The 57,671-nt window shown below is 41.7% G+C and carries 53 protein-coding genes (2 of these 53 running past the window's edge); 25 read left to right on the forward strand and 28 right to left on the reverse strand.

What is annotated here, in order from left to right:
- The 3 genes from glmU to F944_RS02045 form a co-directional block, all read left to right on the forward strand.
- Window positions 1–865, forward strand: the 3' portion of a protein-coding gene (gene glmU / locus F944_RS02035; RefSeq protein WP_004986049.1) for a bifunctional UDP-N-acetylglucosamine diphosphorylase/glucosamine-1-phosphate N-acetyltransferase GlmU. 500 nt of this gene lie to the left of the window's left edge; only the last 865 of its 1,365 coding nucleotides appear in the window; the start codon falls outside the window, past its left edge; its stop codon occupies window positions 863–865.
- 12 nt (window positions 866–877) lie between these two features.
- Window positions 878–2,716, forward strand: a complete 1,839-nt coding sequence (glmS, locus tag F944_RS02040; RefSeq protein ID WP_004986052.1) for a glutamine--fructose-6-phosphate transaminase (isomerizing) — start codon at window positions 878–880, stop codon at window positions 2,714–2,716.
- A 301-nt stretch (window positions 2,717–3,017) separates the two neighbouring features.
- Window positions 3,018–4,064, forward strand: coding sequence for an AraC family transcriptional regulator (locus tag F944_RS02045; RefSeq protein ID WP_004986055.1), 1,047 nt, complete (start codon window positions 3,018–3,020; stop codon window positions 4,062–4,064).
- Here F944_RS02045 and F944_RS02050 read toward each other — a convergent pair whose 3' ends face one another.
- The 7 genes from F944_RS02050 to F944_RS02080 form a co-directional block, all read right to left on the reverse strand.
- Window positions 4,065–5,108, reverse strand: coding sequence for an AraC family transcriptional regulator (locus F944_RS02050; protein ID WP_004986056.1), 1,044 nt, complete (start codon window positions 5,106–5,108; stop codon window positions 4,065–4,067).
- Window positions 5,109–5,182: 74 nt separating this feature from the next.
- Complete coding sequence (locus F944_RS02055) at window positions 5,183–5,926, reverse strand: fimbrial biogenesis chaperone (RefSeq protein WP_004986058.1); 744 nt, start codon at window positions 5,924–5,926, stop codon at window positions 5,183–5,185.
- On the reverse strand, window positions 5,926–7,206 hold the full coding sequence (locus tag F944_RS02060; protein WP_004986060.1) for a fimbrial protein: 1,281 nt from the start codon (window positions 7,204–7,206) through the stop codon (window positions 5,926–5,928). Before F944_RS02060 ends, F944_RS02055 begins: the two co-directional genes overlap by 1 nt.
- The gene (locus tag F944_RS02065) at window positions 7,203–9,818 is read right to left on the reverse strand and encodes a fimbria/pilus outer membrane usher protein (protein ID WP_004986067.1); all 2,616 of its coding nucleotides are present in this window, start codon (window positions 9,816–9,818) and stop codon (window positions 7,203–7,205) included. The genes F944_RS02060 and F944_RS02065 overlap by 4 nt, the downstream gene beginning before the upstream one ends.
- A gap of 13 nt (window positions 9,819–9,831) precedes the next feature.
- A complete protein-coding gene (locus tag F944_RS02070) occupies window positions 9,832–10,572 on the reverse strand; it encodes a fimbrial biogenesis chaperone (RefSeq protein ID WP_004986069.1) in 741 nt (246 codons plus the stop codon).
- Window positions 10,573–10,656: 84 nt separating this feature from the next.
- Window positions 10,657–11,199, reverse strand: coding sequence for a fimbrial protein (locus tag F944_RS02075; RefSeq protein ID WP_004986070.1), 543 nt, complete (start codon window positions 11,197–11,199; stop codon window positions 10,657–10,659).
- Window positions 11,200–11,688: 489 nt separating this feature from the next.
- Entirely contained in the window at window positions 11,689–12,231 is a 543-nt protein-coding gene (locus tag F944_RS02080) for a fimbrial protein (protein WP_004986071.1), read from the reverse strand.
- Between the two features lie 772 nt (window positions 12,232–13,003).
- On the opposite strand from F944_RS02080, the gene F944_RS02085 reads away from it, so the two are divergent.
- Window positions 13,004–13,291, forward strand: coding sequence for a GNAT family N-acetyltransferase (locus tag F944_RS02085; protein WP_004986072.1), 288 nt, complete (start codon window positions 13,004–13,006; stop codon window positions 13,289–13,291).
- Between the two features lie 128 nt (window positions 13,292–13,419).
- Here F944_RS02085 and F944_RS02090 read toward each other — a convergent pair whose 3' ends face one another.
- Both F944_RS02090 and pncA read right to left on the reverse strand, forming a co-directional pair.
- The gene (locus tag F944_RS02090) at window positions 13,420–14,364 is read right to left on the reverse strand and encodes a bile acid:sodium symporter family protein (RefSeq protein WP_004986073.1); all 945 of its coding nucleotides are present in this window, start codon (window positions 14,362–14,364) and stop codon (window positions 13,420–13,422) included.
- A gap of 40 nt (window positions 14,365–14,404) precedes the next feature.
- Window positions 14,405–15,037, reverse strand: coding sequence for a bifunctional nicotinamidase/pyrazinamidase (pncA, locus tag F944_RS02095; RefSeq protein ID WP_004986074.1), 633 nt, complete (start codon window positions 15,035–15,037; stop codon window positions 14,405–14,407).
- A gap of 347 nt (window positions 15,038–15,384) precedes the next feature.
- On the opposite strand from pncA, the gene dapA reads away from it, so the two are divergent.
- The 3 genes from dapA to purC are packed head-to-tail and all read left to right on the forward strand — an operon-like array spanning window position 15,385 to window position 17,659.
- Window positions 15,385–16,284 carry a 4-hydroxy-tetrahydrodipicolinate synthase gene (gene dapA, locus F944_RS02100; RefSeq protein WP_004986075.1) on the forward strand — a complete coding sequence of 300 codons (900 nt, stop codon included), beginning with the start codon at window positions 15,385–15,387 and terminating at the stop codon, window positions 16,282–16,284.
- Between the two features lie 9 nt (window positions 16,285–16,293).
- Window positions 16,294–16,899, forward strand: a complete 606-nt coding sequence (locus tag F944_RS02105; protein WP_004986078.1) for a hypothetical protein — start codon at window positions 16,294–16,296, stop codon at window positions 16,897–16,899.
- Between the two features lie 40 nt (window positions 16,900–16,939).
- Entirely contained in the window at window positions 16,940–17,659 is a 720-nt protein-coding gene (gene purC, locus F944_RS02110) for a phosphoribosylaminoimidazolesuccinocarboxamide synthase (protein WP_004986080.1), read from the forward strand.
- Between the two features lie 45 nt (window positions 17,660–17,704).
- Here the strand turns inward: purC and F944_RS17360 are convergent, their stop codons facing one another.
- Window positions 17,705–17,833: a hypothetical protein gene (locus tag F944_RS17360; RefSeq protein ID WP_262442667.1), complete on the reverse strand. Its 129-nt coding sequence runs from the start codon at window positions 17,831–17,833 to the stop codon at window positions 17,705–17,707.
- Between the two features lie 262 nt (window positions 17,834–18,095).
- Between F944_RS17360 and F944_RS02115 the strand changes: the two genes are divergently transcribed.
- Window positions 18,096–18,935, forward strand: a complete 840-nt coding sequence (locus tag F944_RS02115) for a formate/nitrite transporter family protein (protein ID WP_004986081.1) — start codon at window positions 18,096–18,098, stop codon at window positions 18,933–18,935.
- Between the two features lie 8 nt (window positions 18,936–18,943).
- Here the strand turns inward: F944_RS02115 and F944_RS02120 are convergent, their stop codons facing one another.
- The 4 genes from F944_RS02120 to F944_RS02135 all read right to left on the reverse strand — a co-directional run bounded on the left by F944_RS02120 (window position 18,944) and on the right by F944_RS02135 (window position 23,264).
- The gene (locus F944_RS02120) at window positions 18,944–20,218 is read right to left on the reverse strand and encodes a replication-associated recombination protein A (protein ID WP_010589014.1); all 1,275 of its coding nucleotides are present in this window, start codon (window positions 20,216–20,218) and stop codon (window positions 18,944–18,946) included.
- An 83-nt stretch (window positions 20,219–20,301) separates the two neighbouring features.
- Window positions 20,302–21,438, reverse strand: a complete 1,137-nt coding sequence (gene ampC, locus F944_RS02125) for a class C beta-lactamase (RefSeq protein WP_372464143.1) — start codon at window positions 21,436–21,438, stop codon at window positions 20,302–20,304.
- 116 nt (window positions 21,439–21,554) lie between these two features.
- Entirely contained in the window at window positions 21,555–22,727 is a 1,173-nt protein-coding gene (locus F944_RS02130) for a PQQ-dependent sugar dehydrogenase (RefSeq protein ID WP_004986094.1), read from the reverse strand.
- A 123-nt stretch (window positions 22,728–22,850) separates the two neighbouring features.
- Window positions 22,851–23,264 (reverse strand): Cd(II)/Pb(II)-responsive transcriptional regulator, encoded by a 414-nt coding sequence (locus F944_RS02135; RefSeq protein ID WP_004986095.1) that lies wholly within the window; start codon window positions 23,262–23,264, stop codon window positions 22,851–22,853.
- A 65-nt stretch (window positions 23,265–23,329) separates the two neighbouring features.
- Between F944_RS02135 and F944_RS02140 the strand changes: the two genes are divergently transcribed.
- The gene (locus tag F944_RS02140) at window positions 23,330–23,971 is read left to right on the forward strand and encodes a cation efflux transmembrane domain-containing protein (protein ID WP_004986097.1); all 642 of its coding nucleotides are present in this window, start codon (window positions 23,330–23,332) and stop codon (window positions 23,969–23,971) included.
- A 26-nt stretch (window positions 23,972–23,997) separates the two neighbouring features.
- On the opposite strand, the gene F944_RS02145 is transcribed toward F944_RS02140, so the two are convergent.
- The gene (locus F944_RS02145) at window positions 23,998–24,450 is read right to left on the reverse strand and encodes a YcgN family cysteine cluster protein (RefSeq protein ID WP_004986099.1); all 453 of its coding nucleotides are present in this window, start codon (window positions 24,448–24,450) and stop codon (window positions 23,998–24,000) included.
- A 187-nt stretch (window positions 24,451–24,637) separates the two neighbouring features.
- On the opposite strand from F944_RS02145, the gene F944_RS16565 reads away from it, so the two are divergent.
- The 8 genes from F944_RS16565 to ahr all read left to right on the forward strand — a co-directional run bounded on the left by F944_RS16565 (window position 24,638) and on the right by ahr (window position 29,842).
- A complete protein-coding gene (locus tag F944_RS16565; RefSeq protein WP_004986102.1) occupies window positions 24,638–24,796 on the forward strand; it encodes a DUF1328 domain-containing protein in 159 nt (52 codons plus the stop codon).
- 273 nt (window positions 24,797–25,069) lie between these two features.
- Window positions 25,070–25,804 carry a dienelactone hydrolase family protein gene (locus tag F944_RS02155; RefSeq protein WP_004986105.1) on the forward strand — a complete coding sequence of 245 codons (735 nt, stop codon included), beginning with the start codon at window positions 25,070–25,072 and terminating at the stop codon, window positions 25,802–25,804.
- A 46-nt stretch (window positions 25,805–25,850) separates the two neighbouring features.
- On the forward strand, window positions 25,851–26,213 hold the full coding sequence (locus F944_RS02160) for an HIT family protein (protein WP_004986107.1): 363 nt from the start codon (window positions 25,851–25,853) through the stop codon (window positions 26,211–26,213).
- 119 nt (window positions 26,214–26,332) lie between these two features.
- Window positions 26,333–27,367 (forward strand): A/G-specific adenine glycosylase, encoded by a 1,035-nt coding sequence (mutY, locus tag F944_RS02165; RefSeq protein ID WP_004986108.1) that lies wholly within the window; start codon window positions 26,333–26,335, stop codon window positions 27,365–27,367.
- Between the two features lie 39 nt (window positions 27,368–27,406).
- On the forward strand, window positions 27,407–27,943 hold the full coding sequence (locus F944_RS02170) for a M23 family metallopeptidase (RefSeq protein WP_004986111.1): 537 nt from the start codon (window positions 27,407–27,409) through the stop codon (window positions 27,941–27,943).
- A gap of 11 nt (window positions 27,944–27,954) precedes the next feature.
- Window positions 27,955–28,200, forward strand: coding sequence for a hypothetical protein (locus F944_RS02175; RefSeq protein WP_010589012.1), 246 nt, complete (start codon window positions 27,955–27,957; stop codon window positions 28,198–28,200).
- Between the two features lie 38 nt (window positions 28,201–28,238).
- On the forward strand, window positions 28,239–28,796 hold the full coding sequence (locus F944_RS02180) for a DNA-3-methyladenine glycosylase I (protein WP_004986114.1): 558 nt from the start codon (window positions 28,239–28,241) through the stop codon (window positions 28,794–28,796).
- 23 nt (window positions 28,797–28,819) lie between these two features.
- Window positions 28,820–29,842 carry an NADPH-dependent aldehyde reductase Ahr gene (gene ahr, locus F944_RS02185; RefSeq protein ID WP_004986117.1) on the forward strand — a complete coding sequence of 341 codons (1,023 nt, stop codon included), beginning with the start codon at window positions 28,820–28,822 and terminating at the stop codon, window positions 29,840–29,842.
- 55 nt (window positions 29,843–29,897) lie between these two features.
- Here ahr and F944_RS02190 read toward each other — a convergent pair whose 3' ends face one another.
- Complete coding sequence (locus F944_RS02190) at window positions 29,898–31,313, reverse strand: aminotransferase-like domain-containing protein (RefSeq protein ID WP_004986119.1); 1,416 nt, start codon at window positions 31,311–31,313, stop codon at window positions 29,898–29,900.
- A gap of 90 nt (window positions 31,314–31,403) precedes the next feature.
- Between F944_RS02190 and F944_RS02195 the strand changes: the two genes are divergently transcribed.
- On the forward strand, window positions 31,404–31,745 hold the full coding sequence (locus F944_RS02195; protein ID WP_004986121.1) for a hypothetical protein: 342 nt from the start codon (window positions 31,404–31,406) through the stop codon (window positions 31,743–31,745).
- Here F944_RS02195 and F944_RS02200 read toward each other — a convergent pair.
- Entirely contained in the window at window positions 31,740–32,648 is a 909-nt protein-coding gene (locus F944_RS02200; RefSeq protein ID WP_004986124.1) for a LysR family transcriptional regulator, read from the reverse strand. The genes F944_RS02195 and F944_RS02200 overlap by 6 nt on opposite strands.
- Before the next feature lie 192 nt (window positions 32,649–32,840).
- Here F944_RS02200 and F944_RS02205 point away from each other — a divergent pair, with 192 nt between their 5' ends.
- The gene (locus tag F944_RS02205) at window positions 32,841–34,019 is read left to right on the forward strand and encodes an MFS transporter (RefSeq protein WP_004986126.1); all 1,179 of its coding nucleotides are present in this window, start codon (window positions 32,841–32,843) and stop codon (window positions 34,017–34,019) included.
- Window positions 34,020–34,049: 30 nt separating this feature from the next.
- Here F944_RS02205 and F944_RS02210 read toward each other — a convergent pair whose 3' ends face one another.
- The 6 genes from F944_RS02210 to F944_RS02235 form a co-directional block, all read right to left on the reverse strand.
- Complete coding sequence (locus tag F944_RS02210) at window positions 34,050–34,703, reverse strand: START domain-containing protein (protein WP_004986129.1); 654 nt, start codon at window positions 34,701–34,703, stop codon at window positions 34,050–34,052.
- Window positions 34,704–34,750: 47 nt separating this feature from the next.
- Window positions 34,751–35,572, reverse strand: coding sequence for a 4-hydroxy-tetrahydrodipicolinate reductase (gene dapB / locus F944_RS02215; protein ID WP_004986131.1), 822 nt, complete (start codon window positions 35,570–35,572; stop codon window positions 34,751–34,753).
- Between the two features lie 125 nt (window positions 35,573–35,697).
- Entirely contained in the window at window positions 35,698–36,813 is a 1,116-nt protein-coding gene (gene dnaJ, locus F944_RS02220; protein ID WP_004986133.1) for a molecular chaperone DnaJ, read from the reverse strand.
- A 105-nt stretch (window positions 36,814–36,918) separates the two neighbouring features.
- Complete coding sequence (locus tag F944_RS02225; protein WP_004986136.1) at window positions 36,919–37,296, reverse strand: hypothetical protein; 378 nt, start codon at window positions 37,294–37,296, stop codon at window positions 36,919–36,921.
- A gap of 134 nt (window positions 37,297–37,430) precedes the next feature.
- Window positions 37,431–40,565 (reverse strand): efflux RND transporter permease subunit, encoded by a 3,135-nt coding sequence (locus F944_RS02230; protein WP_004986137.1) that lies wholly within the window; start codon window positions 40,563–40,565, stop codon window positions 37,431–37,433.
- Complete coding sequence (locus tag F944_RS02235) at window positions 40,562–41,668, reverse strand: efflux RND transporter periplasmic adaptor subunit (RefSeq protein WP_004986138.1); 1,107 nt, start codon at window positions 41,666–41,668, stop codon at window positions 40,562–40,564. The genes F944_RS02230 and F944_RS02235 overlap by 4 nt, the downstream gene beginning before the upstream one ends.
- A gap of 150 nt (window positions 41,669–41,818) precedes the next feature.
- Here F944_RS02235 and F944_RS02240 point away from each other — a divergent pair, with 150 nt between their 5' ends.
- The 4 genes from F944_RS02240 to F944_RS02255 all read left to right on the forward strand — a co-directional run bounded on the left by F944_RS02240 (window position 41,819) and on the right by F944_RS02255 (window position 47,919).
- Window positions 41,819–42,436: a TetR/AcrR family transcriptional regulator gene (locus F944_RS02240; RefSeq protein WP_004986140.1), complete on the forward strand. Its 618-nt coding sequence runs from the start codon at window positions 41,819–41,821 to the stop codon at window positions 42,434–42,436.
- Window positions 42,437–42,597: 161 nt separating this feature from the next.
- The gene (gene ppc / locus F944_RS02245; RefSeq protein WP_004986142.1) at window positions 42,598–45,282 is read left to right on the forward strand and encodes a phosphoenolpyruvate carboxylase; all 2,685 of its coding nucleotides are present in this window, start codon (window positions 42,598–42,600) and stop codon (window positions 45,280–45,282) included.
- Between the two features lie 313 nt (window positions 45,283–45,595).
- Window positions 45,596–46,891: a solute carrier family 23 protein gene (locus F944_RS02250; protein WP_004986144.1), complete on the forward strand. Its 1,296-nt coding sequence runs from the start codon at window positions 45,596–45,598 to the stop codon at window positions 46,889–46,891.
- Window positions 46,892–47,010: 119 nt separating this feature from the next.
- Window positions 47,011–47,919, forward strand: a complete 909-nt coding sequence (locus tag F944_RS02255; RefSeq protein ID WP_010588978.1) for a LysR family transcriptional regulator — start codon at window positions 47,011–47,013, stop codon at window positions 47,917–47,919.
- On the opposite strand, the gene F944_RS02260 is transcribed toward F944_RS02255, so the two are convergent.
- From F944_RS02260 to ilvD, 5 genes are all read right to left on the reverse strand, one after another.
- Window positions 47,916–48,647, reverse strand: coding sequence for a sulfite exporter TauE/SafE family protein (locus F944_RS02260; protein WP_004986152.1), 732 nt, complete (start codon window positions 48,645–48,647; stop codon window positions 47,916–47,918). The two genes, F944_RS02255 and F944_RS02260, sit on opposite strands and share 4 nt — an antisense overlap.
- Window positions 48,648–48,888: 241 nt before the next feature.
- A complete protein-coding gene (locus F944_RS02265; protein ID WP_004986155.1) occupies window positions 48,889–49,773 on the reverse strand; it encodes an amino acid ABC transporter substrate-binding protein in 885 nt (294 codons plus the stop codon).
- Window positions 49,774–50,651: 878 nt separating this feature from the next.
- Entirely contained in the window at window positions 50,652–51,971 is a 1,320-nt protein-coding gene (locus F944_RS02270) for an NAD(P)/FAD-dependent oxidoreductase (RefSeq protein WP_004986156.1), read from the reverse strand.
- Between the two features lie 248 nt (window positions 51,972–52,219).
- Window positions 52,220–53,509 (reverse strand): hypothetical protein, encoded by a 1,290-nt coding sequence (locus tag F944_RS02275; protein WP_004986159.1) that lies wholly within the window; start codon window positions 53,507–53,509, stop codon window positions 52,220–52,222.
- A 145-nt stretch (window positions 53,510–53,654) separates the two neighbouring features.
- Window positions 53,655–55,484, reverse strand: a complete 1,830-nt coding sequence (gene ilvD / locus F944_RS02280) for a dihydroxy-acid dehydratase (RefSeq protein WP_010588979.1) — start codon at window positions 55,482–55,484, stop codon at window positions 53,655–53,657.
- Between the two features lie 402 nt (window positions 55,485–55,886).
- Here ilvD and fmt point away from each other — a divergent pair, with 402 nt between their 5' ends.
- Both fmt and rsmB read left to right on the forward strand, forming a co-directional pair.
- Window positions 55,887–56,846: a methionyl-tRNA formyltransferase gene (gene fmt / locus F944_RS02285; RefSeq protein WP_004986162.1), complete on the forward strand. Its 960-nt coding sequence runs from the start codon at window positions 55,887–55,889 to the stop codon at window positions 56,844–56,846.
- Window positions 56,843–57,671, forward strand: partial view of a 16S rRNA (cytosine(967)-C(5))-methyltransferase RsmB gene (gene rsmB / locus F944_RS02290; protein ID WP_004986164.1) — the 5' portion only. The gene runs 476 nt beyond the window's last position; 829 of the gene's 1,305 nt are visible here — the first part of the coding sequence; its start codon is at window positions 56,843–56,845; the stop codon falls past the right edge of the window. Before fmt ends, rsmB begins: the two co-directional genes overlap by 4 nt.

Below are 57,671 nucleotides of genomic sequence, written 5' to 3' on the forward strand. Positions count from 1 at the left end.
AGGCATTTACTGTGTCAGCAATCAAAAACTACATGACTGGTTACCAAAGCTATCCAATCAGAATGCGCAAGGCGAATATTATCTAACCGATATTGTGGCAATGGCGGTGGCAGATGGTCTTGAAATTGCATCCATTCAACCCCAATTTGCCTATGAAGTTGAGGGCGTAAACGATCGCCTGCAACTCGCAGCACTGGAACGTGAGTTTCAACAGCAACAAGCGACTGAGCTGATGCAACAGGGAGTCACTTTTGCTGACCCTGCGCGCTTTGATTTACGTGGCTCAGTCAAAGTCGGTCAAGATGTTCGTATTGATATCAATGTGATCATCGAAGGTCAATGTGAACTCGGTAACGGTGTTGAAATTGGTGCAGGATGTATTCTCAAAAACACCACAATCGCCGCAGGTACCAAAGTTCAGCCGTATAGTGTCTTTGAAAATGCGATTGTGGGTGAAAATACCCAAATTGGTCCTTTCGCGCGTTTACGTCCGGGTGCAGTGTTGGCCAACGAAGTGCATATTGGTAACTTCGTGGAAGTCAAAAATACCCGTATTGGGCTAGGTTCCAAAGCCAATCACTTTACTTATCTGGGTGACGCCGAAGTAGGTGAAGGTTCCAATATTGGTGCAGGCACTATTACCTGTAATTATGATGGCGTGTATAAACATAAAACCGTGATCGGTGATGCTGCCTTTATTGGCTCAAATAGCTCACTGGTCGCCCCTGTGAAAATTGGCAACGGTGCTACGATTGGTGCAGGCTCTGTGATTACCCGTAATGTCGCAGACAATACATTGGCTTTTGAACGTGCCGAACAAATTGAAAAATCAAACTATCAACGTCCCCAAAAGTTGAAGAAATAAGAGGATTAACCTATGTGTGGTATTGTCGGCGGCGTTGCTGAACGTAGTATTACCGATATTTTAATTGAAGGTCTAAAACGCCTTGAATACCGTGGTTATGACTCTGCGGGCGTTGCCTTGGTGAATAACCAGCAGATTTTACGCGAGCGTCGGGTGGGTAAAGTTGCCAATCTCGCTGAAGCGGTGAATGAACATCATTTGACGGGTTCTTTGGGGATTGCCCATACCCGTTGGGCCACACATGGCAAACCGACTGAAAACAATGCTCATCCCCACGTATCGGGTGAGGTTGCTGTCGTTCATAATGGCATTATTGAAAATTATCAGGAATTGAAAGATCAGCTTCAGGCAGAAGGCTATATCTTTAGTTCACAAACTGATACTGAAGTGGTTGCCCATCTAGTTAATGATGCGCTAAAACATAGTGACAGCCTGCTCGATGCAGTACGTCAAGTGGTGCCAAAACTTAAAGGCGCCTATGCGCTTGGAATTGTACATACCCAACATCCTGATGAACTGATTACTGTACGTGAAGGTTCTCCACTGGTGATTGGTGTCGGGATTGGTGAAAATTTTATCAGCTCAGACCAATTGGCACTTTTGCCAGTCACCAATCGTTTTGTCTATCTGGAAGAAGGTGATATTGCTCGTCTGACCCGTGACAGCATTGATATTTATGCACAGGGTGAACGTATTGAGCGTCCGATTAAAGAATTGGATGCCGCGGTGAGTAATGCGTCTAAAGGTGAATATAAACACTATATGCTCAAAGAAATCTATGAGCAGCCAGATGCGATTCAGCAAACCATTTCTCAGGCATTAAATAGTAATGCACTGCGTGAAGACTTCCTGAAAAATGCAGAGCTGGATTTTTCTAAAATCCAAAGTGTGCAGATTATTGCCTGTGGAACCAGTTATCACTCAGGCATGATTGCCAAATACTGGTTTGAACAGTTGATTGGCGTTCCTTGTCAAATCGAGATTGCCAGTGAATTCCGTTATCGCTCGCCTGTGATTGTCGCCAATACTTTATATGTATGTATTTCTCAGTCAGGAGAAACCGCGGATACCTTGGCAGCCCTGCGTGAAACCCAGAAACGTGCCAAAGCCAATGCCTTAGATATTGTGACTTTAAGTATTTGTAATGTTGCAACATCGTCAATGGTACGTGAAACAGATCATCACTTATTGACATTGGCTGGCCCTGAAATTGGTGTGGCTTCAACCAAAGCATTTACCACCCAACTTGCCGCTTTAATGCTCTTGATCTTAAAAGTAGGTCAAGTCAAACAACAAATTTCTAGTGAACAGATTGCTGAAATTGCTGCTCAACTTTGGCATTGTCCAAAGGTCATGCTGAATACCTTGCAACAAGATGCTCAGATTTTACGTCTTTCAGAACTTTTTGTTGAAAAACAGCATTGTTTGTTCTTGGGTCGCGGGACACATTATCCGATTGCACTGGAAGGGGCACTAAAGCTCAAGGAAATTTCTTATATCCATGCCGAAGGTTATGCTGCGGGTGAACTGAAACATGGTCCACTGGCTTTGGTTGATAATGAAATGCCTGTGGTAATTTTAGCGCCAAACGATGACATGCTGGATAAACTCAAATCCAATATGGAAGAAGTTCAAGCTCGTGGCGGTGAACTGTTTGTCTTTGCAGATGAAAACAGTGGCATTGTGGAAAAAGATCGTCAGCACGTGGTCTATGTTCCAAAGGTTAATGCTTGGCTCGCCCCGATCATTTACAGTATTCCGGTGCAGTTGCTTTCTTATCATGTCGCAGTTCTAAGGGGTACGGATGTTGATCAACCTCGAAATTTAGCAAAATCAGTCACTGTTGAATAATATACATAAAAATCAAATATTTATATTTATTGGAATATTTTATAAGTATTGAGTAATAAAGTGTAATACTGCATTGCTCAAAAAATCCACACCAACTATGCTTTAAGGAGCATGAGGTGTGGATTTTTTTATAAAATTATCTAAAAATCAAATGATTTAGTGGATAAACAATTTTTTAATACAAATAAAAAAATCCGATCTAATCACATTGCTGGTACTTTAAAATTAAGGATAGAATCAATAAATAAAACGGTAAAACTGATTATAAGATTAAAACAATAATTTCATTACAGAGGATCATGTGCATACTTTACTAAATACCAGAGGAGTCAGCAGTGGTCTGACAAATTTAGTGCAGAAATTCTGTGACTTACACTCCATACCGTCCCCGATTACTCGTTTATATGACGTGGATGAGCGATTGCCACTGGTAGAGTGGTATCGAATTCTGAATTATTTAAGTCAATATTATAAAAAAGATGATTTGGGGATAGAGCTTGGAAAGTTATGTGAGCCTGCCGATATCGGTATTGTGGCTTATCTTGCCATGAATTGTGAAACCTCTGGGCAAATTATTCATTTATTTCAACGCTATCAGCGAATTTGGTATCATATTTCTTTAGTTTGCATTGAAAATACGGATGATGCATTTTCATTTATTTGGAAAAGCCCTACCTTTGTACAAGCAGGTCAATTTGTTAAAGAAGCACGTTTAGCAAACGATGTTGCTTTTGCCATGATGATGACTTTTATCAATAACCTAGTCTATCCTCAGATGTTCCATGCCAAACGAATGGAGTTTAGTGCACCTGCTCCTACGGTAATTTCTGCGCATGAACGTTTTTTTGCTTGTCCTGTCATCTTCGATTGTTCCCTCAACACTGTCTCTTATACACACCAGATGCTCGACTTAACGGTCAATGCGGGCTATTCAGACCATATGCTGAAACGCATATTGGAAAAAAATGCCAATTATCTACTCACCAAATACCCTGAAAATATTTCATTTAATGAATTGGTCTATCGGAATATTGTAGCCGCCATTCAAAAAAATAGAGTTGATATTCAATATGTTGCTAATCAAATGGGGATTTCTCCTCGTTTATTACAGTACCGACTTAAACTTCATGGCACGACCTTCTCGGATAAACTTAATAAGATCAGAAAAACACTTGCATTACAGTATCTTGAGGATGACTCATTAAGTATTAATGAAATTTCTGCGCTTCTGGCTTATCGAGAACAGACCTCATTTAATCGTGCCTTTAAGTCTTGGACAGGTATGAGTCCTTTGCAATGGCGCGCAGAACATCAAATACAAGAGAGCAAATTTGCTTTTCATGTGTAACTAAACCATGAGATTCCACGGATTATCCTGTTCTTCAAAAAACTCATCCAAAATTACCCGTCGATATTGTAGTGGACTCATGCCCGTCCAGTTTTTGAATGAACGATTAAACGAGGTTTGTTCCTGATAGGAAAGCAAAAGTGAAATATCCAGGATACTTAGACTCGGATCTGCAAGATATCCAATTGCCAGCTCTTTACGCACCTGATTCAACCGTTGCTTAAAAGTATAACCCTGTTGTTTAAGCTTATATTGGAACATACGAGAGGTATAACCCAATTGTTGTGCCACATATTCGATAGAAATTTTGCCTTGGTGCACTGCATAGATAATGGCACGTTGTACCACTTCATCAAAAGAATTACATTCTGGTAACTCTTGTAATAATATGTCTGCCTGCTGGATCAAGATCTGATTTAACACAGGATCTGCACTGGGTACCGTCAGATTTAAATTACTCAACGGAAAATACATATTGGTCTTGTTGTGACTAAACTCGACAGGACAATTAAAATAGCTTTCATAGAGCTGTGGATTTTTTGGGCTAGCCGAAACAAACTCGATACGATTTATTGCAATCCTGTTTGGATAAATCAATTGATTAACCAAATTAAAAAATATGGCAATCATGGTTTCATCGGCCACTGCTCCCGCCTTGAAGTATGGATCAAATTCCCAACTAATGATCAGCTCATTATCATGGCATTTGACCGAAACATCCATAAAATCATAGCTTAAGCGCTGAAACTGTAAAAATGAGGATAAGGCTTGCGTCAGATTGTCACTGCTAAGCCCAATATAAGCCATAATCCCCAAATGTTCAGGTTTGACCAGTTCTGCGATTTTCAATCCCAAAGCAGGAACGGGATATTGTTGTTCAATATAATTTAACAAAAATAGCCACTCAGAAAAAGGAACTCGCTCGTTAAGCGCGTAATCCTTAACACGATCAGGGAGGGTCAAATCGTGTTGATCACAAAACAGTTCCAGTAAACGCATTAAGTTACTGCTAACCGATTTAATATGATAGAAAGTTCGTTGCATGGATGGATTCAACCATATCTATAAATATAATTAGGGAGACTCCTGTCAAAAACAGGAGCTGATTCACTCAACAATTAAGGTTGAATAAAAGAAATATTTTTTTCAAAATCGTGTTGGTTACCAAAATCATCAATCAGACTAAAATTGAGCTGATACTGATCAGCCTTAGGCAGAGTCCCATTGAACTGATACTGTCGTTGTGATTTGGGATAGCTCATCATGTCTGTTTCCGCATTTGTCTCAATCATTTGTTTTTGATAGCTCAATTGAATATTGACCATCGAAGCATGATAAGCAGTTGGGTTATCACATATTAATTTCCAATGATCTTGCTCGACTTGCACGGAGAAATTGAGCTGTTTGGCAATGTCAGATAGTTCAAATTTTTTCAGGCTTTTCGGGCGATAAAAAATCTTGAGCTGAGTATTCATCGCCAGACTAATATAAGCATCTTGCTGATCAGGTTGTGGAATCGCTGGAATTTCATATAGATTGAGCCAATAGACTGATTCACGATCTTTAGGAAGTATTTGTCCGTTATAGACCACTCTTAAACTTTGCAGACCACGTGCAGCCATTTTAGAAACAGGCGGCAAAGTGATAAATGGAATTTCAGCGTGATCTGGACTCCCCTGTCCTTGATCAACCCATGTTTGCAAAATCACAGGATAATCATTGACATTGGCAAGCATTAAGCTTCTTTCACGCTGACCTTCTTCAAACAGTAGTCGTGTTTTTGCCGCAAGAATACCTGCACTGACTGAATTAGCCGTAAGCAGACCTGTTAGGCTGAGGAGAAATATTGCTTTTAACTTCATTATTGCACCTTCACCAACACATAGGCCGTGGCATGGACTTTTCCAGCCTCGACAGTTTGACCATCGAGTTTCTTTAAGATCGCAGTGTAATTTTGCAAATAATGGGTATAGCCTGCTTCGGTAGAGCCTTTTGCCGTTGCACCGTCTTTAAATGGATACCAACCTGCATTGGCACCATTGCCTGATATACCGGGTTGCCCAACAAAATTCATATCAGTGCCAGTACTGCTATTGCGTAGAAAAATACCAACACCTTTGGCAATGCCATTGGTGCCATATTGATCAGAGAGCAGTGCTTTCACACCATTTTGCGCATTCACCAAACCTAGTTTCTGGGCGGCGGTATAAGCCCCTTCAGATGCTTGTATACCCATTGCTGTTTGCTTACTTGCTACACCAGACACAGCCTGATTCGAACATTCAATCGAGACATTAAACTGAGCTTGCGTAGATTTCCCCTGATTTAAAGTTTCAACAGTCATCGTATCAAACAGCACTAACGGCGTTGCATTTCGTGCTACGCAAGTGGGTTCATTGTAGAGAGTTGCTGTGCGCATACCATAACCGATTCCATTTGCGGGCCAAAAATCGAATTTGGTTTCAGAGTTTTCTCCTATTTCATCACTATTTAAATTTGGACCTTTGAGCTGGATATAAGCATTTGGTTGCAGACAAGTATAGGTACCCGAGGCAATCGTTCCACTGGTTCCCGCACCACAATAGTTATTTAATCCTGCACTAGGGATCTGGCTAATTCGATATAGCTCAGCGGATAGAATTGGAATATCCTGCAAACGAATCTGGATTTTATTACCGACAGTGACATAGTTTCGAACAGGAAGCGGTTGCCAAAATTTAGTGAGTACAACCCCATCCATCGTCTGTTTAATCCCGACATAACGAAAAAAAGTTGCATAGACATTTGGCATTCCATCTTGGGCGCCCAAATCCCAATATCCCCCCACACGATCATCACCATTGGTCGCAACCAAAAATTGAATATTCGGCAAATCTGCAACATCACACTCCCATACCACTGAGGATGGAGAAGTGCCCCCTTTGTAATTAGAAGCAGGAACGGTTGTGCGAGCTAAGAGAGTTCCAACGGGCTGTAAATAGGTGCTGGTTAGATTTATCACACCAAATTGTATAAGGGCACTATTACCATCGTAAGCCGCTGTTCCTGATAACTCATTCGTACATCTCGCATAAGCAGATACCGTATAGCATCCCATCATGAATATTAGGATTTGAAGTAACCAAAACTTTAATGTTTTCATTTTGCTTGCTCCATTTGACAAGTTTGCTCAAAACGAATCAAAGGTTGCTTGATGGCTTCATCATCAATATGATAAGCAACATGACATTGTTGATCATTTTGCTCTCCCCATTGCACTTTCAAGCGTCCCTGACGATTTTCAGCACGGACATAAAGCTGCCCACTTTGACCCACCATTCCAATGATATTGCCTTGCTCATCCACCACTTCTGCACCTAAAGGCACATATTCTTTTTGATCATTGTCCAGTCTTGCCTGTATCAATAACGGATAACCTGAACGGGTTTTAAATTTGATTTTAATCGCAGCTCCCGCATAAGGTGCGACTTGCTGTTCACTACTTTCTATTTCTACTTGCTCAGAAATCCCTTGCGGATCTAATGCAATTGTATTGTATTGATACGCAGTGATGGCTGGCACCAATGCATAGCCTGACTTATTAATGGTTGCCCCTTGTCCATTATAGACACGCGCCCCTTCAGCACCTTTAGCTTCAACCAAAGCAAAAGTCTCACCCAAATATGGACCTAGAGTCATGCCGCCACTATGAATTGCCACAGCTCCCTGCGCATTGGCTGATGCTTGCCAAAAATTCTCTCCTGTCGATGCACTCATGCCCGCAGTCAAATTAGAGAAGCGTTTATTTAAATTAGCATTCCATGTGGTAGCATTCATCTCTTCATCACGACTCACGCCTAAGGCATAATTAATCGACTGATCCTGAGTCAAAGTACCTGAAAGCATGGCCTGATAATTATCAGACTGCTGTGAACCATGTGAATAAGAAAGATCCAGATAAGGGGAACGACTTTTATTTTTTCCACTCAATGGTAGACTCACAGAGAGGCTGAGTGTGGTGTCCGCTTTATTATTCTGATTAGAGTCTGATGAGATGATTTGCTGACCTGATTGATCTACAAATTGATAATATGCATTTTCCTGACGAATAAGAGACACGTTCATAGAAATGCCATTTTTAAAGGATTTGTTATAGCCAATCTGAGTCTGAACATCTCGATCACGCCCATCACGATAATCCTGCATAGAGCCTGATACGAACACAATGCCATAATCCCCCAGACTTTGGTTCAGGGTCAGTTCGACTCTTGATCGTTGTAAATAACTGGAGGATTGCCATGTGCCACCATTTTTCAAGGCATCACGCACCCCAATCACATCGCCTAAATCACGATAACCTTCGGTAGAATAACGATAACCTGCTAATGAAATATTGGTATTGGTTGGCTGAATCGTCTTACTGTACGTTAGGCTTGCAAGCCAGCCATCGGTACTGCCCAAAGTATCCAAATCAGCATGTGAATAGGTCAAGTTGGAACCAAAAGCCCCCAAGAAAGAAGCATAAGTTCCACCCAATAGGATCGCTTGATAACCATCTGCAACCCTTAAACCGGTATTCAGGGTAATCGCATTACTCAGGCCTCGTTGGTAGGTTACATTGGAAAAGTAAGTGTCTTCTCCAATGTCGCGCGTACGACCCAAATCAAAATTATAACGATAAGAACCTGCACGTAATGACTCAGGAACGGCTGAAAATGGCACTCTAAATTGACTAATCGTTCCATCTGCCTCATAGACCAAAACGGTCAAGTCGCCATTGTAATTGGTCGGATATAAATCTGTAATTTTAAACGCGCCGGGTGCCACAGAAGTTTGATAAATTTCTCGACCATTTTGCTGTACAGAAACTTTCGCGTTGGTTCTGGCAACGCCTTGAATCATCGGAGCATAACCACGTATGGATTCGGGTAACATACGATCATCTGAGGCAATATTGATCCCATTAAAACTTAAACCTGAGAAAAATTGACCTGATGTATAAACTTGACCAATAGTGGCTTGACCACGAATTGCGGGTAATGCCCGCATCACATAGCTACGAATGTTATTCCAGTCTGTTCCCTGTCCTTTGTTATAGCTCAGACTAGATTGTTGTCGATATTGCCACTTACCAAAATTGATTCCACCCGTCACTGACAAATAGGCTGCATCCTGATTTAGACGTCCCACATCAGTTTCATAGGAGTTATAGTAATAATTGGCAATATAATTTATAAAGCCAATGCTGCTGCCCGCATTCCATTCTTTCGGATTTACATAGCCTCTTGGCACATAACGTAATTCACTTTGTGGAATGGTCAGATTAAGACGCAAATTGCTAAAGTCCAGATAAAGCTGACTACCTTTGACCTGTTGCGATAAAAAAAAGCATTGTTGTTGAGCACTCAGTTGGCTAGCGGTCTGAACATATGAATCCAGTAACCCAATACTTTTGAGCATTTCAGGCTGAAAACAAGGCTGTACATCGCTGGAATCATCTTTAAACTCAAGCTGCATACGTTCAACAAAATGGCCATTCACATATACATCGACTTTATACTGCCCAGCCAAAACACTTTGCTTTTGACTCAAACGTTGCATCAAACCTGACTGATTAACGGATTGACCACGAAATAACGCACTATCAAAGACATAATCATCACTCGATGAAACCTCATCGGTTTCAGCTTCAGCAGCATAGAGCTGTGCCATGACCGCACTTCCGACCACACACATAGACAAAATTAAGCAAGGTTTAAAATAGTCAGCGTACATCAGTCTCCCCTCTTTAGGGACTTAGAGATGCTTCATGAATGACGGTTGCACCATAATCATTAACCAGAGTGACTTTAACTTTGGCTGCTTTTGCGGCTGCTTCAGAAATATTGGCTGCCCAATTTACTGTGCTATTGGGGGCAATAATCTGATTACGATTTACCACGAGCTGATTTTGAGAAGTCAGTAAACGGACTTCTTGTATATTGGCAAAATATGCAGTCGGGTTAGTAACACTCAACTGTTTACTTTGCGAATTAAATTTAAATCTAAGTTTTTCAATGGTCTGTGCTGAATTTCCTACTAAATTTTTAGGCCGATAAAACACTTTAATCCGATTTTTGAAGACTACCATCAAACGGTTATTGTCCATTTCCTGTTTTTTTGAAGCAGGATATTGCACAAAATTTAGGTAATACAAAGACTCTTTATCTTGAGCAACCTGATCCGCACCAGTAAAACGTACACGAACTGTTTGACCCACATTGGGTTCCATACGGAAAATTTGTGGGCTAACGACAAACGGGGCTTTACTTGTTTCAAGTGTTGAATTTTCGTCACCATCATCAAGCCAGATCTGTACCAAAGCAGGTACACTATCGACATTTTGTAAATGAATAGTTTTTTCATTTTGACCATCGGCCAAAATCACACGAGTTCCTGTTAAGACCACACCAGCAAATGACGTGTTCAACATCAATGAACTCATGACGATCAAACCGATTTTCGACATGTGACCAGATATATTGACCATACGACCCTCCACCACCTATTCTGATATTATTGTTATTGCCCGATCTGCCATTTGCATGGCAAATCAGGACTTATGATTATTCTATTATTGGTAGCTTAGCGTATATTCAACAACCGCTGTTACTGCTCCAGCTGTTGCAGCTCCGCCTTCAGCAATATATTGCGCACCAAACTGATGATTCGCTGTGGTCTCACTCGCCTTAAGCTCTAAACCCGCCACTGTGGTTACACCATTTAAAATCACTGGAGTTGTACCCGCAGCATCAGACGTCAACTGAATAGCAACGTTACCCGCTGGACTAGTCACAGCAACATTGCCTAGGTTACCACCAGCTGTGACTGAATGACCTAAAAATTTAGTGCCAATTTGAGTATCTACACCAGCTGTTGCACAACCTTTAACAGCTATCGTAAATGGAGTCAAGCCTGCTTTTGCACCAGCAGATGCCAAACTAGACTCTGGAACAGTTGGCAATAATACGGTGGCATTTTCTTGACCATTCACTTCCGCTTCACAAGTTTGAGCAGATACTTCACCTTCAAAGGTGATGGTTGGAGCAGCATTTGCCAACGCTGGAAGCATGAGTCCAGCCGCTAACATCAGCATAATACTTTTAGTCAATTTCATCATCATCTCCTCAATATCAAAATCACCTGACTTGGATAAACATGTTGGAAATGTGAGATAAATCACCTTTTTTCCAACTATTCTATTGTTAATTATTTTATGTAGCTTTTCTTAGCAATTTCTGCATAAAAAGTTTTCATTACATGCAAAAGTCTTATAAAAATATGGCTTTAATTTTAAAAATAAATTTTAATAAGTCCTTTTAAATCATACATATTTATATTTATCGTTTTTTCTCTATATTTTATAATGTGTTATAAAGATTTGAATTGTATATTTCAGTTTGATGAGTAAGATCAAATAAAAATGAAAGATTTAATTATTTTTTCTAACAAGTAAATGAGTAAAAACTGATTTTAATTTTTATAAAATAAATGAAACTTCAAATTTTTTATACTGTGTTTTGAGAGATCCTGTTGAACTTTGCATCTTTTCAAATTTTAAAAACATCTACTACCAAAATGGTAGTAGATGCCACAGATCACTTGATTATTGATAGCTAAGGGTATATTCAACAACCGCTGTTACTGCACCAGCCGAAGCCGCACCACCTTCAGCAATATATTGCGCACCGAATTGATGGCTTGCAGAAGTTTGCCCTGTTTTAAGCTCTAAACCTGCCACTGTGGTTACACCATTTAAAGTCACTGGTGTCGTACCCGCAGCATCAGTAGTCAATTGAATCGCAACATTACCCGCTGGATTAGCCGCAGCCACATTACCTAGGTTACCAGCAGCCGTCACGGACTGACCCAAGAATTTAGTTCCAATTTGCGTATCTGCACCTGCTGTTGCACAGTCTTTAATCGCGATGGTAAATGGAGTTAAACCTGCTGTTGTTCCAGCAGAAGCCAAGCTAGATTCTGGAACAGTTGGTAATAATACGGTCGCATTTTCCTGACCATTCACCTCAGTTTTACAGGTTTGGGTTGAAACTTCACCCTGAAAAGTCACAGTTGGAGCAGCATTAGCTAAAACTGGAAGCATGCATCCGACTGCCATTATTGCCACTAGGTTGGTTTTAAATTTCATGATTTTCACCTCAATCTCAAAATTACCCGACTTAGACAAAAATGCTAGAAATGTGAGTCGGATCACCTTTTCTTTCAAATGTATTGTCATTTATTTTGTTTAGTATTTCTTAGCAATTCCTGCATAAAAATTTTTCATTACACACAGAAGTTCTAACTGATTTATGATTTTTTTCTTTAAAAATAGAATATTTAAAATTTTATAAATCTTCTTTCTATCTATTATCGAGTCATACTTGTACTTATGCTAATTGATTTAAAGGCGATAAAATACCGACTGTTTTAGTGTGGCTTTATTTAGCTCATCTAAACAAAAAAATCTAAGCACGATATTTATTTTAAATTTTTTAAAAACCAATAAATTTATCTATTTCCTTGTTTTATATACCTAAATTTTTTTGTTTATTATTCCCCAAACCCTGTGCTGTTTAAAATGGTAAAAATCACTGTTTTTTTTGGCAAGAAACACTTGGTTATTCTTCTTAAAATGATCCTGAAACCTAAAGACCTCCATCTTTGTGTTTCGTAACCGCCAGTAGCATTTGTCCTAAACCCTTAATCAAATGCTACTTTTTAAGCCTATATACCGATAATTGGTATATAGGTCTTTTTTTTGCCTTTTAAAAAGAATTTCTGCATAAAAAATCAGTGGATTTGTGTTAATAAAGATGCTGACTATAACAAAATCCAACTCACTTTTAGTTGAAATGCTGACACAATCAAAGTGTGGGTTTAATTCCTTTTTATATTTCTATGATCTCAGGAGCCTTACTTTGAATATTCAACAAAAAGATGATGGTAAGCATGGTGCATTTGAAATGTATGATCATGACGCGCTTGCAGGCGAAATGGTCTATACATGGGCAGGTGAAAAACTATTTATTATTGATCATACCGATGTCGCAGATGACTATCGTGGACAAGGTGTAGGCCGTAAGCTTTTAGATGCTGTGGTCGATTTTGCCCGAAACAATCAGATTAAAATTATTCCTTTATGTCCGTATGCAAAATCAGTCTTTGATAAAGATCCATCGATTCGCGATGTACTCAGAGACGCTTAACTTTTTTATAGGGAAGGCATCCTTTGCTTGATGCCTTCAACTGACCTGTTCATGAATTCAGCTTCAATCAATAGTTCAATGCAGCGAGATAGACGCACTACTTCAGAGCTTCAATCTAAGTGCTTAAATTATTTGAGTTTTTGATCTTCTTGTCGCGCCCAATAAGTCGCTAGCGCAGCACCAGAAATATTATGCCATAAGCTAAAAATAGCACTCGGTACAGCGGTAATTGGAGAAGCTGCAAAATGTACAGCAGCCAAAGCCACGCCTAAACCCGAATTTTGCATACCGACCTCGATGGAAATGGCTTTACTGTCATAATGTGAAAGTTTTAGCCAGCGACTTGCCCAATAACCGATCAAGAAACCCAAGCCGTTATGGAGCATTACGACAGCGAGTATTAATAGTCCAGATTGTAAGATTGAGGCCTTACTCGCACCAATAATCGCCGCCACAATCAGTACAATCGCAACGACTGAAACCAAAGGCATGACTCGAATATAAGCATCCACTTGTCGAGCAAAATAATGACGGATGATAATGCCTAAAATAATCGGCACAATCACCACCTGTAAGATCGAAATAAACATCGAACTGACATTGATATGAATCCATTGACTGGCTAACAGATAAAAGATCGACGGCGTTAAAATCGGTGCCAATAAAGTCGATACTGACGTACAAGCCACCGAAAGCGCAGTATTGCCTTTGGCCATATAAGTAATGACATTGGAAGCGGTTCCACCCGGACAACAACCGACTAAAATTACACCAATGGCAATTTCTGGCGGAAGTTGAAAGAGCTGACATAAGATAAAGGCAAGACTTGGCATCACCACAAAATGAGCCACCACACCAATTAATACGGCTCTTGGATATTGAAGTACAGCGCGAAAATCAGCGATGCTAATCGTCATGCCCATACCCAGCATAATAATGCCAAGTATCCACGGAATATAAGCCGTGAGCCAGACAAAATAGCCAGGTTGCCACAACGAGATCGCTGAAAATACAATGACCCAAAGTGCAAAAGTCTTTTGCATCAACTGTGTCAGTCGCAATAATAATGGCATAGCAATATCCTGATTTTTTATCGAATATACGTCGAAATGATTAATTGCCCAATAACTGCGATGAGGTCATTCGTTTAACGCCGCAACTTAACATCTGCTGCCACGCCTGCTGCAATGAACCATTTAAATCAATGGCTTTACAGGCATCGACCACCACATAACTTTCAAATCCTGCTTGTTTAGCATCCATAGCTGTCCATGCCACACAAAAATCGGTTGCAATACCTGTGATATAAACCGTATCAATGCCACGCTCTTTTAAATATCCAGCAAGTCCTGTAGAAGTCACTCGATCTGCTTCCATAAATGCCGAATAACTATCAATATCTGCATGAAATCCTTTACGGATAATCAACTGTGCCGACGGAATATCCAGATCAGGATGTAATTCGGCATCATGTGTTCCTTGTACACAATGCGATGGCCAAAGTACCTGCGTTCCATAAGGCAATTCAATATGATCAAACGGCTGTTTACCTGTATGGTTCTCAGCAAAAGAAATATGATCAGCAGGATGCCAGTCCTGAGTCAAAATGACATTGTCAAAAACTTGAGCCAAACGATTAATACAAGGAATAATCTGATCGGCATGTGCCACTGCCAAATGTCCACCGGGGGTAAAACCATTTTGAACATCAACCACAATCAAAGCACTATTTTTTCCCTGTTTCATTGCTTTACTCCTTCTATCAAACAGCATCATGAATGCTGGGGTTGTCAGCATCTTATAAGAACTCTGTGACTAAAATAAAGCGTTCATTGCATCACGTATTCGACTTTTATGATTGGCAAAACCGCATAATGATCTCGCATATATGGCTTAAATGTGTGTCTAGTAGATAAAGTTTTGACTGCTTTGACTAAAGCATATTGTTCTTATGCGTCTGATCAGTCATAATTTGCATAATAGTCATTCAACAGAAATCACTTTTTTGTTGAGACGCTAAATCAAAAGACTGCAAAACCATCCATCTTTCGTTCTTTATCTCAATGGATGGCACAATAGGATATTTTTTTAAAATGACTCAGCAAGCACAGACCATTCAAGGCTCAATTGTCGCACTCGTCACCCCAATGTTTGAAGATGGTAGCGTAGATTGGAAGAGCCTCGAAAAGCTGGTTGAGTGGCATATTCATCAGGGAACCAATGGTATTGTTGCTGTAGGTACTACGGGCGAACCATCGACATTAAGCATGGAAGAACACACGCAAGTGATCAAAGAAATCATTCGTGTGGCCAATAAACGCATTCCCATTATTGCGGGAACAGGTGCAAACTCAACCCGTGAAGCGATTGAACTGACTCAAGCAGCCAAAGAGCTTGGGGCTGATGCCGCTTTACTTGTCACTCCATATTATAACAAACCGACTCAGGAAGGTTTATTCCAGCATTTTAAAGCAATTGCTGAAGCCGTTGAGCTACCACAGATTCTTTACAATGTCCCAGGTCGTACAGGCGTCGACATGCTCAACGAAACTGTGGTGCGTCTTGCTGATATTGCCAATATCGTGGGTGTCAAAGATGCGACAGGTGATATTGCGCGTGGAAGCGAATTAATCAAAGCCTTAGACGGTAAAATTGCAGTCTATTCAGGCGACGACGAAACGGCATGGCAACTCATGTTGGCTGGTGCAAAAGGCAATATTTCTGTGACTGCCAATGTTGCGCCAAAAATTATGAGCGAACTCTGTGCCTCCGCAGTCAATCATGGCGACGCAGCAGAAGCTGAAGCGATTAACAATAAAGTTGCAAATGTACACAATAATCTATTTTGTGAATCGAACCCAATTCCTGTGAAATGGGCGGTACATGAAATGGGGCTCATTGGTACAGGTATTCGTCTGCCTTTGACTCCTCTTGCACAGCAATATCGCGAACCACTCCGTAATGCCCTGAAAGCAGCGGGAATTATTCAATAAGAGCAGATTATGATGCAGTTACGACTTGGACTAACTTTTGCTATTGCCGCTATGGGTTTAGTAGGCTGTAGTAGTTTTAATAATCATTCTTTAGATTATAAGAATACCACTACACTCGCTCCACTCCAGTTCCCGACAGATGCAACTGTGCGCCCATTTACGCCACTGTATCCTGCCCCGACTGTGGATCAGCTTGCAATTGAAAATGCCCCTAAGCTTGAAAATAAGCAGGGAACACGATTTGCACTACCTCGTCCAGAATCCCTTCAAGCAAATACTGCCGCTGAAAGCAGTGCAGAAGGTACTACGGCAATGGGACGTCCACAGCTTGTTGTCGATGGCAATAAAAACCCACTATTACAAATTAGTGGGCCAACCGCAGACATCTGGCAATATACCGTAGCGACACTCAGTAGCCTGAACTACAAAGTTTTGGGTGAAAATAAAGCAGGTTATGAAGCAACGATCAAAGTTGGCGAACAAAGTTATGTGTTGAAATTGACAGGCGTGGGCAATACTCACAATCTGGCATTATTTAATCCAGACAATAGCTTTGCCGATCCTGCTAAAGCCACTGAAGTGCTCAATCAGATTTATCAAAATTGGCCAGCCTAGGCATTCTCTAGGCAATTTTTTCTTGAAAAAGGTTCCCCCAATGTTAAAACAAACCTTGCTCTATACTGGTAAAGCCAAATCTGTTTATGAAACAGATGATGCAGACCATTTGATTTTAGTCTTTCGTGATGATGCTTCAGCATTTAATGGCGAAAAAATCGAACAACTGGATCGTAAAGGCAAGGTCAACAACCGTTTTAACGCCTTTATCATGGAAAAACTGGCTGAAGCTGGCATCGAAACACATTTTGAGAAATTGCTGACACCAAACGAAGTGTTAGTGAAAAAACTCAATATGATTCCTGTGGAATGTGTGATCCGTAACTTTGCTGCTGGTTCACTTTGCCGTCGTCTCGGTGTTGAAGAAGGCAAGCAATTGACTCCGCCGACCTTTGAGTTGTTTTATAAAGATGATGGTCTAGGCGACCCAATGGTGAATGAATCTCAGGCAATTGCACTGGGCTGGGCGACCGCTGAACAACTTGAAAAAATGAAAGAATTGACCTACAAAGTCAATGATGTATTAAAAGCATTATTTGATGCAGGCGATATGATTCTGGTCGATTTCAAACTTGAATTCGGCGTGTTCCATGACCGTATTGTGCTTGGTGATGAGTTCTCTCCAGATGGTTGCCGTTTGTGGGATAAAGATACCAAGAAAAAACTGGATAAAGACCGCTTCCGTCAAGGTTTGGGCGGTGTGGTTGAAGCGTATGAAGAAGTTGCTGCGCGTTTAGGTATCGATTTAGACAATATCTAAATCCGCTTGTTTGATCAAAAACGAGTCCGTCATCTGGCTCGTTTTTTATTTTGTCAAATTAATATCTTGAGCCATACCTTCGATCACATCTGGTCTGGATGGGCGAAGTTCATACTGTTCCAAATCCGACCCGCCTTCTGCATGACTGATACTACAGAGAATTTTATTGCTCATCGGTTTTAACTATTTGGTTGTATCTGTCTGTATTGTATTCAAAATATGGTCTAGCTCAAAATATGCGCCAATTTACTGACAAAAAATCAAGAGCGGATAGCAAATCATTAAGCATCACATATTTAGGCTGATTATAAAAAAATACATAAAAGCTGAATGAATGCTCTGGATTCACATCCATTTATTTTTTAAAAAAGAAATATATAGCCTGATGATAACCACAAAAGCCATCATTACCGCATTGAATTGTGAGGAGAATAAAATGAGTGCAGAAGAAAAAGAACAGGAAAAAGAGACTGACAATACCCTCACTTGGCGTGAAAAAATGGCGATTGAGGAGCATGAAAAACTTTCGCCTCGACTGGTTTATGAAATTATTCGTAAAAATGGAGTAGAAGAGCTTGAACGCCCGACCAAAGCCCTGATTTTCTCAGGTATCACAGCAGGCATCGTCATCAGTTTTTCATTTGTTTTTAAATCTCTTCTCAATGCCTATTTGCCCGATGCCAAGTGGGCTTTTTTGATTGAAAATATGGGCTATACCGTGGGTTTTGTTCTGGTGATTTTAGGACATATGCAACTTTTTACCGAAAATACCATTGCAACAGTCGTTCCTTTATTTAAAAACTTTAGTCTTAAAAAATTAAAAGCTGTATTTCGTCTATGGGGAATCGTGTTTATTTCTAATCTCATCGGCACTGCACTGGCGGCATTTTTTTTACTTAATCCACATCTGTTTGATGCAGATTTAATGCAATCCTTTGATCAATTGGCCCACCATGTCGCCAGTTTTACTATCTCTGAAAATATTATTAAGGGAATTCCCGCAGGTATTTTGATCGCGTCACTGGTCTGGATTTTACCTTCAGCCAATAATAAATTTCTGCTGATTTTCTTTATTACCTATCTTATGGCATTAGGCGGTTTTACGCATGTGATTGTGGGTTCAGCAGAAATGGCCTATTGGGTATTTAAAGGACATGCAACGTTTTCAGAGTATATTTTTCAATTTTTATTACCAACCACACTGGGCAATATTATTGGCGGTACTGGGGTATTTACTCTATTAATTTATGGACAGGTCAATGAAGAACTAGAATAAACAGCAGCTTATTGCTGCTGTTGTTCCTGCTGCCAGCGACGCTGTTGCAAGCGTTCGCCCTCAACTTCACGCTTGTTCCGTGCCGATTCATAGAGTTTGACCCCTTTTAATTCGGGCGGCAAATATTCCTGCAAGACAAAATGCTCAGGGTAATTATGCGGATAAAGATAATCTACGCCATAGCCCTGCTGTTTCATCAGTTTAGTTGGCGCATTTCTTAGGTGTAAGGGCACAGGTAAGTTCGCAGTTTTTTCTGCAAGTTCTAAAGCACGATTAATGGCTAAATAGGTGCTGTTACTTTTCGGACTGGTCGCCAAATACACCGCACATTGACCCAATATAATACGTGCTTCTGGCATTCCTACCGCCTGCACTGAACGGAAGCATTCACCTGCCAACAGCAAGGCATTTGGGTTCGAATTACCAATATCTTCTGAGGCTGCAATCAGCATACGTCGTGCAATAAACACGGGATCTTCACCGCCTTTTAACATTCGAGCCATCCAATACAACGTCGCATCAGGATCACTACCACGAATGGATTTAATAAATGCCGAGATGATATCGTAATGTTGCTCGCCCGATTTGTCATAGCGCGCGATATTTTGCTGTGCAACTTTAACCGTCACCGCATTGGTCACAATATTTTCAACATCTGCTTCAAAGGTACTGGCAATCAGGTCAATTAAGTTGAGTGCTTTACGTGCATCTCCCGCAGCAAATTGAAACAATGCATCGTATTCTTCAATCTGGATATGCCGTTCTTTTAAAAAAGAATCAGTTTGAATGGCTTTATTCAGCAAAGTTTGAATCGCATCTTGATCCAATGAATTCAGCGTATACACCTGACAACGCGACAGTAAGGCACTATTTACTTCAAACGATGGGTTTTCTGTGGTTGCCCCGATGAGCGTAATTTTGCCCTTTTCAACAGCATTCAGTAAGGCATCCTGCTGCGATTTATTGAAACGGTGAATTTCATCGATAAATACCACTGGCGTAAGTAAATCACCACTTTCCGCGATGATCTCACGTAGCTCTTTCACCCCCGTATTCAGTGCAGATAAACTCACAAAAGGACGATCCACCGCTTGCGCCAGTAACAGTGCAATCGTGGTTTTACCCACGCCTGGCGGCCCCCAAAAGATAATCGAAGGCAAATGTCCCTGATCGATCATTTGACGCAAAGGCGCATGTTGGCCTAGCAAATGATTCTGTCCAATAATTTCGGATAAATCACGTGGACGTAAACGTTCAGGAAGTGGAATATGCGTATCTGACATCATCAATAGCTGTGTAATCTTTTACTGTAGTCTATTGTGTCTGGATCAAATCTACAATTTGATTCTGCAATCAAAGCGACATTCTATTGCGCACTATTGCTCTGAAGCAATTGTTGCATCACACGATAGCTGACCTTAATCCGTTCTTCATTGGGAAAGTTGGTATTGGCCAACATCACCATGCCAATTTTCTGCTGGGGAATAAACGCAACATAAGCGCCAAAACCATTGGTTGCACCCGTTTTATTAAAAAAAGTCGCAGGATCAGCAAGCTTCGGCTGTTTGATCGGGATCACTGCATGACTTTCAAATGCCATTTGCTTGGAATTTCCCTCTAGCAAAGTATCTAGCTTTATTGGATAAGAATATTGCTCCCAACCTAAGCCTTGCGTCATTGCCCCTACTTTAAAATAACCCACATGGGTATTTTCAATCGCTTTACGTAATGGTTGTTTGAGTTGTTGTGGGTTGATTTGTGCATCCAGAAATTTCAACAGATCTGCACTACTACTTTTTACGCCATACGCTTCTGCATCGAACATCCCCGCAGACACCCGCATGGCTTGCTGTCCTTTATATCCCCAAGCATATTGAGTCATCTGCTGTTCAGGGACATCAATAAAACTCTCGTTGAGACCCAATGCAGGAAATAGCATTTTCTCCAACAGTTCAGTATAGGGTTTTTCCATCGCCAAAGCAGTCACATACCCCATTAGCCCAATACTCGGGTTGGAATACTGCCGTTGTGTGCCGATCGTGTTTTTCGGTTGCCATGTCTGGAAATATTTTAACATGTCCTGTTGCTCGGTCACTTGATCTGGAAACTGAAGCGGAAAACCGCCTGCGGTATAAGTTCCCAGATTGAGTAAAGTCGCGTTATTGACTGCTGTATTTTTTAACGCTGGAAAATATTGGGCAGGATGATCGTCAAGAGAAAGTTTGCCTGTTGCCTGAGCATAGCCGGCTAAAGTGGCATTAAAGATCTTACTGACCGAGCCCAATTCAAATAAAGTATGGGAACTGACCGCTTGCTGTGTTTGTTTGGATGCCACACCATAATTGACAAAATAATGTTGTCCATTCAGGCTCACGCCAACTGCAAGTCCAGGAATATTGTACTGCGCTAACAATGGCTTAAACTGTTGATCAATCACTGCTTTCACTTGCTGCTCAGACAAGTCTTTGGCATCTAGCGGTGCACTACAGGCCAAAAGACCCATCAGACATAATGATTTTTTAGACCATAATGGCTTATGGCTATAGCGGGATCGCTGTAGTAACGACAACATGGTTCTTTCTCTATTCACTTTAAAAACTTCAATGATTACTCAAAAATCTAATGAGCTTTGAGTTTCAATAGTCTGGCATTTGCACCATCTTCAATTACCCAGATTGAACCATCTTGCGCCTGTAAAAGTCCACGAATTCGTTGCTTCATGTCTAAACGTTGAACTTCCTGTATAGGTTGCGATTTCAAATCCACCACCGTAATGGATTCTGAAGATAATCCTCCGATCAAGGCTTTACCTTTCCATGCAGGAAATTGATCATCCTGATAGATAATCATACTTGATGGAGAAATCACAGGCGTCCAACTGATCTCTGGTGCCTTAAATTCAGGTCGGGTGGCATGGTCAGGTATTGGCAAACCTGAATAATGATCGCCATTGGAAACCACGGGATATCCATAATTCGCACCTTTGACAATCCGATTGAGTTCATCGCCCCCTTTTGGCCCCATTTCCACCACCCAGAGCTGACCATGTTCATCAAATGCCATCCCCAAAGGATTACGATGACCTAATGACCAGATTTGTGCTGCGACACCACCCTGAGCTGCAAATGGATTTCCCGCCGCAGGACGTCCATCGTCATTTAAACGCACGATTTTACCCAAATTGGACTGCATGTCTTGTGCAGGATCAAATTTTTGGCGTTCACCAGAACTAATCCAGAGTTTACCCTCTCGATCGAAAGCCAAACGATGCGCATAATGTCCCTGACCAGAGACTTTGGGGACTTGCTGCCAAATTTTTTCTATCTCCATCAACTTTGGCTGATTCGGACTGTTTAAATCCAGTTTGGCACGAATAACCACAGCGCCTTGCCCACCTTGACCTGCTTCGGCATAACTCAGATAAATCCAGTGATTTTGGCTAAATTGAGTATGCAAAATCACATCCCCCAAACCACCCTGACCGCCATAACGGACTTTGGGAACCCCTGAAACTTGCAGCATTTGTTTGGAGGTCGGATCAAAAATTTTCAGTACCCCCTGACGTTCAGTGACCAAGAGCCGTCCATCAGGAAGCTGAGCCAATGCCCACGGCTCATCAAAGTTAGCAATCTGTTGCGTTTTAAAACTCTGCTGAATCGCTATCGGCTGATTTGCTGTTTGCGTCTGCTTTGAGCTTGATTGTTGTTCCTGTGAATGAGTATTGTTGGAGTTACAAGCGGTTAATAAAATGAAACTACTACAAACGAGCGACGTGGCAAATGGCATCGTCATCTTGGCAATCCTCGGTTTATTCTCTGTTCTATTGCTATGTTAAAGAGCAGATCAGAAATATATATTTGAAAAATGTATTTTTGTTTTAGTATATATTTCAAATAATTACATGATGTTTCAAAGTCAGCCTAAGTGATCATGCTGTTTCAGCGTTTCAATAATTTTACAATCATCAATATTGCTATTCGACTGGCAACGTGCACGTAACTGTTCAAGCTGTATTTTGAATTTTTCAAATTGTTGAATTTTATGGTTAATATGCCCAAGATGTTGTTCAATGGCTTGATCCACGACTTTACATTGCTGCTGAGGATCTTTGCGTAATTCATTAAGGTCTTCAATCTCATGTAAAGACATGCCCAATTCACGACAATGCCGAATAAAAATCAGTTGATCCAATGCCTCGTCATCATAATAACGATAATTGTTTTCTGCTCGTTTTGCGGGCTGAAGTAAACCGCGTTTTTCATAAAAACGAATGGTATCGACCGCAACCTGAGACTTTTTTGCCAATTCACCAATCAAATATTTCATCATAAGACTTGACCCTAGAGCGACTCCAGACTTTCTAATCAGCTTATCCAAAGTCGAGGAAATTGCAAATGGCATGCTGTAACTGTGATCACGAAGATATCCCTAAAGTTAAAAGCAATAAGTTTAAAATCGCATTATGGATTGCCCTGATTTTAAATTTGGGCATGTTTCTGATTGAAATATTTGGGGGTATGCAGGCCGGTTCGACTTCTCTTTGGGCAGATGCACTGGATTTTTTCGGAGATTCGATTAATTACCTGATTTCATTGCTGGCGCTAGGGTTAAGTCTGTATTGGCGCGCGACGGTTGCGTTATTTAAAGGCCTCACCATGAGCGTATTTGCGCTGATTATTTTAGGAAAAGTGGTCTGGTCATATCTGCATGGTGTTCCACCTGAAGCAATCACCATGGGCATTATTGGCGTGATGGCATTGGTCGCCAATATCATCAGTGCAGTGGTGTTATTTGCGTTCCGTGAGGGTGATGCCAACATGCAATCGGTCTGGTTATGTAGCCGTAATGATGCCATTGGGAATATTGCGGTGATGATTGCGGCATTGGGTGTATTTGGAACACAAAGCGTTTTGCCTGATTTGATTGTGGCCTTATTGATGGCAGGCCTAGGATTGAGTGCAGGCTGGAGCATTATCAAAAAGTCACAGCGAGAACGCCGTGAGCAACAGCAAAATCAGTTATCGCACTCGCATTAAACCTCTTTTAACTTTTAACCAATTTGTTAGCGAATCCAGCGGACGATATAATCTTCAATATCGTCCTCTGATACATCGACTTCAGACAGACACCGACCCGCGGCCGATTTACGAGCCTTAATGACACTTTGGCGCGAACCTGTATTTAAATAATGCCATGATGGTAAATTTTTACCTTCATTTAAACGTCGATAAGCACAACTTGAAGGCAGCCAACCTATGCTTTGTAATTTTTCAGGAGTTAGTTGAATACAATCTGGAACGAACTGATGCCGATTGGCATAGTCTGAACACCGTGCCGTTTGGCAATCCAGCAACTTACACGCTACTTTGGTGTAGGCGATTTCTTCGGTGTCTTCATCCTCAAGTTTAATCAGGCAGCATAATCCGCATCCATCACACAAAGCTTCCCACTCTGTTTGATTGAGTTGTTCTAGCGAATAATGTTTCCAGAAAAATGGACGGATTTCAGTGTTCATAAATCAGGTCACTTAACAGCGAATACACATTATAACACTGTTTCTAATGTTCATCCTTTATGTGGTTTATGTAACTCAATTAATTGAATATTAAAGACAATATACAGATTGCACACATAAACAACACATAGCTTTTGCAGCTAAGGTTCTATATTTAAGGAACGATAAATATAAGGAGATTAGAACTATGTTTCGTTGGGCGATTATCTTTGCTGTGATTGCATTGATTGCAAGCTTATTAGGTTTCGGTGGAGTTGCAGGTTTGTCTAAAGACTTTGCAGTCATCCTCTTGGTGGTTGCAGTGATTTTGGCCATTATTGGCTTTATTTCACGAGGTCGGGCTTAACTATAAGCTCACCAATCACTTGGTTTTAAGCTCTATTTTAAAAAGAATCCGAGATTCTTCTGAAATAAATAACGAACCTCATTAGATGCTCATCTAATGGGGTTTTGTTTTGTCCGATCTGTGTCGCTAGCAGTTGATCGAATGAACATAGAATGTGCAACCCTACATAAATTCTCACATTTATAAATGAATTGATTACATTGAATATGCATATCACTGCATTTTTTATGATTTAATCATTTTTAATTTCAGTTTGATAACAGGATTTAGCACATGACATCGACCATCAAAACACGTGAAATTCACTACACCGCAAAAGACGGCTCAAATTTGATTGGTTATTTTGCCGCACCTGTAAGTGAAACACCTGTGGCGGGGGTCATTGTTGCACCAGAATGGTGGGGACGAACCGAATATACCTTACAACGCGCGCGTGAACTGGCAGAACATGGCTATGCCGCTTTGGCTATTGATATGTATGGTGATAAAAAAGTCACAGATCAAGCTTCACAGGCCAATGAGTGGATGACACAAACTTTTCAGGATGCAGACACCATTGTGACACGTGCATCAGCGGGTTTAGAAACTTTGGCTCAGCAACCTGAAGTCAATCCAGAGCAACTCGCTGCTATTGGGTTTTGTTATGGCGGTAAAGTGGTACTGGATCTGGCGCGTTCGGGCGCAGATTTAAAAGCAGTAGCGTCATTTCATGGTACATTAAGTCCTAAGGCACCTGCTGAACAAGGTAAAATTCAAGCTGAGATTTTAGTGTTACATGGTGAACAAGACAGCATGGTGACCCTAGATGATGTCGCTAAATTTAAAGCTGAAATGGATCATGCCGATGTCAATTATGAAGTGATTATTTTAGAAAATGCCAAGCATGGTTTTAGTAATCCTTTAGCCGATGAGCGCGCCAAAGCTAACGGCGTTGATTTAGGTTACAATCCACAAGCCGAGCAGCAAAGCCTAAATGCAATGTATGGCTTACTTGAAAGAACCTTATAAAATTTGCAGCCTATAAAACGATGAAAATGAAAGAGAGGATGGAATCATGACTGAGAAACATTGCCCTTATTGTGAATTTGATGAATATGATGTGATTCATCAAAATGATTTTGGTGCGATTTTGCCCGAAGCTCATCCTCTTTCTAAAGGACATTCGGTCATTATTCCATTACGTCATGTCAGCTCTTTTTTTGACGTCACTGATAAGGAAAGAAAAAGCCTGATTTCCTTAATTGAATTGGCTCGAAATGAGCTTCATCTACGTCATCAACCTGATGGATTTCATATCGCCTTTAATGATGGTGAAGTTTTTGGTGAAAGTGCTGAACACCTTCATATCCATATTATTCCTCGCTATCAAGGTCAGGAGCTTAAATTGGATAAACGCTGGGGCATTGTTCAGGATTAATCCTGTATTTTATTAAAAAAATGATCTTCGGATCATTTTTTTATGCCTATAAAATAGGGTACATGACTTGCTCAGATTAATTTGGTTATACTGCGATACCTGTCTTTGCTGTCCGTGTTATGTCTGATTTTTCTTTTGCCGATGCCCTACTCAACTGGTTCGATCATCATGGTCGTCATGACCTGCCATGGCAAATAGCAGATGATCCTTACAAAGTTTGGGTGTCTGAAATTATGTTACAGCAAACACAAGTCAAAACTGTACTGCAATATTTTGAGCGTTTTATTACGCGCTTTCCTACGGTGGATGATTTAGGAACTGCTTCATGGGAGGATGTTGCCCCGTATTGGGCAGGACTAGGCTATTATGCACGTGCGCGTAATTTGCATAAAGCGGCAATCCAAGTCCATCAGAATGGGCACTTCCCACAAAATCTTGAACAATGGATGGCATTGCCCGGAATCGGTCGTTCGACCGCAGGTGCACTCATGTCATTGGGACTGCGTCAATACGGCGTGATTTTAGATGGTAATGTTAAACGCGTCTTATCGCGTTTTTTTGCCATAGAAGATGATCTCTCCAAGCCTATTCATGAACGTGCATTATGGCAAATAGCCGAGCAGCTTTGCCCAATAGAACGCAATCATGATTACACACAGGCGATTATGGATCTGGGTGCAACCATCTGTACGCCCAAAAAACCATTATGTCTATATTGCCCCATGCAGCAACACTGTAAAGCGTATCAGCAAGGTTTAGAAAATGAGCTGCCATTTAAAAAACCGAAAAAAGCAGTTCCTGTTAAAACTGCGGATGTTGTTCTGATTCAATCAAATGGACAATGGCTTTGGCAGCAGCGCGATTCACACGGTTTATGGGGTGGGTTATGGTGCTTACCCATTATTGAAGATAAAAAAATATTATTAGAGTGGCGCTCACAATTTGACCTAACCCCTATTTCCAGTCAAATGCAAATCTCGCATAGTTTCACGCATTTCACATGGTTGCTGAATATACAAATGTTCCACGTGGAACCAGAACAACAAGAACATCTGACGACGGAGTTAAATGGCTGTTGGTTAAGCCCTGAACAAGCAACAGCCAAAGGAATTCCGACCGCTATGAAAAAATTGATCTTGGCTATCGATTCATGACATAGTGCAGATCGTGATCATAACAATAATGGAGAGCTTGTGCCTCGCTATCTCCCCTATTTCATTCTTGGCTTTATTATCAGCTTGTTTGCTGCCTGTACCACGGTTCCGAAAAAATCGCAGCCTTTACCCGCCAATCGCGTTGCTCAATTACAAATGCAAAGACTGGATACACGCTTACCGATTCCAGTTAAAGGAATAAAGCGCAATGAATTGACCGATACATGGGGAGCAGCCCGTGGTCAGGGTCGCCGCCATGAAGGAATTGACATTATGGCTCCACGTGGAACAAAAGTGTACAGCTCCACTGATGGATTAGTGGCAGATTTGCGTGATAATAATTTGGGCGGCAAGGTCATCTGGATTTTAGGACCCTCAGGCTCATGGCATTATTATGCGCATCTGGATGGGCATAAACGTGGTCTTGCCGTCGGAGATTATGTCAAAAAAGGTGATCTGATTGGCTATGTCGGCAATACAGGCAATGCCCGATATACTGCCACCCATTTGCATTATGGACTTTATTTATCAGGGAAAGGACGCGGTGCAGTCAACCCTTACTCATATTTACGTTAGGAAAATACATGATGTCTGAAGCTTTAATCAATCGATTGGTTGAATTTGCCGAATCTGGTAATCAACAAAAAATCTGTTTGAATGAAAAATGCTATCAGGGCTGGATTATGGAAATTTCTGAAGATGCCCTACTCATGAGCACAGGCTATGCAGATAAATCTGGTCAAGATTTCTGGCTTAAATTTGAAGATTTAACACGGGCAGAACTTTATTATTGGGATACATCATCAGATCAGTGGATACTATTTACTTTATAACCATCATTTAAATCTTGGCTCAAAATGAGGAACAGCGCATGTCGGTGCAACGTTGTGGTTGGTGTTCAAGTGATCCGCTTTATATGGATTATCATGATCAAGAATGGGGAAAACCTGAGTATAAAGAAGCCCGACTGTTTGAAATGCTCTGTCTGGAAGGACAGCAAGCGGGGCTTTCATGGATCACCGTACTTAAAAAACGTGAAAGCTATCGACAGCATTTTTTTCAATACCCAATCGCAGACATCGCCCAACTTACAGATCAACAACTTGAACATAAACTCAGTGATACAGGTTTAATTCGCCATATCGGTAAACTCAAAGCAATTCGTGACAATGCGATTGCTTGGCAGAATCTCAAAGACCAAGGGCATGATATGTCACAATGGCTTTGGGAAACGGTACAGCAGCAGCCCATCATCAATGATGTCGCAGATTATCGTCAGGCACCCGCTCAAACCGAACACAGTTTGCAATTGTCAAAGCGTTTAAAGAAACACGGCTTTAAATTTGTAGGTCCCACCACCTGTTATGCATTTATGCAAGCCGTTGGCATGGTCAATGACCATGAAAATTATTGTTCTTTTCGATCCTAAAGTTATATACAAGGACATACAGCATGAGCAACAACGTCATTCACGCTTACGCAGCAATGCAAGCAGGCGAGCCACTGGTTCCCTATCAATTCGATGCAGGTGAATTACAACCACATCAAGTAGAAATCAAAGTTGAATATTGTGGTCTTTGTCATTCCGATATTTCAGTCATCAATAATGAATGGCAATCATCTCAATATCCTGTCATCGCAGGACATGAAGTCATTGGAACTATTACTCAACTGGGCAGTGAAGCCAAAGGCTTAAAAGTCGGGCAACGAGTTGGCTTGGGTTGGACGGCGGAAAGCTGTCAATCTTGTGATCAATGTATAAGTGGTCAGCAAGTGTTGTGTACTGGCGAACATACCGCGACTATTGTCGGCCATGCAGGCGGGTTTGCCGATAAAGTTCGTGCTGGTTGGCAATGGGTCATTCCTCTACCTGATGATCTAGATCCGACTAGCGCAGGACCATTGCTCTGTGGCGGCATCACCGTATTTGATCCGATTTTGAAACATCAGATTCAGGCTATTCACCATGTTGCTGTGATTGGAATCGGTGGCTTAGGTCATATGGCAATTAAACTGCTTAAAGCATGGGGCTGCGAAATTACCGCATTTACTTCTCATCCAGATAAGACGGATGAACTTAAAGCAATGGGTGCAGATCATGTGGTGAATAGCCGTGATGATGCCGCACTGAAAGCACAACGTGGTAAGTTTGATTTATTACTTAGTACCGTGAATGTGACACTGAACTGGAATGCCTATTTAAATACATTGGCGCCAAATGGCACGGTTCATTTTCTAGGTTTGGTGTTAGAACCCGTCGCGGTGCCTGTCGGCGCGTTAATTAGTGGAGCAAAGTCAGTTACAGGCTCACCAACCGGTTCTCCTGCTGCACTGCGCCAGTTATTAAAATTTGCTGCACGTAAAAATATTGCCCCGCAGATTGAGCTTTATCCTATGTCCAAACTCAATGATGCAATAGAACGTTTGCATTCAGGTCACGCGCGTTATCGTATCGTGTTAAAAGCAGATTTTTAAATCAGTTATTTTGCAGGCAAGTTCTGATACGACTTGCCTGAAGTTTTAATCAATATCAATCCACTGCCTGTTTCACCCACTCCGCCAGAAACAAAATCGCTTCTTGTAACTGCGGCGTCAGCGCATGTCCAGCATTCAGCCGTACAAAGTGCTGATAACGCTCATCCTCTCCAAATACCACGCCCGGTACAATATTAATCTGATGCTGTTGGGCTGCCAGATACAAAGCCAAACTATCAATCTTTTGAGGAAGTTCCAACCACAAGGCATAGCCCCCCTGTGGTTGACTTAGACCGATATTCAACGGTGCAAATGCCTTTAAAATATATCGACGATATTGTTCAACCTGTTGCATCAACTGAGGTTGTAAACGGCTTAAATGGTTACGATATTCCCGACTATAAATAAAGTCTGCCAAACCCAGTTGTAGCGGCGTATTGACACTGATATTGGCTGAATAGAATTCAGGATACATCGCTTTTAATTGCCCACCAATACAAAACCAACCCACACGATACGCTGTAGACAATGACTTTGACACCGAACCAACCCAGACCACATAGCCGTGTTGATCCCAATATTTAATCGGTAAGGGTCGCTGCCCCTGATAACTACACTCGGCATAAATATCGTCTTCTAAGATAATACAGTGATATTGTGCAGCCAATTGCGCAATTTTCTGTTTATCAACATCACTCAAAACGTATCCCAAAGGATTCTGAAAATTAGCCGTTAGCAGACATAATTTTGGCCGATGCTCTGCCATCGCCTGCTCTAAACGGACTAAATCAATCCCTGTTGCATCGGCAGGTGTTTCAATAATACGGCGCTTTAAGCCTGCGATCAGTTGTAATTGTCCATTAAAGGTGGGGGTGGGAATAAGAATACTGTCGCCTTGTAAACTGAGTTGCTGAATTAACAGGGCGAGTGCTGGCATACAACCATTAGTGATAAAAATATCTTGAGGGGCAATGTACATTCCATCTTCCCGCCAATGCGCGGCCAAAGCCTCACGCAAATGCAGATGCCCCTGTCGATTACAATATAAAAAGTCTTCAGGTTTACAGTGTTTAAGTGCTCGCTGAATAGAACGGCGTAAAGGCTCGATGGGAACCAGTTGAGGACTCAACTGTATCGCACCAAAGGGAGCTAAATGAGGCTGAATAGAAGCCTCCTGAATCTGATTTTGCAATAATAAATTAGTGACGGCACGAGGTCTGGATTCAAAACTCGGACTGGTCGGTAAGCGACTACTCAGCTTTGGCGCTTTAACGAAATAGCCAGATTTCGGCTTAACTTCAATTAATCCCTGTGCTTCCAGCAATTCATAACAACGTTGTGCGGTACTTATACTAACCTGATGCTGATCTGCAAAATCACGTAATGAACTCAATTTTTGCTGCGGCAAAAGCTGTTGCTGATAAATCTTGTTCGCGATCTGCTGTGCTAAACGCTGATAATGAAACTGCATATCTGTACTGCTTTTTTATCAAAATCTGTATCTGTCATGGTCTATACAATCCAATTATGCTCTAAAAAGCAACCACCATGAGATAAGTTCATGAAAAAATTATGCTTTATGCTGAGTATAGGTCTACTACTGAGCGCATGTCAGCCTTTAAGTGCTGAAAAACAGCAACAGGATTTTATTTGTCGCAGTATGATTCAAGGCTATCTGAAAATACAGCAGTATACTGAATACAAATTATGGTCGGTGGATATGCAGCGCCCAAAACTGTTTCGTTATATTTATCGACCAGTGACCGACAATGGCATGATGATCGGCGCACTAAAAAATCAGGCATTAAACTTTGACTGTATTCAGGACCAGATGACATTTCGTTTACGATTGAAACCCAAGCAAAGCTTAATGGAATTTCAGCTCCCTCAAGCAAAACTATGATGCCACAGCCGTTGAAAATTGCTGGCTCAACTCATCTGCCAAAAACTCAATAAATAAACGTACCCGTTTTGGCAGATGTTTTTGTTGATAATACACCGCATGAATATGCTGGTACTGTAATTCAATCTGATCTTCAAACAAAGCAACTAAACGCCCTGCCTCTAAATCCTGCCAGATTTCATATTCTGATAATCGCGCAATACCATGACCCGCCAAGGTCAGTTGTCTGACTGTTTCACCACTAGACGCCTTGATTTTCGGAGAAACTATCACATAGTCATCGCCTATTTTTAAGGGCCATGTATTTAAGTAAACGGGTTTGCTAAATCCCACCAATTGATGTTGTAAGAGTGATTGTGGTGTCTGGGGAATACCCGCCTGCTCCAAATAATCGGGGCTTGCCACAATATATAACCGTGATTTACATACCAATTTGGCATGTAGACTCGAATCATGTAATGCGCCAAAACGAATCGCAACATCGGTTTTATGCTGCAATAAATCGATGACCTGCTCATTGCTATTTAGCTCGATCTCAATTTTGGGATAGCGTTGCATAAATTTTTGCATCAGCGGAGCAAGCACATGTAAAACAAAGGGTGTTGCTGAATCAATCCGAATCAGACCAGAAGTATCACTGTCAGATTTCAGTAATGCATCTTCCGCTTCGGCCAATTCTGCCAAAATTGAACGCGCTTTATCTAAAAATAAACGACCTTCTTGTGTCAGTTTCAACTTACGAGTGGTTCGCTCAAGTAATGTGACCTGTAGTTTCTTTTCTAATCGATTGAGCGCACGACTCAAACCTGATGGGGTTTGCTGAAGCTGCTCTGCCGCTGCCACAATTGAGCCTGTATCAACAATACTTATAAATGCGATCAATTCTTCGATGGTAGATTTCATAGGCTGTTATTCGTGATTCCTAGTCAATAATATTTTGCTTACTCCAGTATTTTTTCGCAACAATGTTCAGCACAAAATACATGCCCAATCTTGATCAGTCTTGATGCAGATCATTTCTTCATTGATAAGGCGCTTAAGCATGCAGATTGCATATTTACCCCCCCTTATGACGACAATCTTAGGAAGATCCTCATGAACCGCAATTTACCCTTGTTGGCTTTAGCAATTGGTGCATTTGCGATCGGCACCACTGAATTCTCTCCGATGGGATTATTGCCCAATATTGCTCATGATTTGGGTGTCAGTATTCCTCGCGCTGGTCTTTTGATTACAGGTTATGCTATGGGGGTGATGCTTGGTGCGCCGATCATGACTTTATACTTTGGACACTTTTCACGACGTAAAGCACTCATTTTACTGATGTCATTATTTACACTGGGCAATTTACTCGCTGCAATTGCACCAAACTATTGGAGTCTAATGATTGCCCGACTCATCACCAGCCTTAATCATGGCGCTTTTTTTGGTATTGGTTCCGTAGTCGCAGCTAGTGTCGTGCCCGTACATAAACAGGCCAGTGCAGTAGCTGCCATGTTTATGGGGCTTACCCTTGCCAATATTGGTGGTGTACCTTTGGCGACATGGCTCGGTCAAAATATTGGCTGGCGACTGTCTTTTTTGGCAATCTCCACCCTCGGTTTAGTCACCATGTGGTCGTTATATCAAGCGTTGCCCAAGGCTGCTCCAGCCCAACGTCCAGATGTTAAAGCAGAGTTAAAGGTACTAATACAACCTTCCGTCCTCATGGCATTGTTGACGACTGTGCTCGGAGCTAGTGCCATGTTCACTTTATATACCTATATCGCCCCAGCACTCACTTATTTTAATCAGGCCTCACCGACTTTCATTACGCTAATGCTAGTGTTAATCGGGGTTGGTTTTTCGATTGGAAATCACTTGGGTGGTAAGTTGGCAGATCTTGCACTCAATAAAACCCTGATAGGATTTTTTAGTCTGCTCGTTATCGTCATGCTCTGTTTTCCCTGGTTGGCGCAGACACAACTGGGAGCAGCTTTCGGTCTGACGCTATGGGGAGTTGCAGCTTTTGGGCTAGTTCCACCCGTCCAAATGCGGGTCATGAAAATGGCTCATGCGGCACCTGGACTGGCTTCATCAATTAATGTGGGCGCATTTAATCTGGGCAATGCCATTGGCGCTGCGGTCGGTGGTTTAGTGCTCAGTTTAGATCTGGGTTATGTCGCTGTTTGTTTTGCTGGTGCAGGATTGGCAGGGCTCGGCTTAGTCTTGATTTTGCTACAGATACAACGCAATAAATCAACGATTCGAACCAAGCAGCAATGTTCAGCTTAATAGAGAAAGTGCCCCTTATGGGCACTTTACTTATTTTAAAATATCAGGCAATTTTGCCGAAAAGTTTGTGGGCTTTTGTAGTTCCATTTTCATTTTCATCAACATTTGATAAGGCTGTTGCTGCACAAACATATTCACGAAACTCAAGGGGATCGATCCACCTGGGTCAGCATAGCCACTGGTGCTGACCTTCACCCTATTGGCTCCAAGTTTTTGGAAAGTCCAGTCGCCTTCATATTTATTTAAACGAATTCGGTCTTTTTGCGCAGGATAATAACCCGTCATCGCATTGTTTTTAATACTAATGATACCTGCGCTGGTTTTGGACATTTTGCCTTTCACCACCAAATCCCGATCTTTTAATGGAAATGGAAAATCAAGCACCATATACAGTATGAACTCCCCCTTTTTGTCATCACGTGATAACACTTTGGTTTCACTGACATAAGGTACCCATTTCGATGCATATTCTACATTGAGAATCAGTCCAACAGCCTGCTCAATGGAAACATCAAATGTCGTTTCTGCTTTGTACTGAATGACAGGATTATTTGCAGTCTGATAGGTCCAGACCTTAATATTATTCTTGTCTAAGCTTAGTTTAGCTTCAGTTGCAGGTCCTGCATGCACTATGAGACTACTCAGGCTCAAAGTGCATGCCAACATCCATGATTTATTATTCATTTTATTCTCAAATCGATTTTATTTTTTAGCGGTGATGACGGTTGCAATTACACCTGAATGTCATTAAATCCCAGTACATCTTTCATATCGTATTTATGTGCTTCACGACCCACGACCCATGCCGCAGCACGTACTGCACCCGCTGCAAAATTCATACGACTGGTAGCTTTATGGGTAATTTCAACCCGTTCCCCTTCACCAATAAACATAGCTGTATGTTCACCGACAATATCTCCACCACGAATAGTTTGAAAACCAATGCTTTGACGTTCCCGTGGTCCTGTATGACCCTCACGACAGTAAACAGCATCCTGTTTCAGGTCACGCCCTAAAGTCTCTGCAATCGCCTCGCCCATCATCAGGGCAGTACCCGATGGTGCATCGACTTTATGACGATGATGCGCTTCAATAATTTCAATATCAACGCTATCCCCAAAGACTTTAGCTGCAAGTTCTAATAGCTTAATGGAAACATTGACACCAACCGAATAATTAGCAGCATACACCACAGGCGTTTGAGTAGCAGTATCATTCAATAATTGTTTTTGTGCATCGGAAAAGCCTGTGGTGCCAATCACCATCGCCACACCAGCTTCAGCACATAGCTTCAAATGCTGTTCAGTGGCTGATGGTGCGGTAAAGTCAATCACGACATCACAGTCTGTTAATACATCTGCCAAACTGCCAGCGACCTTGACGCCTATATGACCCATCCCTGCCAGCTCACCTGCATCGCTGCCCACTAAACTACTTTCTGGACGTTCGACCGCCGCGGCCAACTGATAGCCTGCCTGTTGTACGGCTTGAATCAGGGTGCGCCCCATACGACCACCTGCGCCCAATACACCAATGCGTGGAGATGCTGACATAATCTGTTCCTAAATCATTAAAAGCGTTGACAATGCGATCTACTATACCAAACTCTTATCGCTCGCTAAAATTTAAGCATAAAAAAATCTGCCAAATGGGCAGATTTTTTTGCAATCAACTTGAATTAATCAAATAAACGATCGAAGAAAGATTTTTTCTTGGATGATGCGCTATGTTCATCACCATCCAGTGTCGCTTGTAGTTCTTTCAGCAACTCACGCTGACGGCTGGTAAGATTCACTGGAGTTTCCACCACGATACGGCAGAGTAAATCCCCAACCATACTACTACGTACTGGACGTACACCTTTGCCACGTAAACGGAACAATTTACCTGTTTGAGTGCCTTCTGGAATTTTTAAGCTAACACGACCTTCAAGCGTTGGAATTTCAATCTCTTTACCCAAAGCAGCATCGGCAATACTAACAGGCACATCCATATAAAGGTCTGCACCATCACGTTGGAACACGTCATGCTCACGCACTACCACTTCCACGTATAGATCACCCGCCTGACCATCACGTACTGCTTCGCCCTTACCTGTTAAGCGAACGCGATCGCCATTGTCGACCCCTGCTGGAATCGTCACTTCTAGGGTTTGTTGACGGTCTTTTACCCCTGAACCATGGCAGCTATTACATGGATTTTTAATGATTTTACCCTGTCCACGACAAGTGCTACAGGTTTGCTGAACCGAGAAGAAGCCCTGCTGCATACGCACTTGACCTGTACCATGACAGGTTTTACAGGTTTCAACATCATTTGGATTTTTAGAACCCTTACCATCACAGACATCACACGGTGCTGGTGCAGTAAAGGTAATGGTTTTTTTGACACCACGAACCGCTTCTTCGAGGGAGAGTTCCATCACGTAACGTAGGTCGGAACCACGGCGTTGGCGTTGTTGCTGACGGCCACCGCCACCAAATGCACCGCCAAAGATATCGCCAAACTGACTGAAAATATCTTCTGCACTAAAACCACCAAAGCCGCCACTACCGCCGCCATAGCCACCTTCAAAGGCATTATGACCCATACGGTCATACATGCTGCGCTTTTCGCCATCGGACAGTACTTCATAAGCTTCGGAAGCTTCTTTAAACTTTTCTTCAGCTTCTGCGTTATCGGGGTTACGATCTGGATGATACTTCATCGCCAACTTACGATAGGCTTTTTTGATCTCATCATCACTCGCGGTTTTCGAAACGCCTAAAACCTCATAATAATCTCGTTTAGCCATATCTGGCGACGCTCCTCACGGAATTTAAAATATACTTAACCTGCGACTAAGTTGGGGGTTTTAGTCGGATTTACAAGGGGGGAAACTGAAAAAAATTAGAATTTTCTAAAAAACAGCTTTGTTTCTCGCATATTTTGCAAGGCCTTTAATCCAAGCGTTCAACAAATATAACCAAGCAATGGCTGAAAATACTACACCGGCAATCGCACATGCCGTTACCCAGAGTGCGCTATTCCAAACGAAGAAAATCAAAGGGATAAACCATAAAGCCGCAAATACAGCCAGCATCAGAAACATCACCACGCTACGCATAATCCACAGCGCATGTGTATGAATCCAGACCTCAGCACCGTCAATCATGGCAATTTTACGTGCAAGGAAATAAGCAATCACGGCAAAAAGAATCGTAAACAACCCCAGAAACATGCACACATAAGATGCTGCAATGTAACGGCGATGCTGTACTAGATTGTTCTGCCCCATGTACTTTTAACCTCAACTCACAGTCTTCACCTTATCTTTTTATGCGGTGAAATTCTGCTGTCATTTTTTGTCTTAACAATAAGATGCTACTATATTGAAATTTTCAATATTTCGCATCTTTTATTCGTAAAAAATTATGACAAATTTGTTGCTCTTTTCACTTTAAACCATGCTGCATACAATGCAGGCAAGAAAAACAGGGTTAAAAAGGTCGCAACAATCAATCCACCCATAATTGCAACTGCCATCGGACCAAAGAAAATACTGCGTGATAATGGGATCATAGCCAATACGGCAGCAAGTGCAGTCAATAAAATCGGGCGGAAACGGCGGACTGTCGCATCAATGATTGAAGTCCACGGATCGTGCCCTGCTGCAATATCCTGTTCAATCTGGTCAATTAAAATCAGTGAATTACGCATGATCATTCCTGATAACGCAATGGTGCCGAGCATCGCAACAAAACCGAAAGGCTTATTGAGCAACAATAAAAATAGCGTCACGCCAATGAGTCCGAGTGGCGCGGTTAAAAACACGATGATAGAACGTGAGATACTTTTCAATTGAATCATCAATAAAGTCATCACCACCGCTAAAAATAACGGCATGCCTGCATTGACTGAACTTTGTCCTTTAGCAGATTCTTCAACCGTTCCGCCAACTTCTACCAGATAGCCATTAGGTAGCTGCGCACGTAATTGATCCATCTTTTCTGACAGCTGATCGACCACGGTCGCAGGCTGTAAATGGCTACGAATATCGGCGCGGACAGTAATGGTTGGCAAGCGATTACGATGCCAGATCAGACCATCTTCAAACTTGTATTGGATTTTGGCAATTTGGGCGAGGGGTATGCTATTGCCGTGACTGGTCGGAATGGCAAGACTGGATAATGAAGCGACATCGACCCGCTCCTTTTGGTCGCCACGTAAACGAATTTCAATCAATTCACGTTTTTCACGATATTGATTAATCACCGCACCAGTAATCGAACTATTTAAAAAGTTGGCCAAATCCTGACTGCTTACGCCCATTTGACGCGCTCGATCCTGATCGATATTCAGCTCAATGATCTTGCTTGGCTCTCCCCAATCCAGATGCACATTGGTGGTATTTGGATCTTGCCCTACGATTTTCGCTACTTTCTGGGCCCATTCACGGACTAAATTAATATCCTCTCCAGACACTCGATATTGCAATGGATAGCCGACTGGAGGCCCATTTTCCAACAATGACACTCGTGTTCTGACCTGAGGTAATAGTTTCTTGATTTGTGTATCCAGAGATTTACGAATTTCATCGCGATCATCCAGGGAAGACGCTAACACCACAAACTGAGCAAAACTGGCTTGTGGTAGTTGTTGATCGAGCGGCAGATAAAAACGTGGCGAGCCTGTCCCAACATAGGCCACATAATTATCAATCCCCTTTTGCTGGGCAAGGAATTGCTCGACCTTTTTTACCGCCTGTTCGGTGGCAGTGAGTGATGCACCCTCTTCCAGTTTTAAATCGACTAAAATTTCAGCACGATTCGATGGCGGAAAGAACTGCTGCGGAACCAGTTTAAATAACAGGACGGAGCCAATGAAAATTAAAACCGTCGTAATAATCACTGTTTTACGATAGCTCACGCAAGTTTCGACCATTTTACGAAAGCGTAAATAAAAGGCACTTTGATAGGGATCATGGCTTTCACCTGCATGATGTTGAACAGGCTGAGGCGCAGGTTGATGGCGTAACCTTGCCCAAAGTCGCTGATACCAAGGCGCAGTTTGTTGCATCTTGCTAAAATCTGGCAGTAACTTTTCCCCCAGATAAGGTACAAAAAGTACCGCCGCAAACCACGACACAATCAAGGCAATGGTCACCACCTGAAAAATCGAACGGGTATATTCACCGGTACTAGAGTTGGCTGTAGCAATGGGTAAAAAACCTGCCGCAGTAATCAAAGTACCCGTCAGCATCGGAAAGGCGGTGGTTTTCCATGCAAAGCCTGCGGCTTTGATACGGCTATAGCCCTGCTCCATTTTGATTGCCATCATTTCGACTGCAATAATGGCATCATCTACCAATAACCCTAGTGCGAGAATCAAGGCCCCCAGTGAAATTTTATGCAGTCCGACATCAAACAGATTCATACCAGCAAAGGTCATGGCCAACACCAGTGGAATGGACAACGCCACCACCAATCCTGTACGGAAACCTAGCGAGAAAAAACTGACCAACAATACGATGATCACAGCTTCGGTCAAAACTTTAATAAATTCATGAATACTACGTTGTACAGCAACAGGCTGATCCGATACTTTTTTGAGTTGCATGCCAAGCGGCAAGGTCTTTTGTAAATGATCAAATTCACTTTGTAGATTTTTGCCGAGCGCAATAATATCTCCACCCTTACGCATCGATACGGCAATGCCAATACCGTTTTCTCCCATAAAACGCATGCGCGGTTGGGCGGGTTCGCTAAAACCACGATAGACCTCTGCGACGTCTCCCAATTGTATGGTTCGATTGCCGATCAATAACGGCATATGCTTAAGATCATCAACGTTTTGTAATGCGCCTGTGACCCGAATCTGAATGCGGTCTGTGCCTGTTTCAAAGAAACCTGCATTATTAATACTGTTTTGTTTTTGCAATGCCTCTTGAATCACAGTCACAGGAATTCCAAGCTGTGCTGCTTTGGTATTGGACAGTTCAATCCAGATTTTTTGATCCTGCAAGCCCACCAACTCGACCTTGCCCACATCCTTGACGCGTTGCAATTGTAATTGCAAACGATCAGCATATTCTTTCAACACGGCATAGTCGTAGTCTTTGCCTGTCAGTACATAGATATTGCCAAAGGTGTCACCAAATTCATCATTAAAAAATGGCCCTTGTACGCCAGCGGGGAGTTGCTGTTTGATGTCTCCTACTTTTTTACGTACGTTATACCAGACATCTGGAATCTGATCGGACTTGAGCGAATCTTTGGCAACAAAAGTTACCATCGATTCACCCGGTCTGGAATAGGCCATGATTTTTTCATACTGACCTGTGGTCATCAGTTCTTTTTCAATGCGATCTGTGACTTGTAAAGACACTTCCTGTGCCGTCGCACCTGGCCAATAGGTTTGAACTACCATCACTTTAAAGGTAAAAGGTGGATCTTCACTTTGTGATAATTTTGAGTAAGAAAAAATCCCCACAATGGCCAAGAGCAACATCAGATATAAAATGATGCCTTTATTGTTCAGCGCCCATTCGGATAAGTTAAACTTCATGGCTTCGCTCCTGAGGCAATTTGCACAGGACGATTGTCACGATCGATTGGATGAATTTTTTGTTGTTCATGCAATAGATGGACACCACCTACCACCACGTAATCATTGGCGTTTAGACCCGACAATACAGGAACACTATCGCGTCCATAAGCACCTAAGCTCACCGCAACCTTATGAATGGTCTGATTCGGATTAACCACCCAAACGTAGGCTTGTTGATGATTTGCAGAAACACTGGATAAAGGCACACTGAGGACATCGTGCTGGGTATTGTTAAAAAATACACGGGCACTTTGTCCAAGTTGAATGGAAGGCTGAGCTTCACGTAATGCGACTTTGACACTAAAGGTACGCGATTGATCTGCCGCAGGCGATATTTCACGGACATAAGCGGCATACTTTTGTTCAGGCTGTGACCACAAAGTGATCCATGCAGGTTGCCCTACTTTTAGTTCAGTCATCGCCTGTTCAGGAGCGCCAATGACCACTTCACGATCGCCATCAATCGCCAGTTGATAAGCCGCTTGTCCCGCCGCAACCACTTGCCCGATTTCAATTTCGCGCTGGGTAATTACGCCGTTTTTATTGGCAATCAGTTGGTTATATCCTGTCTGATTGGCTGCAACTTCATAATTGGAACGAGCCTGTTGTAAACTGGCCTGCGCTGCATCATTTTGATTTTTGATGCTGTCAAATTGAGAGCGACTCACGGCATTTAAAGGCAAAAGTTGTTGAAAGCGTTTTAATTCTTCACTGGCGATTTTTGCCGAAGACTGGGCGCTTTCAAGTTGGGCCTTAGCGGCATTCATTTGTAACTGGGCATCTTTTACGTCCAGCCTGGCCAAGACTTGCCCAACTTTGACCCGATCACCTACATCCACATAACGCTGAGTAATCTGTCCGTCCACCCGAAAAGCCAAAGCCGTTTGCTGACGCGCCTGTACTTCGCCTGCATAGCTTTTCTGTTCATTCATGCTCGCTGAGGGTTGTGTCACCATGACATAAGGAATTTGTTCTGCTTCAGGCGCTTGCTGATTACACCCACCCAATGTAATTAGACATACTACCCATATACTTAAACTTGTCAGTTTTATCGCGGTCATAACCCTTCGCTCTTATTCAAATTTGTTTTTTAAGGCACAATATAAGCAGTATCTTAATTTGTTTGTTTTTTAATTAATATACCCAACGGTACATTAATTATATAAAATGAGATAAGTTTTTATTTTTTAAATTTATTTAAGAGATTTTTTGTGCAAAATACGATTGGTCGACCAAAAGATCTGGAAAAAAGAGCCCATATTTTAGAGGCAGCAAAGGCACTTTTATTAAAACAGGGCTATCACGGCTCCAGTATGAACCAGATTGCCAAAGATGCTGGTGTGACCAAGCTCACGGTCTATAATCATTTTCAGGATAAAGAAAGTCTATTTACCTGTGCCATTCAGGAAACCTGCGCAGAATGCATTTCCGAACAACACTTTTGTTTAACCGCACAGAGTGATTTTTTACAAGTATTTTCAGACGTTTGTGAGTGCACGCTGAAGATGATTTATTTACCAGAAGCGATCAAACTTGAACATGTGTTACTTGAGCTTGCTGCCGAAAAAAGTCCGTTGGCTCAACATTTTTTTGAGGCTTCCCATCAACCGCTTTTTGATGCGTTATGTGAATTTTTCACTCAGGCAGCCAGTTTAAAATTGATTCGTCAGGATAATCCCCTTAAACAAACAGAACTGACATTGGCACTGTTATTGGGTATTCGACATCATCAGGTTTTACTCGGTATTACTGACGTGCCTTCTAACGAAGAAATTGGCGATATTGTGAATGATGCCATCGGAATTTTTATGTTGAAATATCAGGTATAGACCTTTGGCGTATTGTGACCGATGCCATTTTTTGCATCTGCGTTGGTTCTTGTATAAGTGTTAATTTTTTAAACAATAATTCATATATTTTTACGCTCTAGACTTGGAATGTCATTGAATCGGGGTATAGTCAAAAGAACCAAAGCAGGAGAGCTAACGCCATGATTCAACAAATTGATGCTCCTTTACGTGAGGACGTGCGTCTACTGGGTAATTTACTGGGAGAAACCCTGAAACAGCACGCAGGACAAGATTTGTTTAATCAGGTTGAGCAAATTCGCGCCCTCGCCAAAGGTGCACGTGATGGTCATGCAGAAGCCGAAAAAAAGCTGGAACAACTTTTCTGGGGGCTTAAGGATGAAGAAATCCTGCCATTAACCCGTGCCTTTTCGCAATTTCTTAATTTTGCCAATATTGCAGAACAATATAATGTAGTGCGTAGCCGTCGTCGCAGTGAGTTTGATGAAAATGCACCCTCACCAAATCCACTGGTACACTTATTTACCAAATTTAAAGAGCGGCAGATTTCAGCACAACAACTATTTGACCAAATCTGTCAGCTTAAAATTGAACTGGTATTGACCGCGCATCCAACCGAAGTTAGTCGCCGTACCCTCATTCAAAAATATGACGATATCAATGAAGATCTGGCACGACTGGATCAGCAAAAATTAACGCCGCGTGAACGTCAGGCAGTGTTAAATAATCTTAAAGAATTGATCTGTTCAGCTTGGCAAACCGATGAAATTCGTCATAACCGTCCAACCCCTGTAGACGAAGCCAAATGGGGTTTTACCACCATCGAACAAACCTTATGGAATGCGGTTCCCAAGTTTGTACGTGAACTGAATGAACTGGTTCAAGCACATTGCGAAAACTCATTACCACTAGAAATTGCACCGATTCGTTTTGCCTCTTGGATGGGCGGTGACCGTGATGGCAATCCAAACGTGACTCACAGCGTTACACAAGAAGTCTTGTGGTTATCACGCTGGCAAGCCGCAGATTTATATCTACGTGATATCGAAGATTTACGTTGGGAGCTGTCTATTCAGGCTTGTTCGGATGAGCTGAAACAGGCTTTAGGCTATGAACATCCTGAACCGTACCGCGAATATTTACGTGACACCCGCCAACGCCTTAAAGCGACACGACACTGGTTGGCACAAAAGTTACAAGGTTTTGAAGCCGATGATAGCCAGATTATCCAGACCAAAAGTGAATTGCTTGAGCCATTATTGCTGTGCCATCGCTCGCTGATCGAATCGAATTTACCAGAAATTGCCAATGGTAAATTACTGGACTTTATCTATCGGGTAAATTGTTTTGGTATTGAACTACTCAAACTGGATATTCGTCAGGAATCAGGGCGACATCGTCAAGCCATCTCAGCGATTACGGAATATTTGGGATTAGGTAATTTTGAATCGTGGACAGAACAGGCTCGGCAAAACTTTTTAATTCAGGAATTACAAAGTAAGCGTCCGTTACTTCCACGACATTTGGACGAACCACAAGATAGCCTGATTCAACATCCTGATGTCAAAGAAGTGTTTGCGACCATGCAGACCTTAGCCGCTCAACCCCCTGAAAGTTTGGGTGCTTATATTATTTCGATGGCGGAATATGCCAGTGATGTACTCGCAGTATTACTGCTACAAAAAGAAGCGGGCATTTTGCATCCTCTGCGTGTGGTGCCATTATTTGAAACCCTGAAAGATCTGGACGGCGCAGCAGCGACCATGAATACACTGTTCAATATGCCGTGGTACAAACAGCATATTCATGGCAAGCACGAAGTCATGATTGGCTATTCAGATTCGGCCAAAGATGCAGGTTTTATGTCGGCGAACTGGGCGCAATATCGCGCACAGGAAGAATTGACTGCCGTTGCGAAACAACACGGAATTCAACTTACCCTGTTTCACGGTCGTGGCGGTTCGATCAGTCGTGGGGGCGCACCGACACAGCAAGCGCTCTTTTCACAGCCACCTGGTTCTATTTCTGGGGCTATTCGTGTGACTGAACAAGGCGAAATGATTCGTTTTAAATTTGGTCTGGAAGAAGTTGCCTTACAAAATCTGGAAATTTATACCGCGGCAACGCTTGAAGCGACCTTATTACCACCTCCTATTCCTAAACAGGAATGGCGCGAACTGATGCATCAAATGACCGATATTTCGGTGCAGGTCTATCGTGAAACTGTGCGTGAAAATCCTTATTTTGTGCAATATCTGCGTACCGTTACACCAGAGCTTGAATTACAAATGTTGCCATTAGGCTCGCGTCCTGCTAAGCGTAAAGTCAGTGGTGGAATTGAGTCGCTTCGTGCAATTCCATGGGTATTCGCATGGACACAAATTCGTCTGATGTTACCTGCATGGTTGGGGACTGGCGCCGCGATTAATCAGATTATTGATGCAGGCCAAAAACAGACATTGGACGAAATGTTACATGAGTGGCCGTATTTCCAAACCCTTATCGATATGCTGGAAATGGTATTGTCCAAATCGGATGGCAGTATTGCCCTGTATTATGAGTCGCATTTGACTCAGGATGAAAATTTAAAAGCACTAGGTACTGAACTACGCCAACGTCTGAAAGATGCAGTCCAGACCTTACTTGCCATGAAAGGTGAATCCAAGTTACTCAGCAATAATGAAGTGCTGGATCAAGCCATGCGTGTGCGCAAAACCTACTTGCTTCCGCTACATCTGCTACAGGCAGAACTCATGAAACGGCGTAGAAGTTATTTAAATGTTGAACAGGCTGAACATACTCCTGTTGATCACGCGTTAATGGTCAGTATTGCGGGCATTGCAGCAGGGCTGCGTAATACAGGCTAAAGTCATTTTTTAAATAGTATGTAGGCCATTTTTCTTTAATAAGAGATTGCCTACATGCATTTAGCCCCTGCATGTTTACAATTTTTTCGCTCACATTTAAATATGTGGTCAGATCTGATCCTCTATTTTTCTTATAAATTCATGTCCTCAATCTTCTGATATATCTTTGAGTTAAATTTTCCATAAATTTACCATTTGGTAAAAATAAAAGATAAATCAAATGCCTTACTTTACCAGTTGCTCAGAAATCAATTAAACCATCATCAAAGAAAGAGTATGATGTGCGCCAGCTAAAACAATTAGAGTTTATTTTATGTCCACTTGGTTTCCAAAATGGCGTCCGTATCAAGGGCAGATTGATCATCGTCCTGTGGCGACCGATGAGTACCTTCCACCTGCTCAAAGTGCAGTTTTAGGTATTCAACATGCATTTGCCATGTTCGGTTCGACCGTATTGGCTCCGTTACTTATGGGCTTTAACCCAAATCTTGCGATCCTGATGTCAGGCATCTGTACCATCTTATTTTTCTGTATGACAGGCGGTCGTGTTCCGAGTTATCTGGGTTCGAGCTTTGCATTCATTGGTGTTGTAGCGGCTGCGACAGGCCATATCACAGGTTCAGGTGCAAATCCGAATATTAGCGTTGCACTCGGTGGTATTGTCGCCTGTGGTGTGATTTATGCGATTATTGGTTTTATGGTCATGCTGACAGGAACGCGCTGGATTGAAAAATTGATGCCACCTGTCGTTACGGGTGCTGTGGTCATGATTATTGGTTTAAATTTGGCACCTGTGACTGTAAAAGCAGTGGCTGGTCATCCATTTGATATGTGGATGGCGCTGATTACAGTTTTGTGTATGGGCATTATCGCGGTATTTACACGCGGGCTATTACAGCGACTGTTGCTTTTAATTGGTCTACTGATCGCTTATCTGATTTATGCGATTGCCACCAATGGTCTTGGGTGGGGTCAAGCGATTGACTTTTCACAAATTTCGGCTGCACCGTGGTTTGGTTTACCCAGCTTAACTGCACCTACCTTTCAAACCAATGCCATGCTGATTATTGCACCTGTTGCCCTCATTTTAGTGGCTGAAAATCTGGGACATATCAAAGCAGTCGGTGCCATGACAGGTGAAGACTTAACTCCTTATCTGGGTAAGGCTTTTGTCGCTGATGGGATCGCCACGACATTGTCAGGTAGTGTAGGCGCGCCAGGCATGACCACCTATGGTGAAAATATTGGGGTCATGGCAGTCACTCGTGTTTATTCCACTATTGTCTTTGTGATTGCAGGGATCTTTGCAATTTTCCTCGGATTATCGCCTAAATTTGGTGCGGTGATTAGTACCATTCCAAGCGCCGTGCTGACAGGTGCTTCAATTGTGGTCTTTGGTTTAATTACCATTGCAGGGGCAAAAATCTGGCTTGAAAACAAAGTTGATTTTTCCAACAACAAAAATCTGATTGTTGCTGCGGTCACGATTATTTTGGGTGCAGGTAACTTTGAACTCATGTTTGGCAACTTCAATTTAGGCGGAATCGGCACCGCAACGTTTGCGGCGATTTTACTCAATTGGTTATTTGGTCTAAAAGATAAAAGCTAAAATATTCATTTTTGAATCTTCAAGCAGCCATAAGGCTGCTTTTTTTATGAAATTAAATCTTGAATCAAGCATTTTTGGTTATCATGACTTTGTCATGCTTAATACTCACTGAATGGCTTATGCGCTTTGATTTTTTTGATCTTCAACTTTTTTTACATGTGGTGGATACAGGCAGTCTGACTAAAGGGGCTGAACGTTCAGCTATTTCTTTACAGGCAGCCAGTGAACGCATTAAAAAACTCGAACGACATTTTCACAGCGCCTTGTTTATTCGTCATGCGACAGGCGTTGAATTGACGATTTCAGGTCAAACCCTATTACAACATGCACAATATCTGATCTATGGACTCGACGCATTAGAACAAGAGATGCAGACTTTCCAGCGTAAAACCACACAGCAAGTGACTTTATGGTGTAATTCATCTGCACAAAGCGAATATTTACCCATGTTATTGCCCAAATATCTGATCGAACATGCACAACTTCAGATTGAATTGCATGAAGCAGAGAGTAATGACATTATTGCTGCATTACAAAAAGGTCAGGCAGAACTAGGACTGATTTCCAGTTTTTTTGCCCCAAATGATGCATTGGAAACACACGTTTTTGCTGAAGATCCATTGGTCTTTATTTGCGCACCAGATCATCCCTTAGCCACACATCGACAATTGAATTTTGCAGCAATTTTAAAGGAAGATTTTATTGGGCTTTTGGCACATCATTCATTACAACAATCGATCGAAACGCAAGCCAAACATCTTCATCACCAACTGCACTATCGTTTACGCTTACCTAGCTTTAGTGCGATGGCTCAAGTGGTCGCCAATGGTGTCGGTGTCGCGATTATGCCGCTTCGTGCTGCTTCACATTTACAAAAACTTTATGCTTTTTCTACAATTGCGCTCACAGGTGCATGGGCAAATCGCAAATTACTGTTAGCTGCTCGTCATTTTTCTAATCTTTCTCCAAGCTATCAAGATTTTGCCCAGTTCTTACTCGAAAATAAACCTCAGCCCATGAACGCTTAATGTACAACCATGTAAGCACCCAATAAAATCAGTCCAATAAAGAAAAAACGGCGAAAACGTTGCTCAGGTATGCGATAACGTAATTTTTGCCCAAGCCACATCCCGAAAACTGCTGGAATCACTGCGATCCATGCCAAACGATAATCAATCGGCATAGTTCCTGTGGAGTGCAGTTGTAAATAAATAGCCAGACAGATCGTCGATAAGGTGAAAACCAAACCTAATGACTGTACCAAATCATCCCGTTTCAAACGCAAAGACTGCAAATAAGGCACCGCTGGAATAATAATGACACCTGTTGAAACAATTAAAGCGCCCCCCAAATAACCAATAATGGGCGATAACCATTTTTCATAAGGTGCGAGATTGGGGAGTTGTTTCACCCATAAACCATATAGACCATATACGATCAGCATCCCACCCAATAAAACCTCGCTGGTTTTACCTGTCGCCTGACTTAAAGTCGGTAAAAAACTAAATACAGTGCCGATAATAATCCCAAGTAACAACAACCAAAAACGTTGAATCAGGCTCCAGACCCGACCTTCGGCAAACAATTGCCAAAAATTCGTAATCATGGAGGGAATAATCAGCAAAGAAGCCGCCTGAAATGGTGCAATCACAAGGGTCAGCAATCCCATTGCGACGGTAGGCAGTCCCAAACCCAAGGCACCTTTGACCATGCCTGCTAACATAAATACCATGATGACTAAAGCCAACATTTCCATCAGCAACGGACTCTGTAATTTGAACAAGATTATGCTAATGGAGTCAGGTAAAAGTTCCTATTCATGTTTTTGGTAGATGGGCTCAAGCAAAGATTGAGGCTATATGATGAAAGCCAAAATAAAAAACCATTGCTTTTTTGCAATGGTTGATAAATTTGAAAATTAACACTATGAATTAAAAAATACAGTCAACAGCGCAACACGTACTCAATTCAGGTCAATATTCACTTTCAATTTAGTCTCAAATACCCACATCATTTGGTTTAGCTTTTAATGCTTTATAAGAGCCGCTTGGCGCCAAATTTAAGTTTATATTTTTAGGTGGAATTGGCGACTGGAACCATTTCTTATAAAGTTGATCCATTTGACCAGATTTCCACATCTGATTGACCACGCCATCAGTAATACTTTTGAGTTGAGGATCAGTTTTGGCAAACATGATGCCATAAGGCTCAGAAGACAAAGTAGGACCGACAATTTCATAATCTTTAGGATTCGCAGACTTGGCAATTAAACCTGCAAGACCAATATCATCGTTTACAAAGGCTGCTGCGCGACCTGAAGATAGCATTGAAAATGCATCGGCATGATCTTTCCCACCTAATGAAATAATCTTGATATTCGCTTTTTTAGCACTCATTTTTAAATATTTTTCAGGATTTCCCCCTTGTACAGTCACGACAGCTTTGCCATTTAATTGCTTTAAGGTTTGAATATTCGATGTTTTTTTAACTGCCATACGAACATCAGCCACATAATAACTGGTAGAAAACGCCACTTGTTGCTGACGTTGTTTATTATTGGTGGTCGTTCCACATTCAATATCAATATTTCCCGCTAAAACCTCTGGAATACGACTCGTAGAATTGACAGCTTTGTATTCAATTTTTAATTGTGGAGTTTTAAGTTGTTTTTTAATTTCTGTCACCACATTGTGACAAATATCAAGTGCATAGCCAACGGGTTTACCATTTGCGATATAAGAAATAGGATCCGCTGATTCACGATAACCGAGGGTAATCGAACCTTTTTGCTTAATTCTGTCTAGCACTTCGCCTGCAAAAATATGTGGCGCCATAGTTAAAAGTACGATTGGGGCGAATACGAACTGAAGATGTTTTAACATGAAATATCCCTTATAAAAAAATCGTTTTGATTGCTGCATCAATTAATAACTATAGACATGCTTTTAAAACCTAAAAGATTTGTTTAAAGCAAAAAATATAGTGTTATTTTCATAATTTTATAAAAATAACAAAATTTAAAATAAATATAGCAATTAATATGCCACGGCCATGATTTAAAACAAACAAATCCATCTGGTCTTAAATCAATAACAGCTTTAATTTAATACAGATTCAAATTAAATAAAAGTATTATTTTTAGACATTAAAATTATTTATAAAAATATTAAAATTAAATAATATCAATAATTTAAATAAAAAATTTATTTCTTTAACAAACAACATGAATAATAGTAAATTAAATACATTACTTTTTTCTGATATTAAGCAACAATCGAAACCACAATTTAAATACTATTTAATTATCACTGTGATACTGAAAAAATATTAAATAAATTTTAAAACCATTCTATTTTAATTATTAAATTTATTAATCTGACGTATAAAAAATCAAATACCCCCGATTTTAAATACATCTATTTATAAGTGAAAAATAGTTTGAGTTAATTTCGTTTTATACAAATTATTTAAATTTAAAAAACGATATGACATTGTTGTTACTGAATTATTTTTAAAAATAAAACAGCTATAAAGATGCAGGCAATAGCAACTCATGCGTGTTTGAAAATTCAGATTAGATCAAGAAAAGGTGTTTTTTCAGGATGTATTTTGATTGAAAGTTTAGTGTTTAATGTCTGTGATTTTTCACAAATACAGCATGCGCAGCAATCTCTATGACAAGCGAGCATATAGATCACTTGTCATAGGAAAGTGGTTTAAATTAGATGATGCATCAAAAAGATTTAGCTGTTGCCCAGCATTAGTGCATTTTAAGTTTCGGTGATGCAGTTTTAGAGAGCAAATCCGTCATCATCATCAAAGTGGTTTTAAATACGCCATGTAATGCAACTTGATGGAAACGATAAAGTGATACATACATCATCCGCGCCATAAAGCCTTCAACATTGATGTTATTAAAAATACTGCCGACACTACTATGTTCACTCAAGGAAATCAGTGAGCCTTTGTCCTTGAACTGAAACTGCCCCAATGGTTTTTGATTCAGTCGATTTTCCAGTGCTTTAGCCAGAAATATGGCTTCCTGATTGGCGACTTGCGCACGTGGTGGCACAGGTCGTTCTTGACCCTCAGGGATGTAGCAAGCGCAGTCGCCCATCGCAAAAATATTTTCGTCACGTGTGGTTTGTAAGCTTGGACGGACCACTAACTGATTAATACGATTGGTTTCCAGTCCAGCTATATCTTTCAGAAAATCTGGGGCTTTAATCCCTGCTGACCAGACTTTCAATGTCGCACTAACCTGTAAATCTCCTTCACACCAAACTTTATCGGCATCAATATGCGTAACCCGACAATTTGTCAGAACTTTTACGCCAATGTCTTCAAGTTCTTTCTGGGCACGTTCAGAGACACGTTCATTCAATGCAGGCAGAATGCGCGGCGCAGCTTCAATTAAACTAATATTGACATCTTTGGGATCAATACTGTTCAGTCCATATTTAGAAAATTCATTGGCTGCATGATGTAACTCAGCCGCCAATTCAACACCTGTTGCCCCTGCGCCAATAATTGCAATATTCAAATCATTCTGATGGCGATGCATCAAATGATTGGCTTGGGCTTCCAGATACATACTTAAAAATTCGCGCTGAAAACGATCAGCCTGCGGGCGTGAATCCAAAAAGATACAATGTTCCTTAGCACCTGAGGTGCCAAAATCATTGGAGGTGGAACCAATCGCCATCACTAAAGTGTCATAACCTATGCGTCGTTCAGGTGCAATGTCCTTGCCTTCTTCATCGCGTAGAACATCCAATACAATTTCTTGAGTTTGACGATCGATATCTTTTAAGCGGCCTAGAAAAAATTCAAAATGATGTTGATTGGCATGGGCAAAATAGTTCAACTCATCTTCATAAGAGTTTAATGTTCCTGCTGCGACCTCATGTAACAAGGGTTTCCAGATATGCGTCAAAGCAGCATCGACTAAAATAATCTCCGCTTTGCGACGTTTTCCCAGTGTGTTACCTAAACGTGTGGCAAGTTCCAGACCTCCAGCGCCGCCACCCACAATAACAATACGATGCAATTTTAAATCACGATTTGATGTGGTCATCATAAGAGAACTCCAATTTTCTTATGAATACCAACTGTTGCAATTTGTATTCATAAGAAAAATATCATTCATTATGTACACAAATATTTAGCATAAAAAACATACCTTTTTCCAACGTCAGGTACGATTTTTGTTGAACAATTTACCAAGAAAAAACAAAAAAGCTGCCATGATCATCAAGATACAGGCAGCTTTTGAAATGATTGCGTAAATTTTGAGAGAATTCTCTTCTCGCAAAACGCTTACATCAATTAGTGTTCAAGACTTTCCGTTTTATATTTTTCTTCGAGTACATTGTTAAAGATACTTTCAATCATCCAGACACGATACAGGCTATTAAACACATAACGTTGCCCTTCTATACGTAACTCAAGGACAGGAAAATCAGGTTGATGTTTCTCGTGACAGAAAGCATCATTATCGACCAAGAAAGTCGCCACATCTTCTTGAGTCAAGGACTCGATACCTAACTGCTGCTGTAATGCCTGAAAATGCGGCTTATACGAAAGATCCTTCCCTTTGGTCCAGACCGCCTGAAGAATGTCATACATGGCATCGACACGCTGCTCCTCAGGGGTGCTGTAATATAATTTTGCCATCTCTAGCGTGGCTGGTTGGGTCGGACGGCAAAATGGGGTAAATGCCACATCGGTACGCTTGGATAAGCGTGTCGCGAGGCTCCAGTCAAATAAATCCCGCCCCTGATAGCTGAGCGGATAAACCGTGAGTTGAATATTATAATAATTAGCCAGTTCTTCCCGAATATAAGCCAATAGCAACCAGCTAATCGGATCTTCAAGCGCTATAAACAAATCCAGTTCCGGATGCATGGCTTGAATATCAGCCAACTCTTCAGCATCACTGAGCAAATGTTCACGCCATTCAATGTGATTGATCAAAAAAATTGGATTGTCAGTCAATAATTTTTGCTGTTTTAAACGGCGAGTCAAACGCAGTAAATCATCGACTGCTTGATATTTTCGTCCACCGAACTCAAAGAAACTGGCTGCCACAGGAACATCTTCAAATATCCGCTCTGGAAAATTCTGCGGAGTTTGTTGTTGGCGGGCCATGGTGTACAGGGTTCGCAACTTGCCATATTGCTGTTGCCACAACATATGAAACACATCTTCAAGCAAATACAGGAAATTTTTACCCTGTAAAGGCGTATTTTTTAATATCAGTTCAGCTTGACTCAATGCTTCGGAGGTAGGCGGTTCGGGAGTTTCATCAAAACTAAACCGATGTTGTTTGGCTAAAATCTTGGCATCGTTAAAACAATAATTTTGCCATTCCAATGCAGTCATGCCGTTGGGAGGTTCTGCACCCTGATGCGAAATAATGACTTTAAGCGGTTTTATTTCATCAGTTAAGATGTCATCTAGTTGGGTCAGTTGCTGCACCGCAAGATAGCTATAGACATCATCCAGTCTTAAATAAATACTCAAGCCCTGCTCGGTTGATAACACTGCTTGACGCGAGGGTTTTTGGTAAAACCAGCTCGATCGAATAGGATCAAACCAACGGCGTAACAGTGACATGAATCAAGCCTCTAATAAATTTTTATCGGACAATGGGTTAAACAGGATGTAAAAGCATAATGCATTATACTTTAACATTGAAATGACCGTTTTCCATAAAAAAACACCCACAAAAGTGAGTGTTTTATAAACGCAGTGGGTATGTTTAAACTTCGCGTACCGCACCTCGGGCTGCACTGGTAGTATGCATCGCATAGGCTTTTAGTGCTTTAGAGACTTTACGTTTACGCTCTTCAGCAGGATGCCAACCTTTTTCTTCCTGCACCGTACGGCGATGCGCCATTGTTGCATCATCCACATTTAAGTGAATGGTACGGTTTGGAATATCAATTTCAATGGTATCACCATCATGCACCAAACCAATTGCACCGCCTTCTGCGGCTTCTGGAGATACGTGGCCAATAGAAAGACCAGACGACCCTCCCGAGAAACGACCATCGGTAATCAAAGCACAGTCTTTACCCAAACCTTTAGATTTAAGATAACTGGTTGGATATAGCATTTCCTGCATACCCGGGCCACCACGTGGGCCTTCGTAGCGAATGACCACTACGTCACCTGCTTTAATATCACCACCTAAAATTGCTTCTACGGCTGAATCCTGACTTTCAAAAACACGGGCTGTACCCGTAAATTTGAGAATGGATTCATCGACACCCGCAGTTTTAACGATACAGCCATCAAGCGCAATATTACCGTAAAGAACAGCCAAGCCACCGTCTTGAGAAAAAGCATGTTCAGCATTACGGATTACGCCTTTTTCACGGTCACCATCCAGTGTCGAATAATAGCGATTTTGTGAAAATGCCACTTGAGTCGGTATACCGCCCGGTGAAGAGCGATAGAACTCATAGACCTCTGGTGCTTCGGTACGAATGATGTCCCATTTATCCAGTGCATCTTTTAAGGTTTTTTCATGCACACTATTCACAGAGGTGTCTAGTAAACCCGCACGATCCAGCTCGCCTAAAATTGCCATAATTCCGCCCGCGCGATGTACATCTTCCATATGTACATCTTGTTTCGCTGGCGCAACTTTTGATAACACAGGCACTTTACGCGACAGGTTATCGATATCATCCATGGTGAAATCGACTTCGGCTTCGTGTGCCGCCGCCAATAAATGCAGCACTGTATTGGTCGAACCACCCATAGCAATATCTAGCGTCATCGCGTTTTCAAAGGCTTTTTTGGTAGCAATGGAACGTGGCAAAATGCTGTAATCATCTTGTTCATAATGACGTTTTGCCAATTCAACGATCAATTGTCCCGCACGTTCAAATAGTTTTTTACGGTTTGCATGGGTCGCGACAATCGAACCATTACCCGGCAAAGACAGACCTAGTGCTTCGGTTAAACAATTCATTGAGTTCGCAGTAAACATCCCTGAACATGAACCACAGGTTGGACAAGCCGAACGTTCAAAAGCCTGTACTTCTTCGTCTGTATAGCTGTCATCCGCAGCAACGACCATTGCGTCGACCAGATCAATCGCTTTTTCATTGCCACGAATCTTGACTTTACCTGCTTCCATCGGGCCACCAGACACAAAGACCACTGGAATATTCAGGCGCATTGAAGCCATTAACATGCCTGGGGTGATTTTGTCACAGTTTGAAATACACACCATGGCATCGGCGCAGTGTGCATTGACCATATATTCGACAGAATCTGCAATCAAATCACGCGAAGGCAATGAATACAGCATGCCATCATGCCCCATCGCGATACCATCATCGACCGCAATAGTATTAAATTCTTTTGCAACACCACCTGCTGCCTGAATCTGTTCAGCCACCAGTTGACCTAGATCTTTAAGATGTACGTGTCCCGGAACAAATTGAGTGAACGAGTTGACCACCGCGATAATCGGTTTACCAAAGTCTTCATCTTTCATTCCTGTTGCGCGCCATAAGCCACGCGCACCAGCCATATTTCTTCCGTGCGTAGATGTTTTTGAACGATAATCAGGCATTTGCGTTTCCAACAAGTTGTGCTTGAGACAAATCTAAATGGGTCTCTGGCTAAATTAGGCTATTTCAGCAGATTCTTACATCATACTACAGCTTAGTGTTTAAGCGATGAGCAAAAATGACTTTCATTTTAAGGCACATTCGATGCACGCTGCTCATCACAAAACCATAAAATGGGGATAATAGGAGATTCAATATAAACTGATCTGTTTAAAATTGAATACAAAACTTTCATGAATAATTTTTTAATTTTGCATTACCTTTTGTTATTAATAAAAATAATGATGCTCAAACGCACCCAATATGCCATTTAAACCATTGTAATTACGCAAATAATCACTGGATTTTAGGCTTAAACGCGGTTTTGCCTTATAATAGCGATAAGTTTTTATGGAAGTGAATGTGTGAAAGTTATTTTTGCAGGAACACCTGAATTTGCCGCTACGGCTTTGGCTGCCTTAGTTCAAACAGAACATGAGATTGTTGCTGTTTACACTCAGCCAGATCGCAAAGCAGGTCGTGGTCAAAAACTCACACCTTCTCCAGTCAAGCAACTCGCGCTTGAACACCATTTAGCTGTTTATCAACCTTTACATTTTAAAGCATCGACAGGAGAAGGTCTGACAGCTCAGCAACAATTGGCTGAGTTGGGTGCAGATGTCATGGTCGTTGCAGCTTATGGTCTGATTTTGCCGCAAGCAGTTTTGGATACACCAAAGTATGGTTGCCTGAATATTCATGGTTCATTATTACCCCGTTGGAGAGGTGCAGCACCTATTCAACGTGCCATTGCCGAAGGTGATACTCAAACAGGTGTCACGATTATGCAAATGGCAGCAGGTCTAGATACAGGCGATATGCTCTACAAAACCTTTTATGATATTCAAGCCACGGATACATCTGCCAGTTTATATGAAAAATTGGCCACTCAAGGCGCAGAAGCCATTTGCAAAGTGCTAGAGTCAGAACAGAGCCTACAAAGTTATTTGCATACGCGTCAGGTTCAGGATGAGAGTCAAACGGTCTATGCGCACAAACTTACAAAACCTGAAGCACAGATTGACTGGTCGCTCGATGCGGTTCAGATAGACCGCAATATTCGAGCCTTTAATCCGTGGCCTGTCGCTTTTATTGTGCTTGATGAGAGCAATAACTTACGTGTCTGGAATTCCAGTATTTCTTCTTTCAGCAATGAAAATGCTCAAATCGGTGAGATTATTGCCATAGATAAAAATGGCGTACATGTCGCTTGTGCTACAGGTGCAGTCTGCTTGAGTTCATTACAATGGCCAGGTGGTAAAGCTTTAAATCCTGTACAAATTCTACAAACACAAAAACTTAATATTGGGCAAGTATTGGCATGAAACAATTTCCGCGTCCAAGTACCGAACTTAATTTACGTGCACAAGTCGTGATAACACTTTTACAGGTGCAACAAGGTCAATCTTTAGCGAGCTTATTACATCAGCAACTGAGTGAAATTCCAGAACGTGATCGCGCTTTGTTTCATGAACTGGTATTGGGAACCCTACGCCAATGGTATGCACTCAAAGCGATCACCTTACCTTTATTGACCAAACCTCTGAATAATGAAACAGTGGAAACCTGTTTGTACGTTGGGTTATATCAAGTATTGTGTACGCGCATCCCTGCCCATGCTGCCATTTCAGAAACAGTTACTGCCAGTAAACAACTCGGTTTTCATGCTTTAAGCGGTATTGTGAATGCCATTTTACGTCGTGCTACGCGGGAAACTGAAGAGTTTCAACAACATTTACAACAAGCGCATGGGCTTCCAAGCTGGCTGTATAAACGTTTGAGAAAAGACTGGCCGCTACAAGTCGATGACTTATGTCAGCAACTCAAACAAACCGCACCGCTCACATTAAGAATTAACCAGCGCCATATTGGGCGCGATGCTTATCTGGCTAAACTTCAGGCTGAACAAATTCAGGCACGTGCTTGCAACTGGTCAGAGGTGGGTATTGTCTTAGAGCAATCCGTTCAAATTACAGCATTGCCAGGTTTTGAACAGGGCTGGTTTTCGGTACAGGATGAACATGCACAGCTTTGTGCCACCCTGTTACCCGATTTAAACGATCAAGTCGTTTTGGATGCTTGCGCCGCACCAGGTGGTAAAACGGCACATATACTAGAAAAATTTAAACCACAGTCTTTGATTGCCTTAG

The sequence above is a fragment of the Acinetobacter ursingii DSM 16037 = CIP 107286 genome, from assembly GCF_000368825.1.
Classification (GTDB): domain Bacteria; phylum Pseudomonadota; class Gammaproteobacteria; order Pseudomonadales; family Moraxellaceae; genus Acinetobacter; species Acinetobacter ursingii.

Excerpts from the sequence above, each read along its gene's own strand:
- glmS (WP_004986052.1), top strand. The coding sequence starts at position 878 with ATGTGTGGTATTGTCGGCGGCGTTGCTGAACGTAGTATTACCGATATT.
- F944_RS02050 (WP_004986056.1), bottom strand. The coding sequence starts at position 5,108 with ATGCAACGAACTTTCTATCATATTAAATCGGTTAGCAGTAACTTAATG.
- F944_RS02055 (WP_004986058.1), bottom strand. The coding sequence starts at position 5,926 with ATGAAGTTAAAAGCAATATTTCTCCTCAGCCTAACAGGTCTGCTTACG.
- F944_RS02060 (WP_004986060.1), bottom strand. The coding sequence starts at position 7,206 with ATGAAAACATTAAAGTTTTGGTTACTTCAAATCCTAATATTCATGATG.
- F944_RS02065 (WP_004986067.1), bottom strand. The coding sequence starts at position 9,818 with ATGTACGCTGACTATTTTAAACCTTGCTTAATTTTGTCTATGTGTGTG.
- F944_RS02070 (WP_004986069.1), bottom strand. The coding sequence starts at position 10,572 with ATGGTCAATATATCTGGTCACATGTCGAAAATCGGTTTGATCGTCATG.
- F944_RS02075 (WP_004986070.1), bottom strand. The coding sequence starts at position 11,199 with ATGAAATTGACTAAAAGTATTATGCTGATGTTAGCGGCTGGACTCATG.
- F944_RS02080 (WP_004986071.1), bottom strand. The coding sequence starts at position 12,231 with ATGAAATTTAAAACCAACCTAGTGGCAATAATGGCAGTCGGATGCATG.
- F944_RS02090 (WP_004986073.1), bottom strand. The coding sequence starts at position 14,364 with ATGCCATTATTATTGCGACTGACACAGTTGATGCAAAAGACTTTTGCA.
- pncA (WP_004986074.1), bottom strand. The coding sequence starts at position 15,037 with ATGAAACAGGGAAAAAATAGTGCTTTGATTGTGGTTGATGTTCAAAAT.
- dapA (WP_004986075.1), top strand. The coding sequence starts at position 15,385 with ATGACTCAGCAAGCACAGACCATTCAAGGCTCAATTGTCGCACTCGTC.
- F944_RS02105 (WP_004986078.1), top strand. The coding sequence starts at position 16,294 with ATGATGCAGTTACGACTTGGACTAACTTTTGCTATTGCCGCTATGGGT.
- purC (WP_004986080.1), top strand. The coding sequence starts at position 16,940 with ATGTTAAAACAAACCTTGCTCTATACTGGTAAAGCCAAATCTGTTTAT.
- F944_RS17360 (WP_262442667.1), bottom strand. The coding sequence starts at position 17,833 with ATGAGCAATAAAATTCTCTGTAGTATCAGTCATGCAGAAGGCGGGTCG.
- F944_RS02115 (WP_004986081.1), top strand. The coding sequence starts at position 18,096 with ATGAGTGCAGAAGAAAAAGAACAGGAAAAAGAGACTGACAATACCCTC.
- F944_RS02120 (WP_010589014.1), bottom strand. The coding sequence starts at position 20,218 with ATGTCAGATACGCATATTCCACTTCCTGAACGTTTACGTCCACGTGAT.
- ampC (WP_372464143.1), bottom strand. The coding sequence starts at position 21,438 with ATGGGTCTTTTGGCCTGTAGTGCACCGCTAGATGCCAAAGACTTGTCT.
- F944_RS02130 (WP_004986094.1), bottom strand. The coding sequence starts at position 22,727 with ATGACGATGCCATTTGCCACGTCGCTCGTTTGTAGTAGTTTCATTTTA.
- F944_RS02135 (WP_004986095.1), bottom strand. The coding sequence starts at position 23,264 with ATGATGAAATATTTGATTGGTGAATTGGCAAAAAAGTCTCAGGTTGCG.
- F944_RS02140 (WP_004986097.1), top strand. The coding sequence starts at position 23,330 with ATGGCATGCTGTAACTGTGATCACGAAGATATCCCTAAAGTTAAAAGC.
- F944_RS02145 (WP_004986099.1), bottom strand. The coding sequence starts at position 24,450 with ATGAACACTGAAATCCGTCCATTTTTCTGGAAACATTATTCGCTAGAA.
- F944_RS16565 (WP_004986102.1), top strand. The coding sequence starts at position 24,638 with ATGTTTCGTTGGGCGATTATCTTTGCTGTGATTGCATTGATTGCAAGC.
- F944_RS02155 (WP_004986105.1), top strand. The coding sequence starts at position 25,070 with ATGACATCGACCATCAAAACACGTGAAATTCACTACACCGCAAAAGAC.
- F944_RS02160 (WP_004986107.1), top strand. The coding sequence starts at position 25,851 with ATGACTGAGAAACATTGCCCTTATTGTGAATTTGATGAATATGATGTG.
- mutY (WP_004986108.1), top strand. The coding sequence starts at position 26,333 with ATGTCTGATTTTTCTTTTGCCGATGCCCTACTCAACTGGTTCGATCAT.
- F944_RS02175 (WP_010589012.1), top strand. The coding sequence starts at position 27,955 with ATGTCTGAAGCTTTAATCAATCGATTGGTTGAATTTGCCGAATCTGGT.
- F944_RS02180 (WP_004986114.1), top strand. The coding sequence starts at position 28,239 with ATGTCGGTGCAACGTTGTGGTTGGTGTTCAAGTGATCCGCTTTATATG.
- ahr (WP_004986117.1), top strand. The coding sequence starts at position 28,820 with ATGAGCAACAACGTCATTCACGCTTACGCAGCAATGCAAGCAGGCGAG.
- F944_RS02190 (WP_004986119.1), bottom strand. The coding sequence starts at position 31,313 with ATGCAGTTTCATTATCAGCGTTTAGCACAGCAGATCGCGAACAAGATT.
- F944_RS02195 (WP_004986121.1), top strand. The coding sequence starts at position 31,404 with ATGAAAAAATTATGCTTTATGCTGAGTATAGGTCTACTACTGAGCGCA.
- F944_RS02200 (WP_004986124.1), bottom strand. The coding sequence starts at position 32,648 with ATGAAATCTACCATCGAAGAATTGATCGCATTTATAAGTATTGTTGAT.
- F944_RS02205 (WP_004986126.1), top strand. The coding sequence starts at position 32,841 with ATGAACCGCAATTTACCCTTGTTGGCTTTAGCAATTGGTGCATTTGCG.
- F944_RS02210 (WP_004986129.1), bottom strand. The coding sequence starts at position 34,703 with ATGAATAATAAATCATGGATGTTGGCATGCACTTTGAGCCTGAGTAGT.
- dapB (WP_004986131.1), bottom strand. The coding sequence starts at position 35,572 with ATGTCAGCATCTCCACGCATTGGTGTATTGGGCGCAGGTGGTCGTATG.
- dnaJ (WP_004986133.1), bottom strand. The coding sequence starts at position 36,813 with ATGGCTAAACGAGATTATTATGAGGTTTTAGGCGTTTCGAAAACCGCG.
- F944_RS02225 (WP_004986136.1), bottom strand. The coding sequence starts at position 37,296 with ATGGGGCAGAACAATCTAGTACAGCATCGCCGTTACATTGCAGCATCT.
- F944_RS02230 (WP_004986137.1), bottom strand. The coding sequence starts at position 40,565 with ATGAAGTTTAACTTATCCGAATGGGCGCTGAACAATAAAGGCATCATT.
- F944_RS02235 (WP_004986138.1), bottom strand. The coding sequence starts at position 41,668 with ATGACCGCGATAAAACTGACAAGTTTAAGTATATGGGTAGTATGTCTA.
- ppc (WP_004986142.1), top strand. The coding sequence starts at position 42,598 with ATGATTCAACAAATTGATGCTCCTTTACGTGAGGACGTGCGTCTACTG.
- F944_RS02250 (WP_004986144.1), top strand. The coding sequence starts at position 45,596 with ATGTCCACTTGGTTTCCAAAATGGCGTCCGTATCAAGGGCAGATTGAT.
- F944_RS02255 (WP_010588978.1), top strand. The coding sequence starts at position 47,011 with ATGCGCTTTGATTTTTTTGATCTTCAACTTTTTTTACATGTGGTGGAT.
- F944_RS02260 (WP_004986152.1), bottom strand. The coding sequence starts at position 48,647 with ATGGAAATGTTGGCTTTAGTCATCATGGTATTTATGTTAGCAGGCATG.
- F944_RS02265 (WP_004986155.1), bottom strand. The coding sequence starts at position 49,773 with ATGTTAAAACATCTTCAGTTCGTATTCGCCCCAATCGTACTTTTAACT.
- F944_RS02270 (WP_004986156.1), bottom strand. The coding sequence starts at position 51,971 with ATGATGACCACATCAAATCGTGATTTAAAATTGCATCGTATTGTTATT.
- F944_RS02275 (WP_004986159.1), bottom strand. The coding sequence starts at position 53,509 with ATGTCACTGTTACGCCGTTGGTTTGATCCTATTCGATCGAGCTGGTTT.
- ilvD (WP_010588979.1), bottom strand. The coding sequence starts at position 55,484 with ATGCCTGATTATCGTTCAAAAACATCTACGCACGGAAGAAATATGGCT.